Origin of the sequence: Marinobacter lacisalsi, assembly GCF_042651045.1 — a bacterium.
Classification (GTDB): domain Bacteria; phylum Pseudomonadota; class Gammaproteobacteria; order Pseudomonadales; family Oleiphilaceae; genus Marinobacter; species Marinobacter lacisalsi.
In genome coordinates this window covers 1-46240 of sequence record NZ_JBHSDI010000054.1, presented here as the reverse complement: position 1 = coordinate 46240, position 46240 = coordinate 1, and the positions used below count along the sequence as shown (strand labels likewise).

Below are 46240 nucleotides of genomic sequence, written 5' to 3'. Positions count from 1 at the left end.
CGTGCATGGTCTCCTCCTTAGCTCGTTGGATAGTGTCTGCAACATCTATCCTGGCGCATTACGACGCCGATTTGGAGTGGGGAGGAGACCATCCCATCTCGGAAAGAAAAGCTAAAAGAAAAGAAATTCCTGGCCACTAAATCCACGAAAACCACGAAAAATTCATTCTGTAACTTTAGTGGTTTTCGTGGATTTAGTGGCCAAAAAAGGGTCTTATCGGGTAGCCAGAGCATCTCAAGGGCACCAGCGAAACCGGCCTATATCCACCCGGCCGTTAACGACCTCCACGCCTTCGTCTTCGAGCAGGGATTTTTGCCGCTCGAAGGTCTCGGATCCTTCCGGAAAAGCGATCTGGCCGGTAGTGCGAATGACCCGGAACCAGGGTACCGAATGGCCCGTGGGCAATTTGCCCAGCGCCTTGCCCACGAACCTGGCCTGGCGGCCAAGCCCGGCCATATCCGCCACCTGGCCATAGCTGGCCACACGGCCGGGGGGAATGGCCAGCACCACCTGCCAGATCTTCTGTTCGCGCGTCGGTTCCATCGTTTACCACCGGCTCAGCTCCGATCGAGGCACAATCTTGAAGTTTGATGATGTGCCCAGATGTTATGAAGTTCGGGAGGCTTGAGTGTACCAAAGGTCCGGTCTCTCAACGGAATCCGGAAAAATGGGGGCGGCCTCCATTTTAAATAATGAACAGCCAGTCGGGAGGCATCCATTGCCAGTATTCGTCTTTCTTTTCGTCGTCATGCCCATCCTGGAGATGGCGGTGCTGATCAAGGTTGGCACCATGATCGGCGTACTCAACACCATTGGCCTGGTGCTGCTGACCGCGGTTATCGGCGCCGCGCTGCTCAAGCAGCAGGGGCTGGCCACGTTGACCCGGGCCAATCAGCGCCTGAACAGTGGTGAGTTGCCTGCGAAGGAGGTGGCCGAAGGGCTGATCCTGGCCGTGGGCGGCGCGCTGTTGCTGACCCCGGGCTTTGTCACCGACACCATCGGTTTCCTGTGCCTGATCCCGGGCACGCGGCATTGGTTCGTGCATCAGGTTATGAAGCGCATGGTCGTGCGGGGGCAGGGTAGTAGCTTTTTCTTCAGTGCCGGCGGTTCAGGTCCATTTGGTGGCCAGGGCCCGTTCGGGGGCCGCCCGGGTGGCGATGACCCCATTGAAGGGGAGTACCGGGACGAAACCGAAAGGGATCACGATCGCATCGAAAAAAAGTAGAAATTTTTTTATCCGGGGTGTTGAAAACCATACGGCCACCCCCATTAAGGTCACACAAGTTTGCTGTGGCCAGATAATCATCTGCAAAACAGAGGGTTACTGGCCCGGCTTTTAACGCAACGTCATTGTCAAAGACAGCCTGACATTGGAGAAACCGAGAATGAAAATTCGTCCGCTACACGACCGTGTTGTCGTACGCCGTAAGGAAGAAGAAGAGAAAACCGCCGGTGGTATCGTGCTGCCCGGCAACGCCAAGGAAAAGCCGTCCCAGGGCCAGGTAGTGGCTGTCGGTAACGGCCGGATTCTCGAAAATGGTGAAACCCGCGCTCTGGCGGTAAAGGAAGGCGACACAGTGGTCTTCGGTCAGTACTCCGGCAACACCGTCAAGATCGACGGCGAAGAACTGCTGATCATGAGCGAGAACGAAATTTACGGTGTGCTTGAAGGCTAACGCCTGCCGCAACCCGGATAACGCATTCAATCCGATTGTTTGCTGAACACTTCAGACGATTGGTTTAAAACGAACAGGAATAGATAATTATGGCAGCTAAAGACGTTAGATTCGGTGACAGTGCACGCAAGCGCATGGTTGCAGGCGTCAACACACTTGCGGATGCCGTCAGGGTAACTCTCGGCCCGAAAGGCCGCAACGTGGTTCTGGACAAGTCCTTTGGTGCCCCCACCGTGACCAAGGACGGCGTGTCTGTGGCCAAGGAAATCGAGCTGAAAGACAAGTTCGAGAACATGGGCGCACAGATGGTCAAGGAAGTGGCTTCCCAGACCAACGACTCCGCCGGTGACGGTACCACTACCGCCACCGTACTGGCCCAGTCCATTGTCAATGAGGGCATCAAGGCGGTGACCGCCGGCATGAACCCCATGGACCTGAAGCGCGGCATCGACAAGGGTACTGCCGCAGCCGTTCAGGCAATCCGTGACATGGCCAAGCCCTGTGACGACAGCCGCAACATCGCCCAGGTTGGCACCATTTCCGCCAACGGCGACGAGACTATTGGCCAGCTCATCGCTGAAGCCATGCAGAAAGTCGGCAAGGAAGGCGTCATTACCGTTGAGGAAGGCCGCGGCCTGGAAGACGAGCTGGACGTGGTTGAAGGCATGCAGTTCGACCGCGGCTACCTGAGCCCGTACTTCATCAACAACCAGGACAGCATGTCTGCCGAGCTGGAAGACCCGTACATCCTGCTGGTGGACAAGAAGATTTCCAACATCCGCGAACTGCTGCCGGTGCTGGAATCTGTGGCCAAGGCCGGCAAGCCGCTGCAGATCATCGCTGAAGACATCGAAGGCGAAGCGCTGGCGACCCTGGTGGTCAACAACATGCGTGGCATCGTCAAGGTCAATGCCGTCAAGGCACCTGGCTTCGGCGACCGTCGCAAGGAAATGCTGCAGGACATCGCCATCTTGACCGGTGGTACTGTGATTTCCGAAGAAGTGGGTCTGACCCTGGAGAACACCACCCTGGATGACCTGGGCACCGCCAAGCGTGTCAACGTTACCAAGGAGAACACCACCCTGATCGGCGGTGCTGGCGCTAACAGCGACATCGAAGCCCGCGTTGAGCAGATCCGCAAGCAGATCGAAGACAGCACCTCCGACTACGACAAGGAGAAGCTGCAGGAGCGCGTAGCCAAGCTGGCGGGCGGCGTTGCCGTCATCAAGGTAGGCGCTGGCTCCGAAGTGGAAATGAAAGAAAAGAAGGCCCGTGTGGAAGATGCGCTGCACTCCACCCGCGCAGCGGTCGAGGAAGGCATCGTACCGGGTGGTGGTGTCACCCTGATCCGTGTCATTGCGGCACTGGACAATGTTGATGCCATCAACGAAGAGCAGAAAGCCGGTGTCAACATCCTGCGCCGTGCCATGGAAGCTCCCCTGCGCCAGATCGTGTTCAACGCAGGTGGTGAGTCCTCTGTGGTGGTAGCCAAGGTTCGTGACGGAGAGGGCTCCTTCGGTTATAACGCCAGAACTGAAGAGTATGGCGACATGCTGGAGATGGGCATCCTGGATCCCGCCAAGGTGACCCGTTCCGCGCTGCAGGCTGCTGCTTCCGTTGCATCGCTGATCATCACCACCGAGGCGATGATTGCCGACGAGCCGGAAGAAGAAGGCGCCGGTGGCGGCGGTATGCCGGACATGGGCGGCATGGGAGGCATGGGCGGCATGATGTAATGCAGCCTACGGCCTGACGCTGCAATGCCCCCGGGGTGTTGCAGTCGCTCAATAAACCTCGTCCGGGTTACGCCCGGGCGGGGTTTTTTTGTGTCTGGCGTTTTCAAATCGGGTCGCAGGTCACGTAGAATTCCGGTGACGGTTTAAAACCTGTGAAACACGGTCACAAAGCCTGTGCAGGTTCTTGCCATAATTCAGGAAATACGGAATGTTTCCGACAGCACCTGGTCCACTGCCTATGCGATGTTCAGTAATGGTGACCCAACCATAATGACCGACTCTCCCGAACGCTCTTTTTTCCGACCGTTAAAGGTCATCCTGCTACTGCTGCTGGCGCTGGTGGTTTACACCGTAGCGCTGGTGGCGTGGGTGCCGGCCGGGTGGGTCTGGTCGCAGTTTGGCTCCGGTGCCAGCCTGCCGCCGGGCGTGCAGGTGCAACAGGTGTCCGGGTCTCTGTGGCAGGGGGCTGCCCGCCTGGAATTGATGCGTCGTCCGGTTCGGCTCTCCTGGTCTCTGTCGTGGCCGGACGTCGTCGCCCTGCGACAGCCGCTGGACTTCACCGTGGAGACCCGGGGATCGCAGGTTCAGGGGGGCGTGATGCTGGGCTGGCCTTCCTCCGTGGTGATGAGCGCGTCCGGACGGGTGCACGTGGCGGAGTTCGAGGATCTGATCCGCCAGAGTGGCGGTGCCCTGCTGGAAGGGGACATCATTATCGACCGGTTGCGGGTTGCCGCTGACAATGGCCGGCTGCAAAGCGCGAACGGCCTTGGCCGTTGGCCGGGGGGGCAGGTCAGTTGGCCCATGGGAGACAGCCGTCAGAGCACGAACTTCCCGCCCATGCAGGCAACGCTGGCGGATACCGGCCAGGGTGTGCTGCTGACCATTGCCGAGGAAGGTTCGGCGGAACCGGCGGCAGACGCTACTGTGGGCTTCGATGGCATGATGGGAATCCGGGTCTACAAGCGCATGGTGGATCTGGCCGGGCAACAGTGGTCCGCATCCGCCGCCCCTGGTGATGTGATTTTCCAGGTGCAGCAGCCCCTGTTGCCGGGAGGTCGGTTCTGATGGCAAAGCGAAACCGCTATCAGGTAGCGCCCTGGATTCCCCGCTGGCTGGGCAATCTGCTGATTGTCGGACTCGTGGTTCATGCGGCCGTGGGTATGGCCTGGCTGACCTGGTCAGTGTTATGGAACGAACAACCGGTGGCCTCGCTATACAACAGCGGAGCACCGAAAGCTGGCGGGGCGGGGCAGGTGCGTGCCCCTCTGGCCAGCATGGAGTTGTTTGGCCGCCCTCCCGGGAATCAGCCGGTGGCCGAAGAGGTTCGTCGCAATGCCCCGGAAACCCGCCTGCGTCTTACCCTGGAGGGGGTCATGGTAGCGGAGCGGCCTGAGAACTCGGGTGCTATAGTGACAAGCGGGGGTAACACGACTGCCCATTATCGGGTGGGTGACATGCTTCCGGGTAATGCCGAGCTTGTGGAGGTGGAGCCCGCGCGTATACTGATCCGGCGCCAGGGTGCCCTGGAATCGCTGACATTTGATGAAGACAGTGATGGGCCGGCCCTGGCCTCAATGGAGTCGGAACCGATTACCGTCGGTTCGTCAGACGATTTTCTGGACCAGGCCCAGGAGCAACTGGCGAGCGAAGGTGCGAACGCGTTACTTGCATTTGGCCTTCAGCCGGTGGACGATGGCGGCTCACAGGGTTACGTGTTTGACGGCTCCAATGCCATGCTCCGGGCGGTCAATCTTCGTGAGGGTGATGTGATCACAGCCATCAATGGCTACCAGCTGGGGGATCTTGAACAGGACCGTCAGTTGCTGGAAACCCTGCGTTCCGAATCCCAGTTGCAAGTGGAAGTGGAGCGGGATGGCGCCCGCTTCACGGTAACCTACGCGTTGCCACAATAGAGGAGCCCGCCGTGGCTCTGTGATAAGGAAAGATCGGGGGGCGGTGTCCCCGGAAGACAATCAGAGAGCCTACCAAAGGCTTCATCGATACAGGACGCGATCGTTGCATGATTAAGCTCACCACACCTTTAATGCGGGCCCTGGTAGTGGCCCTCTTGTTGCCGCTGATGACCATGGCCCAGGCGCAGGAAGGTACCTGGCGGTTAAACCTCAAGGATGCGGATATCCGTGCCTTCGTCACTCAGGTTGCCGACATCACCGGTTACAGCTTTGTGGTGGACCCCCGGGTAAAGGGTAAGGTCACGGTTCTGTCCAGCGCCCCCATGAATAAGGACGAGATTTACGATCTGTTCCTGGCGGTTCTCCAGGTGCATGGTTTTACGGCCATTCCCGGGGAGGAAGTGATCAAGGTGGTCCAGCAGGTGGACGCCAAACAGAATGCGGAGAATCTGACCCGCTTTGAAGGCATCCCCAGTGAGCAGCTGGTCACCCGCGTAATTCCCGTCAACAACGCCAACGCCCTGGAACTGGTGCCTATCCTGAGGCCATTGGTGGCGAAGTATGGCCATCTTGCCGGTGTGGCCGCAGCCAACGCACTGATTGTCAGTGACCACCAGAACAACATCCAGCGGATCGAATCGATCGTTCGTGACCTCGACAGCCCCTCGGAATATGAAGTGGAAGTACTCCAGCTGAATGAGGCCTGGGTGGGTGATATGGTGACCCTCCTCCAGGAGCTGGCGCCGGATGAGCTGGGGCGTGCCGGTGGCGGCGGTGATGCGGCATCCCGCAAGTTCAGCGTCACGGCGGATGAACGCAGCAACCGCCTGATCCTTCGTGGCGACAAGAATTTCCGGGACAAGATGCGCAACCTTATTCGTCAGCTCGACCAGCCATCGGCGTCCGGCGGCACCACCAAAGTGGTGCGACTCAAGCACGCGGATGCCAAGAACCTTACTGAAATCATTGAGGGCGTGATGGGCGAAGTGGTCCGCGAGGCCGAAGGTGAAGGCGGCGGAGGTGGCGGCACAAGTCGTCGTAACAGCACTGGCTTCTCGGTATTCGCCGATGAAGGCCTCAACGCCCTGGTGCTGCGTGGCGAGCCCTCCATGATGCAGGAAGCGGAAATGATCATCTCGCAGCTGGATGTGCGTCGGGCTCAGGTGATGATCGAGGCGGCCATTGTCGAAATCAGTGACAACCTGGGTTCAGGTCTGGGTGTCCAATTCGCTGTGGCGGACGAGGGTGGTGGCGCCACCCCGGTTATCGGCTCCAACTTCAATAACGTAGGGGTCACGCTTGGCGAGGTAATTGGTAAGATCGTCGAGGAAAGCGTGATTGCTCCGGCGCTGGGGGGTGTCACCCTTGGGGCAGGTCAGCGAAATGAAGATGGAGTCACCTGGGGGGTATTGCTTCAGGCGCTGTCCACCTCGGCGGCAGCCAACCTGTTGTCCACGCCCAGCATCATTACTCTTGATAACCAGGAGGCTGAAATCATCGTGGGTCAGAACGTGCCCTTCCGGACCGGCCAGCAGGCAACGGCGGGTGATGGTCTGAGCAACCCGTTCACTACCATCGAGCGTCGGGATATCGGTCTCACCCTGAAGGTAACCCCCAGTATCAGCGATGATGGCCTGGTGCGGCTGGTGGTGGAGCAGACGACAGAAGATGTTGCGACGAGCGTGGACAACGCTGCGGACATCGTGACCAACAAGCGCGAGATTAAAACCACAGTGCTGGCAGATGATGGAGAAACCATTGTCCTTGGTGGCTTGATCAACGAGAACGTCCGCATCAACAAGAGCAAGGTCCCGCTCCTGGGAGACATTCCCATTCTTGGCCGACTATTCTCCTCGGAGTCAGAAACCCGTGAAAAGCGTAACCTGTTAGTATTCCTGAGGCCGACCATCATGCTGGACAAGGCCAGGGCGGCCGAGGTCACGGATGAGAAATACAGCGGCCTGTGGGACATCAATCTCGGCATGCGTGAGAAGCTTGACCTTCCTGAGGAAGGTGAGGCGCCCCCTGAGATAGAGACCCTGTTCCGGGGCAAGGAGTACCGGGAGGCTCAGGCGGCGAAGGAGGCCGCGGAAGCCGCCGAGGTCAACTGATACCGCGCGACGCGTACCTGCCGCACGTTGTTAAAGGGCTGCCAGCCATGCTGGTGGCCCTTTTTGTTGCAGCCTTCACGATGAAAACGCCTGCCCGAGAGAAAGGCATGGGGGTGTGGCTGTGGGTATCAGGTCAGCGGGGGCAGGGGGCAGTCCAGCTGGTCGGCGACGATCCGTATCAGCTCATACTCCCTTGGCTCCACCTGTCCGTCGTGTCGCACGCACTGGGCGCAGGCATCCAGAATGCCAGGCTTGAGCATGGGGGATAGCTGGTTCAGTCGCTTCAGGCTTTCCCGCAAATCTTTGACCGATACCTTTTCGTTCAGCGTCAGGCTGTCGGCGCTCTGCCGGTTGGCGAAGCTCTCGATGGCCTGGCGGTGCAGCTCATCGGCCTCAGTCCGGCTCTGAGTGCCGGCGCGGGCCATCAAGCTGAACAGGGTGTTCAGGTCCTGCAATACTTTCTGGTAGTTACGGTAACGTACCGGAACCACGCGGCCAGAGTCGGCGGCCAGATGGCGCTGAAGGAAACTGTGCAGGGCAAACTCGAACAGGGTAACGCGACCGTCTGCCTGCGCCAGAGCAGCGACTTGCCGCACCAGCGACTGGCGCTCGTCCGGGTCCAGTTTCCGCAGTGCGGGCATGGCAAGTTCCAGGGCAGGCAGGCGAATGGCATCGCCTTCCCGTTCCAGGGTCGGTGTGAAACGTTGGATCAGGGCCGGATCAGGCTTCAGGACTATGGCCTCCGGTGTGGTTTTGAGCAGGCTTTCGGTAGTATCGCCCCGCAGGTCATGGGTCAGTAGTGCGTAGACAAACTGGACCGCGCCTGAGCGGGTGTAAAGCAACTCCCGAACATTGGCGGGAAGGCGGGTGAGCAGTTTGCTCGCATATAGCTCGCCGGCCGGGGTGGCCGTGCCGACCCTTGTCGACAGGTTGGCAACGGGCTCCGCCATATAGGTTGCCCCGGATGTGCCGGCAAAGCCGCTGGTTCCTTCCGGTGCTGTCGTTTTGGGCTGGCCGGACTCTCCGGGCTGGTCCCTCAGTCGGCTGCGCAGGCGGGTCAACAGGCCGGGCTGGATAGCCTCGATACGCTCATCAATAGGCGGGTGTGAGCCCAGCAGGCGGCTGAAGGCCATTTTGGTGCTTTCGCCAAAGCACATGTGGTTCATGTCACTGGCGTGGCTGGTGTGTTCAAGGTACCCGGAGTTCAGGCCGATCTTATAGAGGGCGCCGCCAATGCCTTCGGGGTTACGGGTAAACTGGACGGAGGATGCGTCGGCCAGTCGTTCCCGCTCACGGGAAACCGCAGCCTGTATCAGCCGCCCGCAGAACACACCGAGATAGCCGATGCCGGCCAGGCCCAGGCCGATGACCAGCAGTACCGCACGCCCGTCATTGCGGCCGCTGGACCGGAACCCATGGCGATGGCTGCTGCTGTGGAGCAGGAAGAAGCCGATCTGGCCAATAGCCAGGATACCAGCCAGCAGGGCAATCAGCCGGACATTGATGCGCATATCGCCATTGAGTATATGGCTGAATTCGTGGCCGACGACACCCTGGAGTTCGTCCCGGGTCAGTTGGGTGAGGGTGCCGTGGGTAACGACCATGACGGCTTCGTTAGGGCTGTAACCTGCAACAAAGGCGTTGATGGCGGTTTCGTTGTCCATCACATACAGCTGTGGCACGGGCACGCCGCTGGCGATGGCCATTTCTTCGACGATGTTGCGGAAGCGGCGTTCATCGGTGTCCTGGCTGGAGGGATCAAGCAGGCGTGCGTTGACCATGCGGGCGACCCGTTCGCCGCCACCGGCAAGGTCGAGCCAGCGGATGCCCGAAGCGCCGACGATCAGTACGACCACGGCTGCGGCGGTCATCAGTCCGTGGGTGCTGAGCAGCCATTGGTGGAAGGGCAGGCTGGTGGTGTCGCTGCGGGTGACCAGATAGCCGATGACGCAGACGGCAAGCGCGATGAGTGTGACGGCCAGGGCAAACAGGAATACCAGCAGGGTGGTATTGCGTTTGGCGGTGGTCTGGCGTTCGAAGAATCCGGGTGCTGGCATGGGTCAGGTTGTCTATTTGAAAGGGTGCAAGGACCGGAGGCCGGGATCATTTTCCCGGACACGCCGTGAATCCATCCATGGAGGCTCTTCAAAAACCTTTACGGCTTTATGCTCCTGCGTCCCCGTAAAGGTCCAGGGTCGGCCTTCCCTGGCCGACCCGTGAAACGCTGTCGCGTTCCACCCATGTTTTTGAAGGTCCGGGAAAATGATCCCGGCCTCCGGACCCCCAGCACAGTGCTGGCCTCTGGGGCTAGAAACTCACCTTGGGCGCGGTCCGAGCTTCAGGCGATTCCAGCTCCAGCTGTGAGGTCGGTTTGAAGCCGAACATGCCGGAAATGACGTTGTTGGGAAATTTCTCCCGGTGGATGTTGTAGCTCATCACGCTGTCGTTATAGGCCTGGCGGGCGAAGGCGACGCGGTTTTCGGTGCTGGAGAGTTCTTCCATCAACTGCTGGACGGTTTCGTTGGCCTTCAGGTCCGGGTAGTTCTCCGCCACCGCGTAGAAGTTGGCCAGGGCTTGGGTGAGCATGTTTTCGGCGCTGCCCAGTTTTTTCATCTTGCCGGCTTCACCGGGGTCGGTGGCGGCGTCTTTCTGGGCGTTGACGGCGCCATTGCGCGCCTCCATGACCTGGGTGAGGGTCTCCCGCTCGTGGCTCATGTAGGCTTTGGTGGATTCCACCAGGTTGGGGATGAGGTCATGGCGGCGCTGGAGCTGTACGTCAATCTGGGCAAAGCTGTTCTTGAACTGGTTGCGGTAGGATACCAGCTGGTTGTAGATGGCGACGATATAGATAACGACGATGGCAATTACGGCAAGGCCGATCAGCGTTGAAGTCATAAGGGTCCATTCCTGATGTGGTTTCGGGAGCGGCTTGATCGGCCCCCGGACGGTTATTTATATTGCGGATTCTCCATGTTTTCCTCAAGTTTTCCGTGGAATGAGTCCACAAACGAAACAAAAGCATGGGGTAGAAGTGGTCGGCTGAAATAGTAACCCTGTGCGATCTGGCAGCCCCGCTGACGCAGGTAGAATTCCTGTTCCTGTGTTTCCACCCCCTCGGCGATAACGGCCAGGTTCAGGCTTCGACCCAGGTCGATGATGGTGTTGGCGATGCGGGTGTCGTCCTCATTGACCAACAGGTCCTGGACAAACTGCTTGTCGATTTTCAGATGCTGCACCGGCATGCGCTTGAGATAGGTCAGTGAGGAATAGCCGGTGCCAAAGTCGTCAACCGCAATGTTGATGCCGGCATTGTTCAGCTGGCGCAGTTTTTCAACGGCGTCTTCCAGGTTTTCCATGAAGCCGGTTTCCGTGACTTCCAGTTCCAGCCGACCGGGTGGTATTTCGTGGCGGCCCAGGGTAGTCAGTATGGTGCCAACGATATCCGGCTGACGGAGCTGGACGGCGGAGAGGTTAACAGCGATGCGCAGCGGCATGCCGGCCGAGGCCCATACTGCAGCCTGTCGACAGGCCTCGTTGAGTACCCATTGGCCGATCTCGACAATGGTGCCATTGAGTTCCGCCAGGGGGATGAAGTGGTCGGGTGGCACCATGCCCCTCTCCGGGTGCGTCCAGCGTAGCAGGGCTTCGGCGCCAATGATGCGGTTGCTCTGGAGGCTGATCTGGGGCTGATAGACCAGGTGAAACTCTTCGTTGGTCAGAGCCTGGGACAAGTCTTTCTCAAGTTGTTTGCGGGCACGGATTTCCTGGTCGACGCTGGCGATGTAAAAGCGACTGTGGTTGCTGGCCTCCGTCTTGGCCAGGGTCATTGTGTGTTCCGCTTGCTGGAGCAGGTGATCCGGTTCGGAGGCATCCGTCGGATACATGGCAACGCCGATGGTGGCTGTTACCCGGAATGAGCTGGTGTCCACCCGTACTGGCTCACTGAACAGGCTTAACAGGTACTCGGCCAGCTCGGCCGCTTCGTACTGGTCTTCCACCGGGTGGGCGATAACCACGAACTGGTCACCACTCAGGCGTCCTGCCAGTAGGCGTTGGGAATTGCCCGGTTCGATCAGGCGCTGGGCCATGGTCTTCAGGATGCGGTCGCCGGTCTGATAACCCAGTTGTTCGTTGATGGATTTGAAATCGTCGATGCCACAACAGTAGACGGCCAGGTTGCTGCGATTGATCTGGCAATCCCCCAGGGCACTGCCTAGCGTGGCCAGGATGGTCTCACGGCTGGGCAGGCCGGTTAACTGATCATGACGGGACAGCTCCTGGGCGCGGGTTTCCGCGTCCTCGTGCCGGCGTCGACTGTCCTGGATGGACACCAGCAGGTGGTTGATGACCTGCACCAGCACGTCCAGTTCGTCGCGCTTGTGACCGGGGGGGCGCTTCAGCAAGTGTCTGTCCGGATGATCGGGATCTACCTTTACCAGCGCACTTACCAGCGTCTGCAGAGGTTTGGTCATCAGCCAGTAAACTACGACAAATAACACCAGGCCGACGATGACCGCGCGCAGAATGCCCACGAGCAGGGTCAGGGCCGAGCGTTCGACCCAGGCCGCGGCCGGTGGCGCGGTATCGTAGGTGACACGAAGCTGGCCATATACCACCGCCTCATCGCTGGACGGGATATTGCTGCGATACAGCTCCGTGGTGTAGGTGCGGGTCCGGTCGAAAATCCAGTCGGTAAGGTGCCTGTAGCTGGACTGTATGAGCGGTCGTTCGTGCCGGGCAAGTACATCGCCGTCGGGGTGGGTGATTTCGGCTTTGTGGAGCTCCTGTTGCCCGAACAGGCCGCTGATGACCTGGTTGCCGAGCGCTTCATCGAGGCTGAATATGGCCTGCGTCGAGGCCTCACGAACCAGCTCCAGCGTTTCCCGGGCGTCGCGGTCCAGATCCGAGGACACATACCGGGCGTCGCTGAGTATCTGAAACACGCTGAGGACAATGCCGGCCAGAATGGCAGCGGACAGTACCCATCGAAGAATTCGGTATCCCAGACGGCGTTGCAATGAAAAAACTTGGGTCATGACGTTCGCATGGTTTTATGATCAGTTCTTCGGCGAGCGCATTCGAAGTCCAGATTCAGGCCACTGCACTCGTGTCCCGTTTGGTTAATCCGCTGACCTACTGCGTGACGCTGGGGCCTCTGGCCCGGTAGATCAGCGCATTAACCAAACGGGACACTAGCATTACAGTATGGTCAAGATCTGACGGATTGCACTGATAGACGTACCATTTTTCCAGAATGCCCGGTGCATGGGTGTTTTATTTTGTAATGTCGTGAAGAGCGCCAGGGCGGTGAGGCGAGCACGAAAAAAGCCCGCACGATGGCGGGCTTTTCTCGGCGGCACCGGCAGCGCCGGGGCCAGGGTAAACGGAACCGGCCGGATCAGGCCAGGTTGTCGTTCACGAAGTCCCAATTAACCAGCTTCCAGAAAGCTTCCAGATAGTTGGGACGGCTGTTGCGGTAGTCGATGTAGTAGGCGTGCTCCCATACATCGACGGTCAGTACCGGCTTGTCGGCACCCGTCAGAGGGGTTTCCGCGTTGCTGGTATTGGTAATGGCCACCGAGCCATCGGCTTTCTTGACCAGCCACGTCCAGCCCGAACCGAAGTTGTTGGCGGCCTTGTCGTTGAACTCTTTCTTGAAGTCCTCGAAGGAGCCAAATGCTTTCTCGATGGCTTCCTTGGCTGCGCCGGTGGGCTCGCCGCCACCATTGGGGCTCAGGCAGTGCCAGTAGAAGGTGTGGTTCCACACCTGGGCGGCATTGTTGAACAATGGGCCGCTGGCACTCTTGATAATGTCTTCCAGGGACTTGTTGGCGTCATCTGTGCCTTCGATCAGGCCGTTCAGTTTGGTGACGTAGGTGTTGTGGTGCTTACCGTAATGGTACTCCAGCGTTTCTTCGGAGATGTGCGGTTCCAGAGCATTCTTTGCGTACGGAAGTGCGGGAAGTTCAAAAGCCATGAGGTCGTTCTCCCTGGTTTCTCTCAGTATTTCAGGGGTCATTGAAGCCCCCGATGAACATTTATGGCGCGTTGGTGTTGCAGCATTACTGCGTTACAACGACACGTTTTGTAACTCTGCAACCAACAAGTATCGGGCCTGCTTGATTTTTTTCAAGGGTACGGGGGTGAATGGCGCGGAAATCTTTGCCATTCCCCGTATCCGCTGCCGCTGGCTGCGCGCTTCTCAGCGGGTCAGTGAACAGTCGAACTCGGGGCTGCCGGGCAGGAACTGGGCCACATTGCGAACTCGCCACTTGAGTTCCTCGTAGCTGTCCGCCAGCACGTTGACGTGGCCAAGCTTGCGGCCGGGGCGCTCGGCTTTCGCGTACAGATGCAGGTGGGCGTAAGGCAGCTCCATAATCCGTTCGATATCGCCATGCTCGCCGATGATATTCACCATGCAACTGAGCCCACGCGCTGCCGTGTTGCCCAGGGGGTGGCCGGCCACGGCACGGATATGATTCTCGAACTGACTTGTCATGGCGCCTTCCATGGTCCAGTGGCCGGAATTGTGGACCCGGGGGGCCATTTCGTTGGCGACCAGGCCATCGGCGGTCTCGAAAAGTTCCAGGGCCAGAACACCCACATAATCCAGTTCATTCAGCAGGGCACGAATGTAACCGCCGGCCTTTTCTTCCAGCGCTGGTGACAGCTGCGGGGCGGGGGCGATGGAATAGCGAAGGATGCCTTCGTGGTGGACGTTTTCAGCCATCGGGTAGAAATCCACCTCACCATCTATCCCGCGAACCGCAATCAGCGATACCTCGCGGGTGAAGTCGACAAATTTCTCCACCATCAGGCGTTCATGGCCGATTGACTGCCACGCTTCGGCGGCGTCCTCCGGTGACCGCAGCACCGCCTGGCCCTTGCCGTCATAGCCTTCGGTGTTGGACTTGGCAACAACCGGGCAGCCGAGCTCCTCGGCCGCCGCCTTTAATGAATCGGCGCTGTTGGCCATGCGCCACTGCGGCGTGGGAATGCCCAGGTCACCGAACAGGGTCTTCTCAGCTTCCCGGTTCTGGCAGACCTGAAGGGCGCGGGGGCCCGGGTAGACTGGCTTTGACCGCGATATTTCCTCGGCAACCTCTACTGGCAGATGCTCGAATTCGTAGGTGACGCGGTCTACCCGCGACAGGAAATCATCCAGGTATTTGCCTTCCCGGTCGATGATCACTTCCCCAAGACCGGCGCTCGGGCTGCCGGACATGTCGTAAAAGACAAACGTCTTTGCCAGGGGGTAGCCGGCCAGGGCCAGCATCCGCCCCAGCTGCCCTGCACCGAGAATGCCAATTCTCATCGGTATGCTCCTGTGTGTCTCGAATCAGCTGTCGCTGGCCGGGTCCGGGTGATCCAGCACAGACTGGGTCTGTTGCTGGCGAAAGTTTTCAACCCGGGCCTGCAGGTCCGGGTCATGGGTGCCAAGGATCTGGGCCGCCAGCAGGCCTGCATTGGTGGCCCCCGCCTTGCCGATGGCAAGCGTGCCCACCGCGACGCCGCCGGGCATCTGGGCAATGGACAAAAGGGAGTCGAGACCGTTAAGTGCTTTGGACTGAACCGGTACACCCAATACCGGCAGCGGTGTCTGAGAGGCCACCATGCCTGGCAGGTGGGCCGCCCCCCCGGCGCCGGCAATAATCACTTTCAGCCCCCGACCGGCGGCGTTCTTGGCATAGTCAAACAGTAGGTCCGGTGTACGGTGCGCTGACACCACCCGGGTTTCGTAACTGACGCCCAGCCTGTCCAGCATAACGGCTGCATGTTCCATGGTGGGCCAGTCCGACTTGGAGCCCATGATAATGCCTACCAGCGGTTGCATAGCAATTGTCCCCGTCAATAAAGGCGACGGCAGCGGGCGTGGTCGGTTTGATGCCCGGCGTCAGGAAAGCCCGACATTTTAGGATTTGCCTGACCACCATGCAAACTGCAGCGGCATCTTCTGCCTCCGGGCTGACCGGCAATCAGCCGTTTCACCTGGCGCCAGGCGTTCATTACGGCGGTAACTTGGTGAAAAAGCCTGCAAACGGATATGATCAGTCGCCATAAGGCTGTTTCAGGTAAAGAGGTTATTATGGATCCGATTCGCCCTGATGAGGACGAGCTACGTGCCGACGCGCCGATTGCTGGCGAGGTTCGCAACGCGGGCAAAGGCAAGGCAGGGGAGCGGCAGGCCGCTGGCGCCCAGACACCGCCACCGTCATCAGGTGGCAAATCTGCCGGCGGGTCAGGTAGCGGGTCTGGCGAAGGGCGCGGCGGTTCGTCCGGCGCTCTGGTCTGGTCACTGCTGATTGTGCTGGTGTTTGTGATCTCCGGCGCCGGGTGGTTTGGCTGGCAGATGCATCAGCAGATGCAGACCATGGAAGCCCAGGTGGAAGAGGCGGACTATTGGGCCCGCCAGAGCAAGCTGGCCTTGGCAAGGTTCGAAGGCGACCTGTCGGAAACCGGGGAAAACCTGGAGGAAACCGGTTCCTCCATGGATCAGCGGTTGGGTAGCCTGGACGCCAGGCTGAAAGAGGCCAACGATGAGATACGCAAGCTCTGGGTGCTTTCCAATGAAAAGAACCGGCCGAAGATTGCATCCCTGGCTGAGCAACAGGAGAGCCTGAGCGGCCAGCTGGAATCTCTGTCCGCTAACCTGGAAACCACGGGGCAGAGCGTTACCGACCTGCAGGCCAGTACCGAAAGCCTGTCGTCGACACTGGAGCAGACACGGCAGACCCAGCAGGAAAATGGCGGTCGGCTGCAGGCGCTCTCCGGCGAACTGGAAAGTGTGAACGAACGCCTGGCCGGCATTGACGACCAGGTCGCCCGGCAGTTGCAGCGCTTCAGGCAGGAGCAGGCCCTGGCAATGGACGGACTGGAGAGCCGACTCCAGGCCCTTGAGTCCGGGGGCAATCGTGTGCAGGAGCTGTCACGACAGCTGGCGGCCACCCGAAGCCGTCTGGCGGAGGCAGAGCAGACGCTCGAAGCCGTGGATACCTCCCGCGCCCAGTTGACGTCACGACTGGTGCGTTTGCAGGAGCAGGTGGATCAGCTGAGGGCAAGGTAATCCCGCCTGTTGGAGGGTGCTCTAACTGTCGGAATTGATTGAAAAATAGACGGATTTTTAAGGTTCTGAAAAAAATCCGGGAAATTTCCCCGAAACATTTGACTCTGCCTGAGAAATACTTAAAATGCGCGTCTCACTTGATTGATGAACACGGCAGCGGCCAGTCAATCAGGTGAAGCGAAAGCCGGAAGTGGGTGGTTAGCTCAGCTGGGAGAGCATCGCCCTTACAAGGCGAGGGTCGCAGGTTCGATCCCTGCACCACCCACCACTTTCCGGGCCGTTGACTTACCCCAGTCAATGGATGTTGCCGAGGCAGGCGCGATCTTGTCTGGCAATGATGCGGAGCGGTAGTTCAGCTGGTTAGAATACCGGCCTGTCACGCCGGGGGTCGCGGGTTCGAGTCCCGTCCGCTCCGCCATTTTCCTTCCCGGGTGGTTAGCTCAGCTGGGAGAGCATCGCCCTTACAAGGCGAGGGTCGCAGGTTCGATCCCTGCACCACCCACCATTTTTGTTTCCTGTTCGCTTATCTTTGTGTCCCGTGATGGGTGTCTCTGTCGTCTGTTCTTGCACGTCAATTTTACATTCTGTTACCTCTGCTTTCAGGCGTTAACAATTTCCTTTCTGTTCTCCATGGTTTAGCTGCAGAAAGCGGATCTTGCGCACAGTGTGGCCCCCCTGTATTTTGTAAAATTTTGGAAAATGACCCGGAATCAGGAGTAATCCACGATGCAGTTTAGGGCCACTGGAAAGTCACGGGCAGGCATTGCCGCCGTCGTGTGTGCTGTCTTCCTGGCGGGCTGTGGAGGCTCGGGGTCGGGCAGTAGCAGTAGTCAGTCGTCCGCCCCGTCATCGGAAGAGAGCGTTTCGTCCGGCCAGACCGTGTCTTTGAGCTGGTTGGCACCGGGTCAGCGCATCAACGGCGAGCAGCTCAGTTACATCAATGACATTGATGGCTATATCGTGCTGTATGGGCAGGATCCGGCCAACCTGGAACAGCAGGTGGTGGTCGAGTGCAATTCACTCAACTGTGGTTACGACATCCAGGATCTTGCGCCTGGCACCTGGTACTTTGCCGTACAGACGGTAGACAGTAACGGGCTGATCAGCGCACCCAGCCAACCGGTGTCCCGCGCGATCTGATGCCGCTACTCCTGGCCGGGCTCCTCCGGGTGGGACGCTACCGGCAGTTTGAGGGTGAAGGCCGAGCCTTCGCCCTCTTTTGATTCCACATTGATCTCCCCCTTGTGTTTTTCCACTACCACGCTGACAAACGACAGCCCCAGGCCGACACCGTGCTGGCCGGAGAGTTCGCTGCTCTTTTGCCGCTGAAAGCGGTCGAACAGGGTGGGGAGTTCCGAGGCGGCGATACCGGATCCTTCATCAGTCACCGTCAGGCAGGCCTGGTGCCCCGCCCGGAACACCTGCATGGTGACTGCCGTGCCAGGTTTGGAATACTGCACCGCATTGGTCAGCAGATTGATCACCGCCCGCTCCAGCAATTCCGCGTTACCCCGTAACCAGAGATCGTCGTTGCCCAGCAGCACCAGTTTGATGTTCTTCTGCAGTGCCTGTTCGCTGACACTGTCACGGGCGTTCTCAACAATGGCCAGGAATTCGCAGTCGTAGAACCGTGTTTCGGTGAGCTGTTCGGCCCGGGCCAGCTGCACGAACTCCTCCGCCAGATGATAGCTTCGACGGGCCAGCTTGCGGAGCTGATCCAGCTGTTCGGTCTGGACCTCGCCGGGGCGCCGCTTTAGCTGCTCGATCAGCGCAAGCTGGGATACCAGGGGTGATCGCACATCGTGTGAGATAAAGTCGATCGCCTCCCTGTGCTGGCGCTGCTGTTCCCGTAACTCTGATATGTCCGCGATGTTGGCGATGATGCCGTTCTGGGTTCTGTCTGGCAGCACAAAGGGGGCGAAGTGTATCAGGAAGTCCCGGCCATGCAGGCGCAGGTCAACGGTGCGGCTCTGCTGCTGGGTCAGGGTGTCTGCCAGGGTTTCGGCCCACCCGGGGGAGCGGGGGTCGTGCCCTTGCAGCAGGGTCGCCAGGGACATGCTCTGCAGGCTTGGCTGGGGCTCGTTGAACCAGCGTGGAACGTGGCCATTGGCGAACAGGATCAGTCCCAGCGGATCGGTGACGATGATGCCATCGGGCATGTGCTCAAAGCTGCGCCAGATAAAACTCTGGATGTGATTGAGCTTCTGGGTGGCCTGCTGCGCACGGTCGATGCGGGTGGACAGGTTTTCGCGCACTACGGCCACAGGCTGGGTTGTGATGGGCGGCTGCAGTTCCAGGCGGCCCAGGTAACGCTCGGCGGTAGCCCCCGCAAGCCCGGGGGGTATCCTGAGGGCCAGCCTGAATTGTCGTCCGCCGCGAATCAGGGTAGTCCGGCTGATACCCTGGTCGTGAAGCCAGAGCCCCGGGCGGCGGGACCAGGAGGGAACCTCTTTGACCGACAGATTTTCCCGTGTCAGCACTGCGTCCTCCTCCATCAACAGCCAGCCTTCCGGGTTGATCAACTCGCGGAGGTTGGACAGGATCTGTTGCGGGCTTCTGCTCCAGGGTGGCGGCAGGTGCAGGAGGTTGCCCCGCTCAAGCTGGTCAATTTGCTGGTTCAGGAAACGGTTGGCCAGTGACAGGCGCCGGGCACTCCACAGGGGAAAGGCAATGATCGGCACCAGCAGTGCGTTGGCAACAGGTAGCCAAAGGTTCAGGTGTTGCAGGCCGGCCACTGACGCTCCCAGTATCAGGGCAAACAGCAGCCCGGAAAAACCGAAGGTCCGGCTCGGCCGAAGGCGGGGCAGTACCAGTACGATCACCAGGCCGCTGAACAGCGCCAGAAGAATGGGCCAGATGGTTGATACTTCGCGGATCAGGCGCTCGTTTTCAATGGCATGGAGTACATTTGCATGGAACTCCACGCCGGACATGGGCTGGGCCAGACCGGAAAAGGGTGTGGGCAGCACGTCCCCGAAACCGGCGGCGGTGGCGCCCACCAGCACGGTCTTGCCCTCCAGCCACTGTGCGGGCGGCGGGTTCACCAGGAGGTCGCTGTAGGAATAGGTGGTAAAGGCGCCACTGCGGCCCACCAGTGGTATTCGGCGGAAGCTCTGCCGAACGTTCACATAGGCGGCTGCGTCCAGGTCTTCGAAGGTATTCGGGGCGACCGAAGGCGAATTCCTGGTGGCAGACAGGGTCATGGCAGGCCACAGTTCGTTGCCCAGGCCGTTATAGAGGTAGAGGCCCCTTGCGATACCATCGGAATCCAGCTCCACATGGGCGTGGCCAATGGCGAAGGCAGCGCTGGCCAGCCGGGGCGTGGGCAGTTGTTCCCGGAAAAGGTCATTCTGGCTGCTGGGAGCAAGGTAAAGTGGCAGGATGACCCGGCCGTGAGAGCGCATTGCTTCAGCCAGCGCCTGATCATCCATCGCTGGCTCGGTAAACAGGATGTCGAGGATAATACGCTCGGCGCCGGCGTTGGTCAGGTTCCCGATCAGGCTGGCATGAACCGAACGGGGCCAGGGCCAGGGACCGATAGCAGAGAGGCTTTTCTCGTCGATGGCCACGATCACCACATCTTCCGGAGGTTCCGGTGGCCAGGTGGTGATCAGGGTGTCGTAAAGCCAGTTATCGAGTCGTTGCGGCAGAGTGGTCAGCTGCAGCAGCAACAGGATGCCAGTGAGGGGCAGGGCCAGCGTCCAGGCTGAATGTCTGGTGGAAAACCAATCCCTCGTCATGGGTCCTGCTATGGTGCTTGGTGGATTCTGGTACTGGTCTGGCGCCAGGGTCAGTGGCTCCTGCCGTGGAGGCGCCTGGGTAACGTGCTGACAGTACCATTATTCTACATATAATTCTCTACCCGGGCCCCACCGACCCACTATAGGACCTTCGGATATGGCACGCAGGCGAACGAAGTACCGTCTGCCGGGTATCAGGCGCAGCGCTGCCGTGGTGTCGTCCACTGTGGCTTCCTTGATGACATCCTCGAATGACGGATCTTCCGACAGCTGCAGCAGATAACCGGATGCATCCCGGTTGCGTTCCCAGAAAATCCGGACCTGTCGATCAATGTAGTTGGCGCTGATCACGCTGACTGGCGCCAGGGTGCCATTAATGGTCAATGTCCGGGTCTTGCTCGTGGCGACGGAGTTGCCGCCGGCTTCCGTGACCACCCGCCAGTGATATTCGCCCGGCTTCAGGGGCTTGTTGGGAATCCCGGATTCCTGAGAGCGCCAGTCACTGCTGGCAACAACATCAGTAAAGCTGCTGTCTTTGGCGATTTCCACCCGGGCTCTCTCACTTTCACCCTGGTAACGCCAGCTGAAGCTTGGGCGATCACTGTCCAGTGTGGCGCCGGGAGCCGGTTCCAGCAACTCCGCGGCGCGGGCGGCAAGATCCACCTGGAAAGTAACATCCGCGGGCATGCCACTGATGCCCTCGTTCGACAGTGAGGCAACCTGCGCCCGGTAATCGCCATTGGCGAGTCCGCCAAGGGCAAAACTTGTGTTGCTGGTCTGTTCACTGCGCACCGGCTGCCCGGTTTTCTGGTCCAGTATATCCACCTGGTACTGGCGGGCGCCGTTGGCCTGCCAGCTCAGCTGCGCAGGCATGCTTTTGATGGTATCCGGGATGGGGTTCGTTTTCGGCGCTGGCGGGAGCCGGAGGATTTTCATTTTGCCTGAGCCGCCGGCGCGAACAGAGGCGCCATAGCCACTGGGAATCTCGCGGATATTGCCGGGGGTGCCAAAGGCAACCCGGCCCTCGGTCACCTGCAGATGGCTGCCATCACGGTCAGCCTGCAGGGAAAAGGTGGTGCCACGAACGGCGGCAACGGCCGATGGGGTTTCGATTTCGAAACGGGCCCCTTCCTCAATCATGGGGTTGATGCGGTTGCTGACTCCACCACGCTCCAGGCGCATACGGGTGTCGGTCATGCCGGCGCGACCATATCGGGTCAGGCGGTTGAACACCACGGAGCTGCCGGGGTTGATCCGGATTGTGGAGCCGTCGGCCAGTTCCACAGTCGCCATGCCGTTGTGGGTGATAATGGTATCGCCGGCCTGGATCCGCTGGCCTTCCGTCAGGGGGCGAATGGCGCCATTACCTGCGGAGCGGACCCGGGCGTGGCCACTGATACCCCGAACCAGGGCGGGCTCGGGCTGTTGTCTGAGCCAGGCGACGGGAATGTGGATCTGATCACCTGCGCGGAGGCTCGATGGTGAGTCGAGACGGTTGTAGCTTGCCAGCCGGCCAGCTGATGTCGATGCCTTCAGCAGTTCGCGGGCAATCTGATCAAAGCTTTCGCCGGTCTTCAGCGTATAGGTCCAGTCGGAAGGATCGCCAATGGAGCCGGCGGGGCCGACGGTTGCCGCTGACCCGGAACCCTGCGCCACTGTCAGCTCAGCCCGCAACGGCATGGACAGCAAGGCTATCAGCCACATCAGGGCGACAGCCGTACATGCCGGGGACAACGGGCGTTGGAAGTTCATGAAGTCAGTCGGTCGCAAGTAACGGCCTCGAACATCAGGCAGAAGTGGGTTCCTCACCAACGGTGGCGTCGGTCATGGCTTCAAGCCGGTAGCCCCGCTGATAGATGGTTTTGATCCGGAAGCCGTTGTCCGGATTCAGCCCGAGGCGACGCCTTAAGCGGCTCATATGGGTGTCTACGGTACGGGTGTTGATATCCCGGGTCATTCCCCACACGCGCTCAAGCAGCATTTCACGGGTGAGTAGCCGGCCCTGGTTCTGGAACAGGAACAGGGTCAGGTCGAAATCCTTGTCGGTCAGGGTCAGCAGTTCGCCGTGCAGGGTGATGGTGCGACGGCTGGTGTTGACCACGAAGGGCCCGTAGAACAGCTCTTCTTTTTCCGTGTCCGGGTTGGAGCGACGGGCCAGGGCGTTGATCCGGGCGTTCAGCTCTGCCGGGCGTGCCGGCTTGGCCAGGTAGTCGTCGGCGCCGGCATCCAGGGCCTGCACGATATCCTGCTCGCTGTCCCGCTGGGTCAGGAACACCACGGGTACCGGCCAGTTCAATTGAGCCCGCACCTCGCGAAGCACATCCAGCCCGGTCATGTCGGGGATTTGCCAGTCCAGTATCATCAGGTCATAGCTGCGGTGAAGCACGGCACTCAGGAACGACTGCCCCGTGGGAAAGCTGTCACAGGGGTGCCCCTGATCCGCCAGAATCTGCTGCACATGCTGAGCCTGTTCGTGTTCGTCTTCCAGCAGGGCAATGCGCATGGACTGTCTCCTGAAGTAGTGGTTCTCACCGCCGCAAACTTACCGTTGGCGTCCGTCATTAAAACGGCTGTTTCACACTCATTATTGTGTCAAATATTTAATGTCGCGTCAGTGTCATTATGTAGCATTACGTAAGGTGGGCGGGCCAGCTCACGTCCGCCAGTGATCATTCGGGCCACTGAAAATCGTAGCAGACGGAACGTTATCGTACCGGCGGGCGCTGAAGTGCCGCCGGAGCGCCCTGGTTGTCATTAACTGTTTGTCGGCAGGAAGGGAAATTACTGCAGCCCCAGAACCACCCCCGGTGGCTTTTGCGGCGCACCAGCGGCGCATAACAGGCAGGGCAGGGCCAGGGTCGCTGGCTGGTGCCGTCCTCGGGGGCGGTATCGTCAATGGGGCGGGTGCCATTGCAGTCCGGAAACCGGGTGCAGGCGTGGAACTGGCCGTACTTGCCCTTGCGTATCCGCATCGGGGCACGGCATTTGGGGCAATGGATAGCCTCGGAGTCGGTTACCGCATCCGAAGGTTGGCGCCGTGACGGCGCGCCTGCCGTGGCGGTCGGCTGGCGGATAAAGCCGGTGATTTGCCCCTTGAGTTTCTCCAGAAACTGGCGTGGGTCGCCCTCGCCGGCGCGTATCTGCTCCAGGGTGGCTTCCCAGCGGGCGGTCATGTCTGGCTGGCTGATGGCCTCGGGTAGTGCGTGGATGAGGGTGCGGCCTTTCCCGGCCGCGCGGATATGACGGCCTTCCCGGTACAGGTACTCCCGGCGGAACAGGGTTTCCATGATGGCGGCGCGGGTGGCCTCGGTGCCCAGGCCGTCGGTTTCCCGCAGGGTCTTGCGCAATTCCGGGTCGCTGACAAAGCGGGCGATATTGGTCATCGCTGCCAGTAGGGTGGCGTCGGTGAAGTGCTGGGGCGGCTGGGTCATGCGCTCCTTTACCGAGGCGTCGGTGCAGGTGACGTCGTCTTCTGGCGCCAGCCGCGGCAGTGGTTTCTTTGGTGGGCCGTCCGACGACGACTTGCGTTGCTTCGGTTCCAGGGTCTTCCAGCCGGCCTCCAGCAACGCGGTTTCCGTGGCCCGGAAGGCGTGGCCGGTGATGGTCAGGTCCAGGCGGCCTTCCCGGTGGATGGCGTCCGGCATGAACTGCATCAGGTAGTAACGGGCCACCAGGTTGTAGATACGCTGCTCCGCCTCGCTCAAAGGACCTGACGGTCTTGCCCTGAGGGTCGGAATAATGGCGTGGTGGGCGTCCACTTTGGCATCGTTCCAGGCCGCGGTGCGGCGGTTCAGGTCCACCTTTTCAGCTGCTTCTGCCAGGGTGTCATCCACCCGGCCGATGGCGCGGGTTACGCCTTCCACCTGACCGAGGTGCCCTTCCGGCAGGTAGCGGCTGTCGGACCTCGGGTAGGTGATTAGCTGGTGTTTCTCGTACAGGTTCTGGGCCGTATCGAGTACGTCCTTGGCCCCCATGCCGAATGCCTTGCCCGCCTCGATCTGAAGAGCGGACAGGGATAGCGGTAACGGTGGTGTTTCGCGACGGTCGCGGAAGCGGGCCGCAGTGATTCGCCCGGGGCGGCCCTTGACGGCACTGGCGATGTCATCGGCAATCTCCCGACTGAGCAGCCGGTCCTCCTCGTCCAGTTGGTCGCGAACGGACTCCGATGGCAGCCACCTGGCCTCGAACGCCTGGCTGCCATCATCATCGGCGGGTTGGGCGGTAATGGCGATGCGATACCAGGGTTTGGGCTCAAAGTTGGCAATGGTGTCGTCCCGGTGAACCACCAGGCCGAGCACCGGCGTTTGCACCCGGCCCACGGAATACACCCCGTCCGCGCCCTGCTGCCGGTAGCTCAGGGTGTAGTAACGGGTCAGGTTGATACCGTATAGCCAGTCAGCCCGCTGGCGGGCCAGGGCAGAATGGGACAGGCGCCGGAAGTCCCGGTTATCACGGGGTGAGGCCAGGGCCCGGCGCACAGCCTCCGGGTTGAGGTCATTGATCAGCACCCGTTGAACCGGGCACTGGGCGCCGAAGTAGCGTATGACCTCATCCACCAGCAGCTGGCCTTCCCGGTCCGGGTCGCCGGCGTGGTAGATCACCTCCGCCTGACGAATCAGGCTTTCCAGCACGCCCAGCTGCTTTGCCACGCTGTCCCGGGGCATCAGGCGCCAGCGTTCGGGGAATACGGGGAGGTCATCCATGCGCCAGGATTTCCAGCGCGGGTCGTAACTGGCCGGTTCCGCCGGCTCCAGCAGATGGCCGATGCACCAGCTGACGGTGACGCTCTGATCCCTTTCACCACAACGCAGCCAACCCGGCCCCTTCTGGACGGGGCCGGGCAGAGCCTCGGCAATGGCGCGGCCCAGGCTGGGTTTTTCGGCGATATACAATTGCATGATGGCGCGGAGTGTCCGGCTGCTCTGGGGAGAGGCAAGATGGCGCCTCGGCATCCCCCTGTCAAGATGATGCGCAGGGTGTAGACTAGGGTAATCGCCAGCTGACCCGTTGATTCTGATCGCTTGCGGGGCAGCCTGACAGGAAAGATTTCACATCATAAGAGACATCATGGGTATGCGGATACAGCAGTCTATTGAACAGAAACTGGGCGAACGTTTTGAAGGCGGCCACCTGACCGTTGAGAACGAGAGCCATATGCACAGTGTGCCACCGAACTCCGAAACACACTTCAAGGTGACACTGATTTCGGACCAGTTTGCCGGGCAGTCCAAAGTCCGCCGGCACCAGGCCATCTATCAGGCGCTGGCCGAAGAGATGCAGAACGGGGTTCATGCCCTGGCGTTGCACCTCTTTACACCCCAGGAGTGGGAGCAGGCCGGAGGCCAGGTGCCCGCGTCACCCAACTGCATGGGCGGATCAAAACGGGAGCAGGCATCGTGAGCCAGTTTTTCCAGATTCATCCGGAAACACCCCAGAAGCGGCTGATCAAGCAGGCTGTGGACATCCTCCGCAAAGGCGGCGTGATCGTTTACCCCACGGATTCCGGCTATGCCATTGGCTGCCATCTGGGCGACAAGCAGGCAGCGGACCGAATCAAGCGGATCCGCAGGCTGGACGACAAACACAACTTCACCCTGGTCTGCCGTGACCTGTCCGATGTGGGGGTTTACGCCAAGGTGGACAATACCCAATACCGCCTGCTGAAGACCTTCACCCCCGGACCGTACACGTTCATCCTGGATGCCACCAGTGAAGTGCCCCGCAGGCTGTTGCACCCGAAGCGGCGTACCATCGGTTTACGGGTTCCGGATAACGCCATTGTTCAGGCGCTGCTGGGTGAACTGGGCGAGCCCATCATGAGCAGCACCCTGATTCTGCCCGGGGAAGAAGACCCCATGACCGACCCCTACGACGTGCGGGATTCACTGGAACACGAGCTGGACCTGATCATCGACGGCGGCTTCTGCGGCATGGAGCCCACCACCGTGGTGAACATGACGGGCGAGGTACCGGAAGTTACCCGCGTGGGTAAGGGCGATCCGGCACCGTTTCAGGTGTAAGGGCAACGGCATCAGGTCCGGGCATTGAGCCGGAAGGCGTAATCCCGGGCGGACGACCCCGTGTCGGTGGTAAAGGTGCGGCGAATGCTGTCGTACCGGTGGACCAGATCCTGCAGGCCGTTGAACTGCTGGTTGTCGCTGACCAGGGTATCCAGCACCGTGTTGCTGGTGCCGTAGGCCTGGTTCAGTTTCAGGGCCGAGTCCACGAATTTCAGCGTTGGTTCATTGACGCTCAGGCGCTGTAGGGCGTCGCGGAACTCCCGGCTGTTGTTCAGATCCTGCTCGATGCGTTGTCGGGGCTGCTCCGGCATCCGGCCCTGAACTTCCACGTCCCCACTGGCAGAGCGTGATGCAGCAATCTGGGTGGTGGGCTGCATGCCGTACTCGGCAAGCTTGTGCCGCAGGGTTTCCTGCACAAAGGCAAGGTCCTGCCCGACCTGTTGCCGGTACTCGGTGACCGACAGCCGGCCGGTCTTGCTCTGTGGCTTGCTGCCGGACAGGGTAAACGTATCGTCATTGCCCTGGCGTTCGTCCGCAGGCTGGGCATTTGCGGCCTTGCCAGCGGCGCTGGTCTGCGGGTCTGCCGCCTTGCGGGCAGTTGCCTGCTGGAGCTGGCTACCGGCCTTGATCAGTGATGTCAGCAGAGACATGATGGCTTCCCTCCGGCAATAACCGGCCAGACAATGTTGTTTCAGAAGGGACTAAGCAGGATTCGGGCCAGTTGTAATCAGCAATAGGGGGTGGCATTTTTCTGATTAGCATGCTTTCCTCTATCCGATTCCAATAAAAACAACCCCATAAGAAGGTCTCCCCACCATGTCCCTATTTGATCTTGGCGGAAACGTAAGCCTGATAACCGGCGCCGGACGAGGTATTGGTCGTAGCATTGCCCTGGGTCTGGCGGAAGCGGGCAGCGACCTGGTGCTATGCAGTCGCAGTCGTGATGAACTCGAAGCAGTGGCAACCGAAGCCCGCGGCCGGGGTGTCAGGGCTTTGGTGGTCACCTGTGACGTAACCGACCCGGAACAGATCGCTGCCGCCGTGGCCTCCGCTATCCGCGAGTTCGGCCATATTGACGTGCTGATCAACAACGCCGGGCTGGCGATCAAGAAGCCTGCCGAAGACCTGCCCCTGGAAGACTGGCAGACCATCATCAACGTCAACCTGACCGGTGTATTCCTGATGGCCCAGGCGGTGGGGCGGCATATGCTGGAGCGTGGCAGCGGCAGTATCGTGAATATTTCCTCCATCGCCGGGAAAACCGGGCTTACCGGATCCTCCGCCTATTGCGCGAGCAAGGGCGGCGTGGACATGCTGACCAGGACGCTGGCGGTGGAATGGGCCGACCGCGGTGTACGGGTCAATGCGCTGGCACCGGCCTATACTGAAACGCCGTTGGTCAAATCCATTACCGATGTGCGGGCGGATTTTGCCGACCGGGTGGTGGCCCGCACCCCGATGAAGCGTATGGCCGCCCCTGACGAAATGGTCGGTACGGCGATTTACCTGGCATCCAGGGCCTCGTCCTATGTGACCGGCGAGACCGTCATGGTCGATGGAGGCTGGACGGCCTTCGGCGCCTGAATGTCCCTGGAATCCATAAACAATAAAGATAATGCAGTAGAGGAGTATCCATGAGCCAATCCGTTGTTGCCCCTGATTCCCCCTGGTTTTCCAGCTATCCGGACGAGATCCCTCATCAACCGGAACTGACCGGCCTGTCGGTGCACCAGATGCTGAAAAGCGCAGCCAGCCAATGGCCTGACCGGGCCGCGGTCAATTTCATGGGCCGTGAGCTGTCCTATCCGGAGCTGGATCAACTGGTGTCCCGGGCAGCGGCCGGCTTCCAGCAGCTCGGTGTCGGGCCCGGCATTCATGTCGGCCTGTACCTGCCGAATTCCCCCCATGGCATCATCGCTTTTCTGGGCGTTCTCAGGGCGGGTGGTGTTGTGGTGAACTATTCGCCCCTCGATGCCGAGCGCATCCTGGAGCACAAGATCGGCGACAGTGAGACCGACATCATGGTCACGCTGGACCTAAAAGCGTTGCTGCCAAACATGACCGGGTTCCTGGGCAGTTCGCGCCTGCAGAAGCTGGTAGTGGGCTCGGTGGACGAGTTCGCCTTGCAGCCCGATGCGGTGCGCAGCCAGCTTGATCAGTCAGGCGCGCTGGCGGCAGTGCCCGATGACGAAAAGATTATGAGTTTTGCCGACCTGCTGGATAATAACGGAGACTACCAGCGCCATCCGGAGGCAGACGACCTGGACCGGCTGGCTGTGCTGCAGTACACCGGCGGCACCACCGGCGCACCCAAGGGGGCGATGCTGACCCACGGCAATATCGCAGGCGCCGCCGACCAGCTTGGCACCGCCCTGAAAACCACCGTGTCCGCCGGCGAGGAAAAGGTACTGGCGGTGCTGCCGCCGTTCCATATCTATTCCATCGTGGTCAATATGCTGTTTGGCCTGCGCAACGGTGCGACCCTGTACCTGCACCTCAAGTTTGATCCCGAGCAGGCCCTGGAAACCATCCAGCGGGAGAAGATCACGGTGTTCCCGGCGGTGCCCACCATGCTGTCCGCGCTGCTGGCTTTCCCGAAGCTGGGTGATTACCAGCTGGATTCCCTGAAACTGTGCAATTCTGGTGGCGCGCCTTTGCCTGTGGAGCTACAGGAGCGCTTCCAGGGTGCCGCCCACTGCTCCGTCAAAGAAGGCTGGGGCATGACCGAAACCGCTGCCCTGGGCACCTTCAGCCCGGAAGGCATGGTTTCCCCGGACGGGGCCTGCGGGCTGCCGGTGCCGGGAGTGGATCTGAAGATCATTGACCTGGACGGCAGCGACCGGGAAATGCCACAGGGTGAGCGGGGCGAACTCTGTATCGCTGGCCCCAATGTGATGAAAGGCTACTGGAAACGGGACGACGCCACCGCCGAATCCATGACCGCCAATGGCTATTTCCGCACCGGCGACGTGGCCTGGATCGACGAGAAGGGCTTTGTCTACATTGTCGATCGCACCAAGGATATGATCATCTGCAGCGGTTACAACGTGTACCCGCGCAACATCGAGGAAGCCATCTACGAACATCCGGCGGTAGCGGAGGTGTCGGTCATCGGTGTACCGGATGATTACCGTGGCCAGAGCCCGAGGGCCTACATCACCCTGCGGGACGGTCAGCCGGAACCCACGCTGGATGAGATGAAGGCCTTTCTCAAACCACGACTGGGCAAGCATGAGATGATCCACAGTATGGAAATTCGTGATGAACTGCCGAAGACACAGGTGGGCAAACTCTCAAAGAAAGAACTCTACGCCGAGGTACGCGGTTGATGGCTGAGCCAGCCGCCAATGGCGCGACCACACGGCTGCGCACCTTTGACTGCCTGGTGGAAGACTTTCTGGCCTTCAGGCAGCAGGGGCAGGCGGTGGCACTGGTGACACTGGTGGGCTCGGACGGTGGTTCGCCGCGCCCGCCAGGCAGCCAGATGGTGGTCGCGGCCGATGGCCACTATGCCGGGCACCTGACCGGTGGCTGTGCGGAAAACGTGATTGTGGACGAAGCCCGGGCGGCGTTGTCGGAAGGGCGCAATCGGACCCTGCGACTGGGAGCAGGGTCCGACTATCTGGACATCCAGTTGCCCTGCGGTGCCTCGGTGGAACTGTTCATCGACGTGACCGTGGACGATGAAGTAATGCAAGCCATCCACAAGGCGCTCACTGAACGCCAGGTGGTTGCCCTGGACACCCGGGCAGAGGGCCCGCATCAGGCTGTTGTTGATCCTGTCAGTGCCGGTCCGGCCAGCGGTTTTCGCCGTTGGTACTACCCGCAACGCCGGCTGGTCGTCTATGGCAAGGGCCCGAACGCCTATACGCTGGCGCGCCTCGCGCAGGAAAGTGACTTCACGGTATCGCTCCATTCTCCGGATCAGGCCACGCTGGCCGCCTGTGAGGGTCACCTGGAAACCGGCTTGCTGACATCGCCCAGGTCGGTCAGGGTGCCTCCACTGGACCGGCACACGGCGGCGGTGCTGATGTTCCATGAACACGACTGGGAGCCGGCGTTGCTGAAGCAGTTATTGCACACCGACTGCTTCTACCTGGGGGCGCTGGGCAGTCGCCGCACCCACCAGCAACGTTGTGAGCAGTTGCTGGCGGAAGGCTATAGCCGGGCGCCGGAGCGGATTCACGGGCCGGTGGGGCTGGATATCGGCGCGGGCAACCCGGTGGAAATCGCCCTGTCTATACTGGCGGAGATGATCCAGGCCTACCGCAGGGGTGAGGAAAACAGGCCACTGCTGGCGTTGGCCGAAACGACAACGATTACATCGATCGCCTGAGGTTCGCCAGGTCCTCCGGCGTATCGACATCTGCGGCCACTCCGTCAATAGCCAGGCGATGGGCACCGGCAGCCTTGAGTATCTGACCCGCTCCCCGATCTCCTTCCAACGTCATCAATGCTGGCCATAGCCAGCGTGGCAGATAGGCGGGCACGCCCGGACGACCGTGGTAGTCGGCTGCAAACGGCAGTTCCGGTTCCTGCCTGGCAGCGTCCCGAAGCCGGCAGAGGCTCTCACTGTCGATCAGTGGCTGGTCCACCAGCACCACGAACACCCCCCGAGCCCGGGGGGGCAGGGTGTGGATGCCCAGTTTCAGGGAGGCGGACATGCCTTGTCGCCACTGGGGCGTGAACAGCCATGAGGTAGGATGACGTTGGGCCCGCAGTGGCAGTAACGGCCCCCGGCAACCGGTAATCACCCGCACATCCGGACTGAGCTGACGGGCCTGGCCAATGGCGTGATCCAGCAACAGCTGGCCACGCCATTGGGCCAGGGCCTTGGCGCCGCCGAAACGACGGGAGGCACCGGCGGCCAGCACCAGTGCCGGGGCGGTATCCGTGGCGCGAAACGCTCCCGCGCAGGAGCGCTGCGTTCGCCACCCGGTGCCAGGCTCTCCCAACACCATCAAAAGGCCGTCAGGCCTGCAGGGCCTTGCGTACGGCTTCCGGAGTGATGGGGATTTCCCTCAGCCGGACGCCCACCGCCGCGTAAATCGCATTGGCGATGGCTGGGCCGGTGACGGTGGTCGCCGGTTCCCCCAGGCCTACGGCGGTTTCGGTACTGTCGATAAACTCGATCTCCAGCTCCGGCACATCGCCCATCCGCATGGGAGTGTAGGTATTGAGGTTGCGGGCCACGGGTTCACCATTCTCGAACCGTGTGCCTTCATGGAGGGCCATGCTGGCGCCCCACAATGCGGCCCCTTCCACCTGGGCGCGGGCGCCATCCGGATGCACCACGGTGCCGGCATCGGTCACCAGGGTGAGCTTCTCGAGCTTGACGCGCCCGGTCTCCCGGTTCACGTTCACCCTGGCCACACAGGCGGTCCAGGTGGGCATGTTGCGTTCCTGGCCGTAGGTTGTCGCCACCCCAAGGCCGGTGCCTTCCGGCATCTCCTGACCCCACTCCGAGATTTCCCGCACACGACGCAGCACATTGGCCTGCCGTGAGGCACCGCCTACGGAATTGGGGGCTTCGCCGGCATTCTTGCCTTCCGCCTTCAGCAGGGCCAGCCGGAAATCCATCGGGTCCTGGCCGGCCTCATAGGCGGCTTCATCCATAAAGGATTCCAGCGCAAAGTTGATCCAGCCGGAGCCCACGGAACGCAGCCATCCCGGGCGAAAGGTGGCATTGGCCAGGTCATTGGAGATGGGGCGAACCCGGTGGGGCCCGACGGAATACCAGTGGGCCGCCCCCTGGGCGGAGAACGGGTCGAACGGCTCGTCGTTGGCGCCCTTGGGCATGAAGAAAGGGGCCATCACCTGGGTGGGCCAGCCGGCGGCCGCATGGTGCTCCATGCCAACCGGGTTGCCGTTATCATCAAAAGCCATGCGCAGGCGTTGATAGGAGGGTGATCGGGGCGAATCAAAGCGGCAGTCGTCGTCGCGGGTCAGTACCAGCTTTACCGGTTTGCCCAGTTGCTGTGAGGCCAGGGCGGCCGGTACCGCGTAGTCGCCATTGAGCCGGCGGCCGAAGCCACCGCCCAGCATGTAGGTGCGCATGACCACCTTGTCTTCCTTCACCCCCAATGCCTTGGCGAGCACCGGAATAATCAGCGACTGCCACTGGTTGCCGGTATGGATTTCCCAGGTGCCGTCCTTCTCGTAGGCCAGGGCATTCACCGGCTCCATCTGGAAGTGCAGTACCGTGTGGGTGATATAGTCCTGCTGGAAGACGTCAGAGGCCTCATTGAAAGCTTCGTCAACGCCGTCATCGGCGAACATGAGCGAACCCTTGTCCGGGTTATCGATCAGTTCCACAGCGTGGTCCAGGATGTCCTGTTCACTGACGTCAGCGGTGTCGCCCGCGCTCCAGTCCACCTTCACTTTCGCGGCAGCCTTGTTGGCGGCATGGAAGGAATCGGCGATCACCACGGCCCAGCCGGGGGCCGTATCGGTGGGGTCTTCCAGCACAATGGTCTGCTGGTAACCCTTGATGGACTTGGCCTCGCTGTCGTCCACGCTGTTCACGGTGGAGCCGTAGCGGGTGGGGGGCAGCAGAGGGCGCCCATACACCATGCCTTCCAGCTTGGCGTCCAGCCCGTACTGGCTGGTGCCATCTGTCTTGTCCGGGATGTCCAGTGCCCGGGATTCACGCCCGATCAGCCGCCGCTGGGATGCCGGTTTGATGGGCATCTGTTTGAGCTCGTCCTCGGTGTAAGTGCGGCTGAGGTCGCCACGGCTGACGATATCGCCATAGCTTATGGACTGGTCCCCGGCGGTTACCTGGCTGTTGCGGGCCTGGCACTGGTCCGGGCTGACGCCCATCAGGCGGGCACCTTCCTCGATCAGGGCCTGGCGGCCGGCGGCGCCGGCCTGGCTGAGGGGGGTGAAGTTCTGCCATACGGACCAGCTGCCGCCGGTCACCATAAAGCCCCACTTGGGGTCACTGTCCACATGGTGCAGCTCGACTTTGGACCAGTCGGCTTCCAGTTCGTCGGCCACGATGCGGGCGAGGGCGGTGCCCACGTGCTGGCCCATTTCCGCCTCGGCAATGTTCACTACAATCCGGCCATCCGGGAAGATGTGGTACCAGATCGTGGGGTCGAACGTCTCTGCCTCGACCACCTCTTCCGGCTGGGCAAAACTCAGCCCGGAACGGAAGAAGGCCAGGGTAAAGCCGGCACCGGCAGCGCCGATCAGGAAGCCCCGACGGCTGACCGGCAGAACGTTGTCAGACGCCCGGGTTTCTGTGCCCTCGGGGCGATTGAAATAGCGTTCGAATTTATTCATTGGTGGCCCCTCCTGCGACAGACGCATTGTCTGCGCCGGCTCCGTTCATTTCCCCGGCAGCCAGTTTGATGGCCTCGCGGATGCGCACATAGGCCATGCAGCGGCAAAGGTTACCCCCCATGACGGAATTGATCTGCTCATCGGTGGGGTCGGGAAAGTCCTTGAGCATCGCCGCGGCCTGCATGATCTGGCCGCTCTGGCAGTAGCCGCACTGGGGTGTCTGGGTCTGTACCCAGGCCTTCTGCAACGGGTGCTCGCCGTCCGGGTCCAGCCCTTCAATGGTGGTGATGCTGGCGTTGGCCACGGATTCCACCGGGGTGATGCAAGACCGGGTGGCGCGGCCGTTGACCAGTACCGTACAGGCTCCGCACATGCCGATGCCGCAGCCGTACTTGGTTCCGGTCAGGTCCAGGTCGTCCCGCAGGGCCCAAAGCAGGGGCGTGTCGCCTTCAATATCGACGGTAACGGCCTGGCCGTTAAGTTCGAATTCTGTTGCCATGGTGTTCGCTCCGTTCTGGTCTCTCTCGGCCACGGTTATTATTCCCGATGATCGCGGATGGTCTGTTCCAGGTTGTCCCAGGCCGGCTGATCGGTATGGGTCTCGCGCAGGAAGCCGAGCAGGCTCGCGATTTCCTGGTCGCTCAGGGCGCTGGCGAAACCGGGCATCATGATCTCCGGTATGCCTTCTTCCTGGGAGACCCCGTGCAGGGTGGCGCGAATCAGGTTAACCGGGTCCGGCGCGGTGACGGCGCTGTTCAGGCTCATCTCCGGCCGCATGGCGTTGGGGTTCGAGGGATCGTTGTAGTGGCATGATGCGCAGGCATAGGCAAAGATACGTTCGCCCTGACTCATGTCGGGATCGGGATCCACCTGTTTCCGCGCATTCTCGATCGCCGCGGTGGCCTGGCTGCTGGCCTGGTTACCGTCGCTGGCACCTGCCAGATCACTGAGCCATACCGACAGGCCACGAATATCGCCTTCCGGGGCCTTGCCAAGCCCCGTATGTACGACGTCCGCCATGGAGCCTATGGCAACGCCATGGAATGGCGAGCCGCCGCTACGGAGGTAGGCATAGGCGTCCTCGGTGGTCCAGTCCACGGGGGACAGGTTACTGTCGTTCAGCGCCGGCGCGTACCAGCCGTTGATGACCGTGCCTTCCCAGGCCTGGCTCTTGTCTTCAGCACCGAACTGATTGCGGGGTGAGTGGCAGGCGCTGCAGTGGCCCAGTCCTTCGGCCAGGTAGGCGCCACGGTTCCATTCCTCACCCATGTTCTCGTCGGCCTGGTAACGGCCCTCATCAAAGAACAGCAGTTTCCAGCCTGCCTGCAGCATGCGGATATTGAACGGGAACTGCAGGGTGTTTTCCGGGGCTTCCGCCTGAACTGGCTCCCGGGTCATAACGTAGGCGTAGAGGTCTGCCACATCCTCATCGGACATTTTGGTGAAGTGGGTGTAGGGGAACGCCGGGAACAGGTGCGCCCCGGACCGGTCCACCCCTTCACGCATGGCCCGGGTAAAGGCTTCCTGTGACCACTGGCCAATACCCGTTTCCGGGTCCGGGCTAATGTTGGTGCTATAGATAGTGCCGAATGGCGTCGGCATGGCCAGGCCGCCGGCGTAGGGCTGTTCCGGATCAGTGGTATGGCAGGTCTGGCAGTTACCGAGGCCGGCGATAACTTCGCCGCGGTCAATCTGCTCCTGGCTGAACTGGTCGTCTGCTGGCGGGTCCACGGGATCCATGGAGGATTCCCAGGCTATTATCAGAAACACTGCCAGAACCAGTACGGCCAGGCCGATGATTCCCATCAGGATTTTTTTTATCACCGTTCTTCTCCTTGTTCGACCCATGACCGCCCGATGATGCGTGCGGGGTCCGTGGATGGATACGGGGTTTAGTAAAACAGCTTGATAAAACAGTTTGGTAAAACAGTGTAGTCCCGTTTTACAGATTTGCTTCCGATTGCTTGCTTATTAATTCATTTCGATGAATCCACGCCGGGACTCAAGTCAGGCGACAGACGAACGGTGCCACCCATGGGGTTGTTTGATACGGCGCGTTAATCCATCGGACTGCGCTCAGGCATAGTCTAGCGGATTGATACGATAGAAACCGCAAAGAGTTTCATACACTTGCGGCTGTTTTTCAAAAAGGTGGCCGGGTTGCTGGTAGAAGGTTTCTGTGAGCACCGCGAAGAACTCCGCCGGTTCGGTCGCGCCGTAGGGGTCGAGCCAACTGGTCTGGCGGTAGCTCAGTGACTGTTGCAGGTGAGCGTAGGCTTCACTCATGGTGCGTTGCCAGTGCTCCGCCTGGGCACCGGACAGGGGTGGTGCACCGTCGGCGCTGCCATCCAGATAGTCGAGCTGATGGGCAAATTCATGAAGTATCACATTGTGGTGGCTGTCAGGAGACAGTGCCCCTTTCTCGCAGTCGTCCCAGGACAGCACCACACGGCCGATCGATGAGGCTTCACCAGCCCGTACCTGGTGCGTCATGTCCACCACCATGCCCTGTTGAGTGGGTTCCAGAACCTGATAGGCTGACGGGTAGACTAGGATACTCCTGACTTCGTCGTAGTCGCCGTAGGGGCGCGCCAGGATCAGCAGGCAGGCATGGCCGGCAATGGTTAACCGGACCGTGTCGTCGATTTCGAACCCGTCGCAGCCGTAGAATTCCTTCTCGGAAAGGAACAGCTGAACCCGCTGCTCCAGATCCTTTCTGAGATGTCCGGGCAGCCGGTTGAACAGGGGCACCCTGTCCTTTAACAGTTCCCGCCAGGGCTCAGGGAAAGGTTGTTCCAGCTCCCTGCGGCGGCGCCAGTTGCGGTAAAAGAACAGGTAGAACACCGCCAGGGAGAACGCGGTAACGGCAAATAGGGCAAACAGAAGACCTGGTGACATGGTGCAATGGCGTCCCTGGAGGATTGGCGCAGCAAATTCACTGTTATAGTAAGGTTATCCTATCCCGTCAGGGACCTGATATGCCAAGGAGACATCATGAACAAGACCGCCCTCGTTCCTATCGCCGATGGCAGCGAAGATATCGAAGCTGTCACCATTATTGATGTTCTGCGTCGTGCCCAAGTGGAAGTCACGGTTGCCAGCGTGCACGAACACCTGGCCATCACTGCGTCCCGCCGAACGCACATTACCGCCGATGCGCTGCTGCAGGATTGCGTAGACCATGACTATGACCTGATTGCCCTGCCGGGCGGCATGCCCGGTGCCCGCAAACTGTCGGAATGCGCTCTGCTGATCGATCGGCTGCGCAAGCAACGGGATGCCGGGTTCTGGTACGCCGCCATCTGTGCCGCACCTGCGGTCGCATTGGCCCCCCATGGTCTGCTGGATGGCCTGGCGGCTACCGGCCATGAAGGCTTCCGTGACGATTTGCCGGATAAGTCAAGGGTGAGTGAACGAGTGGTGGTGGACCAGAACTGCATTACCAGCCAGGGCCCGGGGTCGGCCATCGAATTTGCGCTGGAGCTGGTGGCCCGGGTATGTGGGCAGGATGTGCGCAACCAGGTGGCTGCGCCTATGATGCTGCCCTGATTTTCGTCAGTCTGCGCGGGCGCTCCCCATAATAATCATCATCCGGAGAGATCAATGCGATTCCTGTATGGCGTGTTAACAACCCTGATTATTCTCAGCCTTGGCGGCGTCCTGTTTATCTATAGTGGGCTCTTTAATGTTGCCGCCAGTGAAGATCACTCCGCGCTGGAAACCTGGATGTTCCATACCGCCATGCATCGCTCCGTGAAGGCACGGGCCGGGGATGTCGAGGTACCTGATGATCTGGTTACCGAGGAGAGGGTGCGCCGGGGTGCCAGGGCCTATGATCAGCTCTGTGCCGCCTGCCACCTGAAACCGGGCCAGTCGGATTCGCTTATCCGGAAGGGGCTGAACCCGACACCTCCGACCCTCGACAAAGAAGGGCATTGGTCAGCGGGGGAACAGTTCTGGATCATCAAGCATGGCGTTAAAATGACTGGCATGCCCGCCTGGGGTGAAACCCACGAGGATGAGGCCCTCTGGGAGCTGACGGCTTTTCTGCAGCGTTATCCATCGCTGTCCGAACAGCAGTATGCCGCTCTGGTGCAGCCGGATGCCTCAGGGGCCGGCCCGGCCGACGACGGTCATGATCACGAGCATACCAATATGAGTGCAATGACGGGCTCAGAACCCGACCATGATGACGACGCTGCTGATCACCATTCAGGGGATGACGGGCATCACGACCAGGGTGGTGAAGAGGCCGGCATGAACGAAGATCAGGGCCAGACTGATGAAAAGGCGCAAGCCGCCGAAGCTGGTACCAGTCAGGATGAGGACGACCATTACTCCGACGGGCACACCCATTGATAGTAATCGGATTCGGGTAACCTATAACAAATCGTAACCCTGCTCTTCCCGGGTGGAAGCTGGTGCTACAGTCATTGGGTAGTCTCACATTCACGCTGGCACCGGGTGCCAGCCGTCCACTAGAGGAGACAGGGCAATGTCAGACACCTACCAGACCGTCAATCCTGCAACCGGAGAAACCCTGCAGACCTACACCCTGATGTCCCGTGAACAGGCGGAGGACATTATCGGTCAGACCCACCATGCCTTCCTGGAATGGCGAAAGGTCAGTCACAGCAAACGGGCAGAGGCACTGACCAGAGTGGCGGCCCTGATCCGTGAGCGCAAGGACCAGTACGCAGAGCTTATGACCCGTGAAATGGGTAAAACCCTGGCCCAGGGTAAGCAGGAATGCGATCTTTGTGCGGCCATCTGTGATTACACGGCGAACACCGGGCCCGATGCGCTGGCGGACGAACAGAGGGAGTTGCAGGGCGGCACAGCGCTGGTCACCTACCAGCCGATGGGTGTAATTTACGGTATCCAGCCCTGGAATTTCCCCCTCTACCAGGTCATCCGTTACAGCGCGGCCAACCTGATGGCAGGCAACACCGTGTTGCTCAAGCACGCCGCCAATGTGTGGGGCATGGCGCTGGAGGTAGAGAAACTCTACCGGGACGCAGGCTTACCGGAAAACGCCTTCCGCACACTGCTGATCGACCATGACGTGTCCGATGCCGTTATCGAACACAAACTGGTGCGGGGCGTCACCCTGACCGGCAGCCCCAACGCCGGTCGCACGGTGGCCCAGCGAGCCGCCAAGGTGCTCAAGAAAACCGTGCTGGAGCTGGGCAGTAACGACGCCTATCTCGTGCTGGCGGATGCCGATATCCCCAAGGCGGTCAAGTACTGTGTTCAGGGCCGGATCTACAACGGCGGTCAGACCTGCGTCGCGGCCAAGCGGTTCATTGTGGATGAATCCGTGTACGACGCCTTCCGCGATGCCTACGTGGCCGAGATGAAGAAAATCACCTTCGGTGATCCCACCGACGACAACACCGTTATGGGCCCCATGGCTCGCAAGGATCTGCGGGACGGGCTGCATGAACAGGTGCGGCAGTCCATCGAGAATGGCGCGACCTGCACACTGGGAGGTGAGATTCCGGAGGGGGAGGGGTACTTCTACCCGCCCACCGTGCTGGAAAATGTGGCCCCTGGCCAGCCGGCTTATGACGACGAGTTGTTCGGTCCGGTGGCCGCCCTGATCAAGGTCAGCGGCGAGGAAGAGGCGATGCGGGTTGCCAACGACTCGCCCTATGGCCTTGGTGGTGGCATATTCAGCAAGAACGATGAAAGGGCCCTGGAGCTGGCCCGTGACCTGTTCGATACCGGCATGGTGAACATCAACGGCTATAACCTCGCCCAGCCCAACCTGCCGTTCGGTGGCGTGAAGGACAGCGGCTATGGCCGGGAGCATGGCGGCTTTGGGATGCGGGAATTCGTCAACATCAAGTCGGTGATGATCAACCAGTCCTGAAGAGACTGGAGAGGTCGCTTTAAAAGAGCCGCTCACCCGGTTCCGGGGGGCGGCTCTTCGCAGATGCCAGTCCGGGTCGACGTCTGTCAGTCCTGGCGACTGGGCGGTGCCATGAATTCCGGGCCGACCGGGTCGTTGATGAATTCGGTCAGAATGTCGTCAATGGCCTCCATGTCGCGCTCTGACAGTGACCAGCCCTCGATGTCTGATATCGGTTTCAGCTGGTCCGGCCGGCGGGCACCCCACAGCGCCGTGGTCACCCCGGGCTGATCGATCAGCCAACGCAGTGCCAGTGCCAGCACGTTCTTGTCGAACTTGTCCCTGGCATACTGATCCAGCGCATCCACTGCGCCGAGGTACTGGTTAAAGCGATCGCCCTGGAACTTGGGGTCGTTATTGCGCAGGTCATCTCCTTCAAACCGGCTGTTCCGGCTCATTTTTCCGGAGAGCAGGCCCCGGCAGAGACCACCGTAGGTGATGGTGGCCAGATCCGTGTTTCGGCAGTAGGGCAGGATGCTGTCCTCAATGTCGCGCTCAAACAGGTTATAGGGTGGCTGCAGGCTGTGAAGCGGCGCGAACTTGCGGAACTCATCCATCTGCTCCGGTGTGAAGTTGCTGACTCCGATTGCCCGAATCTTGCCGTCCCTGAGCAGCTTCTCCATGGCCTTGGCGGTTTCTTCCATGGGCGTGGCAGGGTCTGGCCAATGGATCTGGTAGATATCAATGGTGTCTGTCTGGAGGCGGCGCAGGGAGTCTTCCACTTCCTGCTGGATGCGGTTTGCCCTTGCATCCCTGACAACATTTTCATCATCGTCCCAATTAAGGGCCACCTTGGTGGCCAGTGCAACCTTGTCTCGGCGACCGCCGGCCAGGGCCTTGCCGACGATTTCCTCGGAGCGCCCGAAACCATAGACCGGCGCCGTATCCACCAGCGCAATGCCCTGGTCGATGGCGGCGTGAATGGTGTCGATGGATTGAGCCTCATCGGTGCCGCCCCACATCCAGCCACCAATGGCCCAGGTGCCAAGGCCGACCGGGGTCACTTCGATATCCGTGTTACCAAAGGTGCGGGTTTTCATGATGCCTCCGTTATCCGGGAAGATTGGAAGTCCATGATGTCTGAACCTCTTGTCGATAACGATGGGTGTGCTGGAAAGGCAATTCAAGCAGGGCGTGTGACGGTCAGGTAACGCATTTTGGCAGGGAGAAGCGCTGCGGTGGTGCCTCTGTGACGAATGGATCACTCCTCTTCGGTATTTTCAGGCCTGCTGACTGATGGATCCCTGATCCAGATCATTTAAATATTGACGCATATCTATAAAGTTATCCGTCAGATAGCCGTCATACGATGTAGTCGCTTCCTGATCGCCGAGTCCCTATGAAAAAACACTATTCAATTCGTTTCCTGCTGCTTGTGGCGTTAGCCCTGGCCTTTTCCGTGATCCTGGTTTTTACGCTTGCCTACAGTGCCCATTCCCAGCGGGCCCATGTGGAAGAGTTCAGTCAGAAATATGTGGAGGGTCTGGCGAAGTCCTATTTTGACGGGCTGAACACCATGATGGTCACCGGCACCATCGGTAACCGTGAGGTGTTGCGGGACAAGGTGACAGCCCCGGAAGACGTGCTGGATGTCCGTGTCATCCGCAGTGATCAGCTCAACGCCATGTATGGTGCCGGCAACGCCGACGAGCAGCGCCGGCAACCTGAGGATCTGCGAGCCCTGGAGGGGGAGAAGGTCGAGCTGTATACCGAGAATGAACAGGGCCGGGTGTACACCATGATCGAGCCTGTGGTGGCCAGCGCTGATTACCAGGGGGTGAACTGTCTCGGATGTCACCAGGCCCAGGAAGGCGATGTGCTGGGAGCGATCCGGGTGGACTATTCCCTCGCCGAAAGTGACGCCCAGCTGCAGCGCCAACTGGTGATGAATGGTGGTATCCAGGTTCTCATTTTTGCCGTTATTTTCGTGCTGACAACGGTATTTCTCGGACGGCTGGTATTTTCCCGTCTTCGTCGCCTGCATGATCGTATGGATGAGATTTCCCGCAACTCCGACCTGTCCCTCGAACTGGACGTGACCCGGAACGACGAGATTGGTGCGGTGTCCCGGGCATTTAACCGGATGGTGAGCAAGATCCGGGAAAGCATGCATACGGTTATGGACAATGCCGCACAGGTCGAGTCGGCGGCCAGGACCATCGCCGCCAAGGCGGAAACCACCGATCGGGAGGTGCTGGCCCAGAAGGACAACACCGATCAGGTGGCCAGTGCCACCACGGAAATGGCTGCATCGGCGGTACAGGTCCGCGAGAATGCGGTTTCCACCACCCGCAAATCAGCGGATACCGCCCGGGCTGCCGACAACGGTGAAGGGCTGGCCCGGAACGCGGTTGAGGGCATCCGGTCCTTGAATGACGACGTGCAGGATGGTGCGCAGCGTATCGAGCAACTGGACCAGCGGACCACCGAAATGGCAGACCGGCTGGAGCTGATTTCCGAGATCGCTGATCAGACCAACCTGCTGGCACTGAACGCGGCCATCGAGGCCGCACGTGCCGGGGAGCAGGGCCGGGGCTTCTCGGTGGTGGCGGATGAGGTCCGGGCGCTGGCCTCCCGCACCCAGGATTCCACCGAGGAAATCCGCAAAACCATCGCCAGCCTCAAGAAAGACGTGGTGGACTGTGTGGGTACCATGCGGCACGCCTCGGAAATGGCAGAGCACCAGGTAGACGCTATCCTGAAAGTGGAGAAGGAGCTCCAGACCATCGCGAGTGACGTTCGGGAGATCACCGGCCTGAACGAACAGATGGAAAGCGCCGCTGACGAGCAGAGCCAGGTTTCTGATTCGATCAATCAGAACGTTATCGAAATCAGCCGCTCGGCGGAGCAGACCTCCAGCGATGCCCAGGATACGGCACGAATTGCCGGCGACCTGCTGACCATGGCGGAGACCTTGCGTAAGACGATTGAGCAGTTCCGGTTGTCGCGGAAGTAAGCAGGAGGGCCGACCGCCGGACTGAGATGTTCGGTGGTCTGGCACCTCCGCCATATACCTTCGTTTTTTCTGGCATGAGTCAGTGGTTAACAGTCTGAATGAAACATATCCCTGAGGCCTGCGCCGTTTTCGATGGGCGGGGTCACCATGAGCTAGCGCCAGGTTCCGTTGTATATCTCGATGGCCAGTATCCCCATGCCTACCTGAAGATTACGATACCTCCGCAGCGAACAAGAACCCTGCTGGGGGCTATAAAACCACGTCCCGTTACTTGAGTGGCCCGTTTGATATCGGCCAGGTTAGGAGTCTCGTCTTAAGCCGCTGGTTAACTATTGACCCTGTAGTAGATACAGGGTTTTAAATTGGGCCATCTTTCGAGAACCGGAGCCGCGACAATGAGCAACGCCTGTAACGGGCCGTGTGGAAGTGAAGAAACTGCCACAGAGAATCACACTCAGAAACCCGTCATCAACACACCTGGAGCCCAGCTTAGCACCTATAAAGTGCCAAAAATGGATTGTCCCTCGGAAGAGCGAATGATTCGAATGGCTCTCAATGGCTTTGACAGCATCCAGTCACTGTCATTCGACCTGTCGAATCGGGAGCTGGAAGTTATCCATCAAAGCAGTCCCGATCCTATTACCAGCAAACTGGAAACGCTCGGCCTGGGTGCGTCCCTGCAGACGACTGAAGACGCCAGTCCTGAATCCATCAGGGCAGCTGAAGCATCGAGCGCCCGGGAGCCCGAGGAAGCCGGCACTTTATGGATACTGCTGGCAATCAACGGCCTGATGTTTCTGGTCGAGATGACGATGGGCCTGATCGCCCAGTCCGCTGGCCTTGTTGCAGACTCGCTAGACATGCTTGCCGACGCCGCCGTCTACGGTCTCGCGCTTTACGCCGTTGGCCATGGCATCAAAATGCAGGTCAGAGCGGCACATGTTGCCGGCGTTCTCCAGCTTATCCTTGCCGTCGGTGTACTGGTTGAAGTTGGCAGACGTTTTCTGTTCGGCAGTGATCCCCAATCGTTGATGATGATGATCGTCGCCTCTATCGCTCTGGTTGCGAACATCAGTTGCCTTCTCCTGATCGCAAAACACCGTGAGGGCGGTGCTCACATGAAAGCCAGCTGGATATTTTCGGCCAACGACGTGGTCATCAATCTGGGGGTAATACTGGCGGGACTGCTCGTTGCCTGGACCGATTCCAACTATCCAGACCTGGTAATTGGCGGAATTGTTGGTGGCATCGTCTTGATGGGAGCCAAACGCATACTGGCACTGAAAGGCTGAACCCTTCCAGTCTACCCGATCCATTGCCGCCCTGATCTTTTCCCGAATTTGGGTTCCGGTCGGAAACACCGGTCGCGCAAACGTCAGCGCGTTTGCTCCCATGCCAGTGCCCGAGGATCTGGCAGAGGTGCTGAGTAAAGCGTGTGATCAGTAGGGGTTCTCACTGCGCACCGCGATTCAGTGGCAAACACTTGACCCTGAAGTTGCTACAGGGTCCATAACTACGCCAACGTCTTGTTGATCATTGATAGAGGCAAACATGCACGACCACAGTCACGGTCACGACCATAGCCATCATTTCGACACCCATAACCGCTCCTTTGCGATTGCAGTGTTGCTCAACATCCTGTTTGTCGTCATCGAAGCGGTGTACGGGGTTATATCCGGCTCGCTCGCACTGCTTGCCGATGCTGGCCACAACCTCAGCGATGTGATGGGGCTGACCATGGCGTGGGCAGCCAGCTGGCTGGCCAGCAAAGCGGCAACCTACGCCAAGACCTATGGCCTGAAGAAAACCACCATTCTGGCGGCCCTGTTTAATGCTCTGATTCTGATCGCCGCTGTTGGTGGTATTACCTGGGAAGCCATTCAGCGCCTGACAGATCCTGCCGACGTCGCCGGACTGACCGTGGTGATCGTGGCTGGCATTGGCGTATTGATCAATGGCGCAACCATGATGCTCTTTCTCAAAGGGCAGAAAGGTGACATCAATATCCGGGGCGCTTTTTTGCATATGGCCGCAGATACCGCAGTGTCGGTAGGCGTCGTGATCTCCGGTACGATACTGATGTTCACCAACCTGACCTGGATTGATCCGATCGTGAGTCTCGTTATTGCCGTTGTGATCTTTGTGGGCACCTGGCAGTTGCTGAAGGACTCCGTAAACCTGGCGGTAGATGCCGTTCCCAAGGGGATTGATCCTTCGGCTGTCCAGGAGCGCCTTGAAAGTCTGCCGGGAGTAAAATCGGCCCATCACCTCCACATCTGGGCTCTGAGCACCACTGAAAACGCGCTGACCGTTCATCTGGTGAAACCCGACCCTGAGGGTGATGACCAGGTGATCAGTGAGGCCGCTGCAATGCTGAACCAGCACTTTGGCATCCAGCACACGACCATCCAGTACGAGCGCGGCGACGAACAATGCCCGACTGCTGCCCACTGCGGGACGTACGCTCACTGATAAGGGATGTTAGCGTGACGCTGACAACAACTTTTCAAGCGCCCGCCGATCACGTCTGGCGCTTGCCACTCAGCACCGCCACGCGCTCCGTCTAATCCTGTGCCTTCCCTGAGTTGCGCCAGTAAGCATTGCCGCCGAGCAAAAGCTTACAATACTGTCCGGGATTAGTTGACCACTACAGTGGCACATTATGGGCTATCTATACGACACGGAATACGCGGCTAGGAATCTCATTGATCTTGCGATGGGAGAGGAGCGCCAGATAGATAAACTGTGGTCACGGCTCGAACAGGTAGATGCAAGGCTTAAGGCTTATCGATGGGATTTTCATACCAGCGACATGCATGAGGACTTTTCGGATCATTATGTCATGGCAGCATTTCATAGGATGGCCGAAACTAATCAAGAAGCAAATGCTGTGCGCTCTGAAATTGATTCGTTACATGCTTCAATTGAAGCCAAGCAGCAAGCTGTGCAGAGTATTTGCGGTGCGTTGCTCCAGGTAGCAAAGCAAGGAATATCCTTGGTCCACGGCTCGAAATTAGCTGCTCCAGTCGGCAGGGCGATTGGAGACAGCCATCTTCGTGACGTTATCTGGGCTGGCAGAAACCAAGCCATTCATTACGAAGACGGTGTGTTCAATGACTCGGTAACATCGATCTTTTCTCACCTTGAGGAGTCGTTCGGTACCGATTTCTCTCTGGGAGCTCACCCCAATTTGAGCCGCGCGGCTCAAATTGTAAAGCTGTTGGGCTGGACAGAATACAATCAGTACGAGTCAGATATGCGGTCGCTTGGGTTGTGACCTCCGGCTGGACGGTTGGAAGCAGCCGGTTCGTTGTTTACCTTGCGGATTGAGTGCGACTGAATTTCAATTCTGGGCGAATCCTTCCCCCAATCGATGAGTCTTAATCGCAATGCACTGGTTAGCATCCCATTACCACTCGGAGTTTGTCGCAACGCCTCAGCTGATTCGCTTTGAACACGCTGAGGGTCGGAATGGCCTAGAGCCGACCTTGCTCATAAAAGGGAGCACGCTTCTGCTGAAGTACATTGCGCAGGGAGTGGCCCTAAGCCTTCGTTTCGCGTGTATTGGAAATAGATTGTTCTATGCACTTATTGTCAGCGATGATGCCGAGGAGCCAGCAAACCTCTGGTCGGTCGTGGAGCGGGAAGAAGAAAGGGCGGCATTATCTGAGTTAGCTCAAGGCAAACCATGCCAAATCTTCCTATTCAATGAGTTAGTTGGGTAATCCCCCCATTTTTAGCGGGGTTCAAAAGTAGACCTCAGGCCATGATGGCCAACTTCTGTTGAGGAGTAATTCCCCCGAGTCCCATATTGGGTCGTTCG

Annotated in this window: 38 protein-coding genes, 3 tRNA genes and 1 pseudogene; 24 read left to right on the top strand and 18 right to left on the bottom strand. The window is 59.9% G+C overall.

Annotated elements, in window-relative coordinates:
• Positions 1-234 precede the first annotated feature (234 nt).
• Positions 235-543 (bottom strand): MGMT family protein, encoded by a 309-nt coding sequence (locus ACFOZ5_RS14935; protein WP_379888709.1) that lies wholly within the window; start codon positions 541-543, stop codon positions 235-237.
• A gap of 175 nt (positions 544-718) precedes the next feature.
• Between ACFOZ5_RS14935 and ACFOZ5_RS14930 the strand changes: the two genes are divergently transcribed.
• The 6 genes from ACFOZ5_RS14930 to gspD all read left to right on the top strand — a co-directional run bounded on the left by ACFOZ5_RS14930 (position 719) and on the right by gspD (position 7436).
• Positions 719-1225 (top strand): FxsA family protein, encoded by a 507-nt coding sequence (locus tag ACFOZ5_RS14930; RefSeq protein ID WP_379888707.1) that lies wholly within the window; start codon positions 719-721, stop codon positions 1223-1225.
• Positions 1226-1385: 160 nt separating this feature from the next.
• Positions 1386-1676, top strand: coding sequence for a co-chaperone GroES (groES, locus tag ACFOZ5_RS14925; protein ID WP_379888705.1), 291 nt, complete (start codon positions 1386-1388; stop codon positions 1674-1676).
• An 89-nt stretch (positions 1677-1765) separates the two neighbouring features.
• Positions 1766-3412 (top strand): chaperonin GroEL, encoded by a 1647-nt coding sequence (gene groL / locus ACFOZ5_RS14920; protein ID WP_379888703.1) that lies wholly within the window; start codon positions 1766-1768, stop codon positions 3410-3412.
• Positions 3413-3682: 270 nt separating this feature from the next.
• Positions 3683-4477 carry a type II secretion system protein N gene (gspN, locus tag ACFOZ5_RS14915; protein ID WP_379888701.1) on the top strand — a complete coding sequence of 265 codons (795 nt, stop codon included), beginning with the start codon at positions 3683-3685 and terminating at the stop codon, positions 4475-4477.
• The gene (locus tag ACFOZ5_RS14910) at positions 4477-5325 is read left to right on the top strand and encodes a type II secretion system protein N (protein ID WP_379888699.1); all 849 of its coding nucleotides are present in this window, start codon (positions 4477-4479) and stop codon (positions 5323-5325) included. Before gspN ends, ACFOZ5_RS14910 begins: the two co-directional genes overlap by 1 nt.
• A gap of 107 nt (positions 5326-5432) precedes the next feature.
• On the top strand, positions 5433-7436 hold the full coding sequence (gene gspD / locus ACFOZ5_RS14905) for a type II secretion system secretin GspD (protein WP_379888697.1): 2004 nt from the start codon (positions 5433-5435) through the stop codon (positions 7434-7436).
• A 128-nt stretch (positions 7437-7564) separates the two neighbouring features.
• On the opposite strand, the gene ACFOZ5_RS14900 is transcribed toward gspD, so the two are convergent.
• The 6 genes from ACFOZ5_RS14900 to purE all read right to left on the bottom strand — a co-directional run bounded on the left by ACFOZ5_RS14900 (position 7565) and on the right by purE (position 15270).
• Positions 7565-9493 carry a M48 family metallopeptidase gene (locus ACFOZ5_RS14900; protein ID WP_379888695.1) on the bottom strand — a complete coding sequence of 643 codons (1929 nt, stop codon included), beginning with the start codon at positions 9491-9493 and terminating at the stop codon, positions 7565-7567.
• Between the two features lie 250 nt (positions 9494-9743).
• Entirely contained in the window at positions 9744-10331 is a 588-nt protein-coding gene (locus ACFOZ5_RS14895; protein ID WP_379888693.1) for a LemA family protein, read from the bottom strand.
• A gap of 53 nt (positions 10332-10384) precedes the next feature.
• Complete coding sequence (locus ACFOZ5_RS14890) at positions 10385-12472, bottom strand: putative bifunctional diguanylate cyclase/phosphodiesterase (protein WP_379888691.1); 2088 nt, start codon at positions 12470-12472, stop codon at positions 10385-10387.
• A gap of 362 nt (positions 12473-12834) precedes the next feature.
• Positions 12835-13413 (bottom strand): superoxide dismutase [Fe], encoded by a 579-nt coding sequence (gene sodB, locus ACFOZ5_RS14885; RefSeq protein ID WP_379888689.1) that lies wholly within the window; start codon positions 13411-13413, stop codon positions 12835-12837.
• 225 nt (positions 13414-13638) lie between these two features.
• Positions 13639-14751: a 5-(carboxyamino)imidazole ribonucleotide synthase gene (locus tag ACFOZ5_RS14880; protein ID WP_379888688.1), complete on the bottom strand. Its 1113-nt coding sequence runs from the start codon at positions 14749-14751 to the stop codon at positions 13639-13641.
• A gap of 24 nt (positions 14752-14775) precedes the next feature.
• Positions 14776-15270 (bottom strand): 5-(carboxyamino)imidazole ribonucleotide mutase, encoded by a 495-nt coding sequence (purE, locus tag ACFOZ5_RS14875; RefSeq protein ID WP_379888686.1) that lies wholly within the window; start codon positions 15268-15270, stop codon positions 14776-14778.
• Between the two features lie 252 nt (positions 15271-15522).
• Between purE and ACFOZ5_RS14870 the strand changes: the two genes are divergently transcribed.
• The 5 genes from ACFOZ5_RS14870 (at position 15523) to ACFOZ5_RS14850 (ending at position 17640) form a co-directional block, all read left to right on the top strand.
• Positions 15523-16500 carry a hypothetical protein gene (locus ACFOZ5_RS14870; RefSeq protein WP_379888684.1) on the top strand — a complete coding sequence of 326 codons (978 nt, stop codon included), beginning with the start codon at positions 15523-15525 and terminating at the stop codon, positions 16498-16500.
• A gap of 192 nt (positions 16501-16692) precedes the next feature.
• Positions 16693-16768 (top strand) — tRNA-Val (locus tag ACFOZ5_RS14865).
• 73 nt (positions 16769-16841) lie between these two features.
• Positions 16842-16918: transfer RNA gene (locus ACFOZ5_RS14860), tRNA-Asp, on the top strand.
• A gap of 11 nt (positions 16919-16929) precedes the next feature.
• Positions 16930-17005 (top strand) — tRNA-Val (locus ACFOZ5_RS14855).
• A 221-nt stretch (positions 17006-17226) separates the two neighbouring features.
• Positions 17227-17640 (top strand): fibronectin type III domain-containing protein, encoded by a 414-nt coding sequence (locus ACFOZ5_RS14850; RefSeq protein WP_379888682.1) that lies wholly within the window; start codon positions 17227-17229, stop codon positions 17638-17640.
• A gap of 5 nt (positions 17641-17645) precedes the next feature.
• Here the strand turns inward: ACFOZ5_RS14850 and ACFOZ5_RS14845 are convergent, their stop codons facing one another.
• From ACFOZ5_RS14845 to ACFOZ5_RS14830, 4 genes are all read right to left on the bottom strand, one after another.
• Positions 17646-20240 (bottom strand): CHASE2 domain-containing protein, encoded by a 2595-nt coding sequence (locus tag ACFOZ5_RS14845; RefSeq protein WP_379888680.1) that lies wholly within the window; start codon positions 20238-20240, stop codon positions 17646-17648.
• Between the two features lie 99 nt (positions 20241-20339).
• On the bottom strand, positions 20340-21992 hold the full coding sequence (locus ACFOZ5_RS14840) for a FecR domain-containing protein (protein ID WP_379888678.1): 1653 nt from the start codon (positions 21990-21992) through the stop codon (positions 20340-20342).
• Positions 21993-22026: 34 nt separating this feature from the next.
• Entirely contained in the window at positions 22027-22743 is a 717-nt protein-coding gene (locus ACFOZ5_RS14835) for a response regulator transcription factor (RefSeq protein ID WP_379888676.1), read from the bottom strand.
• Positions 22744-22945: 202 nt separating this feature from the next.
• Complete coding sequence (locus ACFOZ5_RS14830; protein WP_379888674.1) at positions 22946-25138, bottom strand: DNA topoisomerase III; 2193 nt, start codon at positions 25136-25138, stop codon at positions 22946-22948.
• A gap of 175 nt (positions 25139-25313) precedes the next feature.
• Here ACFOZ5_RS14830 and ACFOZ5_RS14825 point away from each other — a divergent pair, with 175 nt between their 5' ends.
• Both ACFOZ5_RS14825 and ACFOZ5_RS14820 read left to right on the top strand, forming a co-directional pair.
• On the top strand, positions 25314-25640 hold the full coding sequence (locus ACFOZ5_RS14825; RefSeq protein WP_379888711.1) for a BolA family protein: 327 nt from the start codon (positions 25314-25316) through the stop codon (positions 25638-25640).
• A complete protein-coding gene (locus ACFOZ5_RS14820; protein WP_379888672.1) occupies positions 25637-26260 on the top strand; it encodes an L-threonylcarbamoyladenylate synthase in 624 nt (207 codons plus the stop codon). The genes ACFOZ5_RS14825 and ACFOZ5_RS14820 overlap by 4 nt, the downstream gene beginning before the upstream one ends.
• 11 nt (positions 26261-26271) lie before the next feature.
• Here the strand turns inward: ACFOZ5_RS14820 and ACFOZ5_RS14815 are convergent, their stop codons facing one another.
• A complete protein-coding gene (locus ACFOZ5_RS14815) occupies positions 26272-26910 on the bottom strand; it encodes a hypothetical protein (RefSeq protein WP_379888670.1) in 639 nt (212 codons plus the stop codon).
• A 166-nt stretch (positions 26911-27076) separates the two neighbouring features.
• Between ACFOZ5_RS14815 and ACFOZ5_RS14810 the strand changes: the two genes are divergently transcribed.
• From ACFOZ5_RS14810 to ACFOZ5_RS14800, 3 genes are read left to right on the top strand one after another with little or no spacing between them, the layout of a single operon-like run.
• Entirely contained in the window at positions 27077-27844 is a 768-nt protein-coding gene (locus ACFOZ5_RS14810) for an SDR family NAD(P)-dependent oxidoreductase (protein ID WP_379888668.1), read from the top strand.
• 50 nt (positions 27845-27894) lie between these two features.
• A complete protein-coding gene (locus ACFOZ5_RS14805) occupies positions 27895-29589 on the top strand; it encodes a long-chain-fatty-acid--CoA ligase (protein WP_379888666.1) in 1695 nt (564 codons plus the stop codon).
• Positions 29589-30596, top strand: a complete 1008-nt coding sequence (locus ACFOZ5_RS14800; protein WP_379888664.1) for an XdhC family protein — start codon at positions 29589-29591, stop codon at positions 30594-30596. The genes ACFOZ5_RS14805 and ACFOZ5_RS14800 overlap by 1 nt, the downstream gene beginning before the upstream one ends.
• Here ACFOZ5_RS14800 and ACFOZ5_RS14795 read toward each other — a convergent pair.
• The 5 genes from ACFOZ5_RS14795 to ACFOZ5_RS14775 all read right to left on the bottom strand — a co-directional run bounded on the left by ACFOZ5_RS14795 (position 30580) and on the right by ACFOZ5_RS14775 (position 36445).
• Positions 30580-31221 carry a nucleotidyltransferase family protein gene (locus ACFOZ5_RS14795; RefSeq protein ID WP_379888662.1) on the bottom strand — a complete coding sequence of 214 codons (642 nt, stop codon included), beginning with the start codon at positions 31219-31221 and terminating at the stop codon, positions 30580-30582. The two genes, ACFOZ5_RS14800 and ACFOZ5_RS14795, sit on opposite strands and share 17 nt — an antisense overlap.
• 10 nt (positions 31222-31231) lie before the next feature.
• Positions 31232-33547, bottom strand: a complete 2316-nt coding sequence (locus tag ACFOZ5_RS14790; RefSeq protein ID WP_379888660.1) for a xanthine dehydrogenase family protein molybdopterin-binding subunit — start codon at positions 33545-33547, stop codon at positions 31232-31234.
• Positions 33540-34046: a (2Fe-2S)-binding protein gene (locus ACFOZ5_RS14785; RefSeq protein WP_379888658.1), complete on the bottom strand. Its 507-nt coding sequence runs from the start codon at positions 34044-34046 to the stop codon at positions 33540-33542. The genes ACFOZ5_RS14790 and ACFOZ5_RS14785 overlap by 8 nt, the downstream gene beginning before the upstream one ends.
• A 38-nt stretch (positions 34047-34084) precedes the next feature.
• Positions 34085-35371 carry a cytochrome c gene (locus ACFOZ5_RS14780; protein ID WP_379888656.1) on the bottom strand — a complete coding sequence of 429 codons (1287 nt, stop codon included), beginning with the start codon at positions 35369-35371 and terminating at the stop codon, positions 34085-34087.
• Between the two features lie 252 nt (positions 35372-35623).
• A complete protein-coding gene (locus ACFOZ5_RS14775; RefSeq protein WP_379888654.1) occupies positions 35624-36445 on the bottom strand; it encodes a M90 family metallopeptidase in 822 nt (273 codons plus the stop codon).
• Positions 36446-36541: 96 nt separating this feature from the next.
• Between ACFOZ5_RS14775 and ACFOZ5_RS14770 the strand changes: the two genes are divergently transcribed.
• From ACFOZ5_RS14770 to ACFOZ5_RS14760, 3 genes are all read left to right on the top strand, one after another.
• Positions 36542-37096: a DJ-1 family glyoxalase III gene (locus ACFOZ5_RS14770; protein WP_379888652.1), complete on the top strand. Its 555-nt coding sequence runs from the start codon at positions 36542-36544 to the stop codon at positions 37094-37096.
• Positions 37097-37150: 54 nt separating this feature from the next.
• The gene (locus ACFOZ5_RS14765; protein ID WP_379888650.1) at positions 37151-37906 is read left to right on the top strand and encodes a c-type cytochrome; all 756 of its coding nucleotides are present in this window, start codon (positions 37151-37153) and stop codon (positions 37904-37906) included.
• Between the two features lie 136 nt (positions 37907-38042).
• A complete protein-coding gene (locus ACFOZ5_RS14760) occupies positions 38043-39422 on the top strand; it encodes an NAD-dependent succinate-semialdehyde dehydrogenase (RefSeq protein WP_379888648.1) in 1380 nt (459 codons plus the stop codon).
• A gap of 86 nt (positions 39423-39508) precedes the next feature.
• Here ACFOZ5_RS14760 and ACFOZ5_RS14755 read toward each other — a convergent pair whose 3' ends face one another.
• Positions 39509-40501, bottom strand: a complete 993-nt coding sequence (locus tag ACFOZ5_RS14755) for an aldo/keto reductase (protein WP_379888646.1) — start codon at positions 40499-40501, stop codon at positions 39509-39511.
• Between the two features lie 299 nt (positions 40502-40800).
• On the opposite strand from ACFOZ5_RS14755, the gene ACFOZ5_RS14750 reads away from it, so the two are divergent.
• The 5 genes and pseudogenes from ACFOZ5_RS14750 to ACFOZ5_RS14730 all read left to right on the top strand — a co-directional run bounded on the left by ACFOZ5_RS14750 (position 40801) and on the right by ACFOZ5_RS14730 (position 45694).
• On the top strand, positions 40801-42417 hold the full coding sequence (locus ACFOZ5_RS14750) for a methyl-accepting chemotaxis protein (protein WP_379888644.1): 1617 nt from the start codon (positions 40801-40803) through the stop codon (positions 42415-42417).
• 395 nt (positions 42418-42812) lie between these two features.
• Positions 42813-43709 carry a cation transporter gene (locus ACFOZ5_RS14745; RefSeq protein ID WP_379888642.1) on the top strand — a complete coding sequence of 299 codons (897 nt, stop codon included), beginning with the start codon at positions 42813-42815 and terminating at the stop codon, positions 43707-43709.
• A gap of 7 nt (positions 43710-43716) precedes the next feature.
• A pseudogene (locus ACFOZ5_RS14740) lies at positions 43717-43863 on the top strand (DUF3703 domain-containing protein); the annotation flags it as partial.
• Positions 43864-43968: 105 nt separating this feature from the next.
• A complete protein-coding gene (locus tag ACFOZ5_RS14735) occupies positions 43969-44889 on the top strand; it encodes a cation diffusion facilitator family transporter (protein WP_379888640.1) in 921 nt (306 codons plus the stop codon).
• Positions 44890-45079: 190 nt separating this feature from the next.
• Entirely contained in the window at positions 45080-45694 is a 615-nt protein-coding gene (locus ACFOZ5_RS14730; protein ID WP_379888638.1) for a hypothetical protein, read from the top strand.
• Positions 45695-46240 lie beyond the last annotated feature (546 nt).

What these genes read in the sequence shown, in the direction of transcription:
- ACFOZ5_RS14935 (WP_379888709.1), bottom strand. Translation starts at nt 543, where the DNA reads ATGGAACCGACGCGCGAACAGAAGATCTGGCAGGTGGTGCTGGCCATT.
- ACFOZ5_RS14835 (WP_379888676.1), bottom strand. Translation starts at nt 22,743, where the DNA reads ATGCGCATTGCCCTGCTGGAAGACGAACACGAACAGGCTCAGCATGTG.
- purE (WP_379888686.1), bottom strand. Translation starts at nt 15,270, where the DNA reads ATGCAACCGCTGGTAGGCATTATCATGGGCTCCAAGTCGGACTGGCCC.
- ACFOZ5_RS14845 (WP_379888680.1), bottom strand. Translation starts at nt 20,240, where the DNA reads ATGACGAGGGATTGGTTTTCCACCAGACATTCAGCCTGGACGCTGGCC.
- ACFOZ5_RS14800 (WP_379888664.1), top strand. Translation starts at nt 29,589, where the DNA reads ATGGCTGAGCCAGCCGCCAATGGCGCGACCACACGGCTGCGCACCTTT.
- groL (WP_379888703.1), top strand. Translation starts at nt 1,766, where the DNA reads ATGGCAGCTAAAGACGTTAGATTCGGTGACAGTGCACGCAAGCGCATG.
- ACFOZ5_RS14830 (WP_379888674.1), bottom strand. Translation starts at nt 25,138, where the DNA reads ATGCAATTGTATATCGCCGAAAAACCCAGCCTGGGCCGCGCCATTGCC.
- ACFOZ5_RS14750 (WP_379888644.1), top strand. Translation starts at nt 40,801, where the DNA reads ATGAAAAAACACTATTCAATTCGTTTCCTGCTGCTTGTGGCGTTAGCC.
- ACFOZ5_RS14825 (WP_379888711.1), top strand. Translation starts at nt 25,314, where the DNA reads ATGCGGATACAGCAGTCTATTGAACAGAAACTGGGCGAACGTTTTGAA.
- ACFOZ5_RS14770 (WP_379888652.1), top strand. Translation starts at nt 36,542, where the DNA reads ATGAACAAGACCGCCCTCGTTCCTATCGCCGATGGCAGCGAAGATATC.
- ACFOZ5_RS14890 (WP_379888691.1), bottom strand. Translation starts at nt 12,472, where the DNA reads ATGACCCAAGTTTTTTCATTGCAACGCCGTCTGGGATACCGAATTCTT.
- ACFOZ5_RS14795 (WP_379888662.1), bottom strand. Translation starts at nt 31,221, where the DNA reads ATGGTGTTGGGAGAGCCTGGCACCGGGTGGCGAACGCAGCGCTCCTGC.
- ACFOZ5_RS14810 (WP_379888668.1), top strand. Translation starts at nt 27,077, where the DNA reads ATGTCCCTATTTGATCTTGGCGGAAACGTAAGCCTGATAACCGGCGCC.
- ACFOZ5_RS14785 (WP_379888658.1), bottom strand. Translation starts at nt 34,046, where the DNA reads ATGGCAACAGAATTCGAACTTAACGGCCAGGCCGTTACCGTCGATATT.
- ACFOZ5_RS14755 (WP_379888646.1), bottom strand. Translation starts at nt 40,501, where the DNA reads ATGAAAACCCGCACCTTTGGTAACACGGATATCGAAGTGACCCCGGTC.
- ACFOZ5_RS14790 (WP_379888660.1), bottom strand. Translation starts at nt 33,547, where the DNA reads ATGAATAAATTCGAACGCTATTTCAATCGCCCCGAGGGCACAGAAACC.
- ACFOZ5_RS14735 (WP_379888640.1), top strand. Translation starts at nt 43,969, where the DNA reads ATGCACGACCACAGTCACGGTCACGACCATAGCCATCATTTCGACACC.
- ACFOZ5_RS14900 (WP_379888695.1), bottom strand. Translation starts at nt 9,493, where the DNA reads ATGCCAGCACCCGGATTCTTCGAACGCCAGACCACCGCCAAACGCAAT.
- ACFOZ5_RS14895 (WP_379888693.1), bottom strand. Translation starts at nt 10,331, where the DNA reads ATGACTTCAACGCTGATCGGCCTTGCCGTAATTGCCATCGTCGTTATC.
- ACFOZ5_RS14815 (WP_379888670.1), bottom strand. Translation starts at nt 26,910, where the DNA reads ATGTCTCTGCTGACATCACTGATCAAGGCCGGTAGCCAGCTCCAGCAG.
- ACFOZ5_RS14870 (WP_379888684.1), top strand. Translation starts at nt 15,523, where the DNA reads ATGGATCCGATTCGCCCTGATGAGGACGAGCTACGTGCCGACGCGCCG.
- ACFOZ5_RS14805 (WP_379888666.1), top strand. Translation starts at nt 27,895, where the DNA reads ATGAGCCAATCCGTTGTTGCCCCTGATTCCCCCTGGTTTTCCAGCTAT.
- ACFOZ5_RS14760 (WP_379888648.1), top strand. Translation starts at nt 38,043, where the DNA reads ATGTCAGACACCTACCAGACCGTCAATCCTGCAACCGGAGAAACCCTG.
- ACFOZ5_RS14880 (WP_379888688.1), bottom strand. Translation starts at nt 14,751, where the DNA reads ATGAGAATTGGCATTCTCGGTGCAGGGCAGCTGGGGCGGATGCTGGCC.
- ACFOZ5_RS14775 (WP_379888654.1), bottom strand. Translation starts at nt 36,445, where the DNA reads ATGTCACCAGGTCTTCTGTTTGCCCTATTTGCCGTTACCGCGTTCTCC.
- sodB (WP_379888689.1), bottom strand. Translation starts at nt 13,413, where the DNA reads ATGGCTTTTGAACTTCCCGCACTTCCGTACGCAAAGAATGCTCTGGAA.
- groES (WP_379888705.1), top strand. Translation starts at nt 1,386, where the DNA reads ATGAAAATTCGTCCGCTACACGACCGTGTTGTCGTACGCCGTAAGGAA.
- gspN (WP_379888701.1), top strand. Translation starts at nt 3,683, where the DNA reads ATGACCGACTCTCCCGAACGCTCTTTTTTCCGACCGTTAAAGGTCATC.
- ACFOZ5_RS14840 (WP_379888678.1), bottom strand. Translation starts at nt 21,992, where the DNA reads ATGAACTTCCAACGCCCGTTGTCCCCGGCATGTACGGCTGTCGCCCTG.
- ACFOZ5_RS14910 (WP_379888699.1), top strand. Translation starts at nt 4,477, where the DNA reads ATGGCAAAGCGAAACCGCTATCAGGTAGCGCCCTGGATTCCCCGCTGG.
- ACFOZ5_RS14745 (WP_379888642.1), top strand. Translation starts at nt 42,813, where the DNA reads ATGAGCAACGCCTGTAACGGGCCGTGTGGAAGTGAAGAAACTGCCACA.
- ACFOZ5_RS14850 (WP_379888682.1), top strand. Translation starts at nt 17,227, where the DNA reads ATGCAGTTTAGGGCCACTGGAAAGTCACGGGCAGGCATTGCCGCCGTC.
- ACFOZ5_RS14730 (WP_379888638.1), top strand. Translation starts at nt 45,080, where the DNA reads ATGGGCTATCTATACGACACGGAATACGCGGCTAGGAATCTCATTGAT.
- gspD (WP_379888697.1), top strand. Translation starts at nt 5,433, where the DNA reads ATGATTAAGCTCACCACACCTTTAATGCGGGCCCTGGTAGTGGCCCTC.
- ACFOZ5_RS14765 (WP_379888650.1), top strand. Translation starts at nt 37,151, where the DNA reads ATGCGATTCCTGTATGGCGTGTTAACAACCCTGATTATTCTCAGCCTT.